General features: G+C 66.1%; 39 protein-coding genes (1 of these 39 running past the window's edge). 18 read left to right on the forward strand and 21 right to left on the reverse strand.

The window, feature by feature from the left end; translation table 11 throughout:
- Positions 1-2,444, reverse strand: the 5' portion of a protein-coding gene (locus P7D22_RS02495; protein ID WP_319932621.1) for a YhdP family protein. The gene continues 1,108 nt to the left of window position 1, outside the view; only the first 2,444 of its 3,552 coding nucleotides appear in the window; the start codon lies at positions 2,442-2,444; its stop codon lies beyond the left edge, outside the window.
- Positions 2,445-2,568: 124 nt separating this feature from the next.
- Here P7D22_RS02495 and P7D22_RS02500 point away from each other — a divergent pair, with 124 nt between their 5' ends.
- Positions 2,569-3,042: a peroxiredoxin gene (locus tag P7D22_RS02500; protein WP_319932622.1), complete on the forward strand. Its 474-nt coding sequence runs from the start codon at positions 2,569-2,571 to the stop codon at positions 3,040-3,042.
- Between the two features lie 6 nt (positions 3,043-3,048).
- Here the strand turns inward: P7D22_RS02500 and P7D22_RS02505 are convergent, their stop codons facing one another.
- Positions 3,049-3,495, reverse strand: coding sequence for an RrF2 family transcriptional regulator (locus tag P7D22_RS02505; RefSeq protein ID WP_319932623.1), 447 nt, complete (start codon positions 3,493-3,495; stop codon positions 3,049-3,051).
- A 98-nt stretch (positions 3,496-3,593) separates the two neighbouring features.
- On the opposite strand from P7D22_RS02505, the gene P7D22_RS02510 reads away from it, so the two are divergent.
- A complete protein-coding gene (locus P7D22_RS02510) occupies positions 3,594-4,490 on the forward strand; it encodes a polysaccharide deacetylase family protein (RefSeq protein ID WP_319932624.1) in 897 nt (298 codons plus the stop codon).
- Here P7D22_RS02510 and P7D22_RS02515 read toward each other — a convergent pair.
- From P7D22_RS02515 to P7D22_RS02540, 6 genes are all read right to left on the reverse strand, one after another.
- A complete protein-coding gene (locus tag P7D22_RS02515; RefSeq protein ID WP_319932625.1) occupies positions 4,477-5,679 on the reverse strand; it encodes an MFS transporter in 1,203 nt (400 codons plus the stop codon). The two genes, P7D22_RS02510 and P7D22_RS02515, sit on opposite strands and share 14 nt — an antisense overlap.
- A 166-nt stretch (positions 5,680-5,845) precedes the next feature.
- On the reverse strand, positions 5,846-6,961 hold the full coding sequence (locus P7D22_RS02520; protein WP_319932626.1) for an ABC transporter ATP-binding protein: 1,116 nt from the start codon (positions 6,959-6,961) through the stop codon (positions 5,846-5,848).
- A gap of 14 nt (positions 6,962-6,975) precedes the next feature.
- A complete protein-coding gene (locus P7D22_RS02525; RefSeq protein ID WP_319932627.1) occupies positions 6,976-7,797 on the reverse strand; it encodes a carbohydrate ABC transporter permease in 822 nt (273 codons plus the stop codon).
- Between the two features lie 9 nt (positions 7,798-7,806).
- Positions 7,807-8,604 carry a carbohydrate ABC transporter permease gene (locus P7D22_RS02530; RefSeq protein ID WP_442916014.1) on the reverse strand — a complete coding sequence of 266 codons (798 nt, stop codon included), beginning with the start codon at positions 8,602-8,604 and terminating at the stop codon, positions 7,807-7,809.
- 304 nt (positions 8,605-8,908) lie between these two features.
- A complete protein-coding gene (locus tag P7D22_RS02535; RefSeq protein WP_319932629.1) occupies positions 8,909-10,228 on the reverse strand; it encodes an ABC transporter substrate-binding protein in 1,320 nt (439 codons plus the stop codon).
- Between the two features lie 112 nt (positions 10,229-10,340).
- Positions 10,341-11,306, reverse strand: a complete 966-nt coding sequence (locus tag P7D22_RS02540; RefSeq protein ID WP_319932630.1) for a sugar-binding transcriptional regulator — start codon at positions 11,304-11,306, stop codon at positions 10,341-10,343.
- A 152-nt stretch (positions 11,307-11,458) separates the two neighbouring features.
- Between P7D22_RS02540 and P7D22_RS02545 the strand changes: the two genes are divergently transcribed.
- Positions 11,459-12,154 (forward strand): hypothetical protein, encoded by a 696-nt coding sequence (locus tag P7D22_RS02545; protein WP_319932631.1) that lies wholly within the window; start codon positions 11,459-11,461, stop codon positions 12,152-12,154.
- A gap of 95 nt (positions 12,155-12,249) precedes the next feature.
- On the opposite strand, the gene P7D22_RS02550 is transcribed toward P7D22_RS02545, so the two are convergent.
- The 4 genes from P7D22_RS02550 to P7D22_RS02565 form a co-directional block, all read right to left on the reverse strand.
- Positions 12,250-13,233: an adenosine kinase gene (locus tag P7D22_RS02550; RefSeq protein WP_319932632.1), complete on the reverse strand. Its 984-nt coding sequence runs from the start codon at positions 13,231-13,233 to the stop codon at positions 12,250-12,252.
- A 120-nt stretch (positions 13,234-13,353) separates the two neighbouring features.
- Positions 13,354-14,439, reverse strand: a complete 1,086-nt coding sequence (locus P7D22_RS02555) for a nickel/cobalt transporter (RefSeq protein WP_319932633.1) — start codon at positions 14,437-14,439, stop codon at positions 13,354-13,356.
- Positions 14,436-15,140 carry a DUF1007 family protein gene (locus P7D22_RS02560; protein WP_319932634.1) on the reverse strand — a complete coding sequence of 235 codons (705 nt, stop codon included), beginning with the start codon at positions 15,138-15,140 and terminating at the stop codon, positions 14,436-14,438. The genes P7D22_RS02555 and P7D22_RS02560 overlap by 4 nt, the downstream gene beginning before the upstream one ends.
- A 15-nt stretch (positions 15,141-15,155) precedes the next feature.
- The gene (locus P7D22_RS02565) at positions 15,156-16,355 is read right to left on the reverse strand and encodes a pyridoxal phosphate-dependent aminotransferase (RefSeq protein ID WP_319932635.1); all 1,200 of its coding nucleotides are present in this window, start codon (positions 16,353-16,355) and stop codon (positions 15,156-15,158) included.
- Positions 16,356-16,477: 122 nt separating this feature from the next.
- On the opposite strand from P7D22_RS02565, the gene P7D22_RS02570 reads away from it, so the two are divergent.
- Entirely contained in the window at positions 16,478-17,098 is a 621-nt protein-coding gene (locus P7D22_RS02570; protein ID WP_319932636.1) for a glutathione S-transferase, read from the forward strand.
- 160 nt (positions 17,099-17,258) lie between these two features.
- The gene (locus tag P7D22_RS02575; protein WP_319932637.1) at positions 17,259-18,497 is read left to right on the forward strand and encodes an MFS transporter; all 1,239 of its coding nucleotides are present in this window, start codon (positions 17,259-17,261) and stop codon (positions 18,495-18,497) included.
- 29 nt (positions 18,498-18,526) lie between these two features.
- Here P7D22_RS02575 and P7D22_RS02580 read toward each other — a convergent pair whose 3' ends face one another.
- A complete protein-coding gene (locus P7D22_RS02580; protein WP_319932638.1) occupies positions 18,527-19,126 on the reverse strand; it encodes a helix-hairpin-helix domain-containing protein in 600 nt (199 codons plus the stop codon).
- A gap of 215 nt (positions 19,127-19,341) precedes the next feature.
- Here P7D22_RS02580 and putA point away from each other — a divergent pair, with 215 nt between their 5' ends.
- Positions 19,342-23,184 carry a trifunctional transcriptional regulator/proline dehydrogenase/L-glutamate gamma-semialdehyde dehydrogenase gene (gene putA, locus P7D22_RS02585; RefSeq protein ID WP_319932639.1) on the forward strand — a complete coding sequence of 1,281 codons (3,843 nt, stop codon included), beginning with the start codon at positions 19,342-19,344 and terminating at the stop codon, positions 23,182-23,184.
- Between the two features lie 10 nt (positions 23,185-23,194).
- Here putA and P7D22_RS02590 read toward each other — a convergent pair whose 3' ends face one another.
- Positions 23,195-24,163: a GGDEF domain-containing protein gene (locus tag P7D22_RS02590; protein WP_319932640.1), complete on the reverse strand. Its 969-nt coding sequence runs from the start codon at positions 24,161-24,163 to the stop codon at positions 23,195-23,197.
- Between the two features lie 194 nt (positions 24,164-24,357).
- On the opposite strand from P7D22_RS02590, the gene P7D22_RS02595 reads away from it, so the two are divergent.
- Positions 24,358-25,176 (forward strand): RMD1 family protein, encoded by an 819-nt coding sequence (locus P7D22_RS02595; RefSeq protein ID WP_319932641.1) that lies wholly within the window; start codon positions 24,358-24,360, stop codon positions 25,174-25,176.
- Between the two features lie 138 nt (positions 25,177-25,314).
- Positions 25,315-25,515 carry a hypothetical protein gene (locus tag P7D22_RS02600; protein WP_319932642.1) on the forward strand — a complete coding sequence of 67 codons (201 nt, stop codon included), beginning with the start codon at positions 25,315-25,317 and terminating at the stop codon, positions 25,513-25,515.
- Here P7D22_RS02600 and miaA read toward each other — a convergent pair.
- Positions 25,509-26,453 (reverse strand): tRNA (adenosine(37)-N6)-dimethylallyltransferase MiaA, encoded by a 945-nt coding sequence (gene miaA / locus P7D22_RS02605; RefSeq protein WP_319932643.1) that lies wholly within the window; start codon positions 26,451-26,453, stop codon positions 25,509-25,511. The genes P7D22_RS02600 and miaA overlap by 7 nt on opposite strands.
- On the opposite strand from miaA, the gene serB reads away from it, so the two are divergent.
- Together serB and P7D22_RS02615 are read left to right on the forward strand one after the other, a co-directional pair.
- Entirely contained in the window at positions 26,452-27,378 is a 927-nt protein-coding gene (gene serB, locus P7D22_RS02610; RefSeq protein ID WP_319932644.1) for a phosphoserine phosphatase SerB, read from the forward strand. The genes miaA and serB overlap by 2 nt on opposite strands.
- Positions 27,378-27,554, forward strand: coding sequence for a hypothetical protein (locus P7D22_RS02615; protein WP_319932645.1), 177 nt, complete (start codon positions 27,378-27,380; stop codon positions 27,552-27,554). Before serB ends, P7D22_RS02615 begins: the two co-directional genes overlap by 1 nt.
- Here P7D22_RS02615 and P7D22_RS02620 read toward each other — a convergent pair.
- From P7D22_RS02620 to P7D22_RS02630, 3 genes are read right to left on the reverse strand one after another with little or no spacing between them, the layout of a single operon-like run.
- Positions 27,547-28,737, reverse strand: coding sequence for a CaiB/BaiF CoA transferase family protein (locus tag P7D22_RS02620; RefSeq protein ID WP_319932646.1), 1,191 nt, complete (start codon positions 28,735-28,737; stop codon positions 27,547-27,549). The genes P7D22_RS02615 and P7D22_RS02620 overlap by 8 nt on opposite strands.
- 8 nt (positions 28,738-28,745) lie before the next feature.
- Positions 28,746-29,960: an acyl-CoA dehydrogenase gene (locus P7D22_RS02625; RefSeq protein WP_319932647.1), complete on the reverse strand. Its 1,215-nt coding sequence runs from the start codon at positions 29,958-29,960 to the stop codon at positions 28,746-28,748.
- 50 nt (positions 29,961-30,010) lie between these two features.
- Positions 30,011-30,784, reverse strand: a complete 774-nt coding sequence (locus P7D22_RS02630) for a ferredoxin--NADP reductase (RefSeq protein WP_319932648.1) — start codon at positions 30,782-30,784, stop codon at positions 30,011-30,013.
- Positions 30,785-31,104: 320 nt separating this feature from the next.
- On the opposite strand from P7D22_RS02630, the gene P7D22_RS02635 reads away from it, so the two are divergent.
- The 5 genes from P7D22_RS02635 (at position 31,105) to P7D22_RS02655 (ending at position 38,660) form a co-directional block, all read left to right on the forward strand.
- A complete protein-coding gene (locus tag P7D22_RS02635) occupies positions 31,105-32,823 on the forward strand; it encodes a cation:proton antiporter (RefSeq protein ID WP_319932649.1) in 1,719 nt (572 codons plus the stop codon).
- 546 nt (positions 32,824-33,369) lie between these two features.
- Positions 33,370-34,941, forward strand: coding sequence for an ABC transporter substrate-binding protein (locus P7D22_RS02640; protein ID WP_319932650.1), 1,572 nt, complete (start codon positions 33,370-33,372; stop codon positions 34,939-34,941).
- Between the two features lie 109 nt (positions 34,942-35,050).
- Positions 35,051-35,998: an ABC transporter permease gene (locus P7D22_RS02645; RefSeq protein ID WP_319932651.1), complete on the forward strand. Its 948-nt coding sequence runs from the start codon at positions 35,051-35,053 to the stop codon at positions 35,996-35,998.
- Between the two features lie 13 nt (positions 35,999-36,011).
- On the forward strand, positions 36,012-36,845 hold the full coding sequence (locus tag P7D22_RS02650; RefSeq protein ID WP_319932652.1) for an ABC transporter permease: 834 nt from the start codon (positions 36,012-36,014) through the stop codon (positions 36,843-36,845).
- A gap of 9 nt (positions 36,846-36,854) precedes the next feature.
- Positions 36,855-38,660: an ABC transporter ATP-binding protein gene (locus tag P7D22_RS02655; RefSeq protein WP_319932653.1), complete on the forward strand. Its 1,806-nt coding sequence runs from the start codon at positions 36,855-36,857 to the stop codon at positions 38,658-38,660.
- A 16-nt stretch (positions 38,661-38,676) separates the two neighbouring features.
- Here the strand turns inward: P7D22_RS02655 and P7D22_RS02660 are convergent, their stop codons facing one another.
- Together P7D22_RS02660 and P7D22_RS02665 are read right to left on the reverse strand one after the other, a co-directional pair.
- Positions 38,677-39,138 (reverse strand): DoxX family protein, encoded by a 462-nt coding sequence (locus P7D22_RS02660; RefSeq protein ID WP_319932654.1) that lies wholly within the window; start codon positions 39,136-39,138, stop codon positions 38,677-38,679.
- A 159-nt stretch (positions 39,139-39,297) separates the two neighbouring features.
- Positions 39,298-40,296 carry an SDR family oxidoreductase gene (locus P7D22_RS02665; RefSeq protein ID WP_319932655.1) on the reverse strand — a complete coding sequence of 333 codons (999 nt, stop codon included), beginning with the start codon at positions 40,294-40,296 and terminating at the stop codon, positions 39,298-39,300.
- A gap of 304 nt (positions 40,297-40,600) precedes the next feature.
- On the opposite strand from P7D22_RS02665, the gene P7D22_RS02670 reads away from it, so the two are divergent.
- Positions 40,601-41,398: an outer membrane protein gene (locus P7D22_RS02670; RefSeq protein WP_319932656.1), complete on the forward strand. Its 798-nt coding sequence runs from the start codon at positions 40,601-40,603 to the stop codon at positions 41,396-41,398.
- Between the two features lie 98 nt (positions 41,399-41,496).
- Here the strand turns inward: P7D22_RS02670 and P7D22_RS02675 are convergent, their stop codons facing one another.
- Positions 41,497-42,393, reverse strand: coding sequence for a LysR substrate-binding domain-containing protein (locus tag P7D22_RS02675; protein ID WP_319932657.1), 897 nt, complete (start codon positions 42,391-42,393; stop codon positions 41,497-41,499).
- A 336-nt stretch (positions 42,394-42,729) separates the two neighbouring features.
- Here P7D22_RS02675 and P7D22_RS02680 point away from each other — a divergent pair, with 336 nt between their 5' ends.
- On the forward strand, positions 42,730-43,680 hold the full coding sequence (locus P7D22_RS02680) for a sugar phosphate isomerase/epimerase family protein (RefSeq protein ID WP_319932658.1): 951 nt from the start codon (positions 42,730-42,732) through the stop codon (positions 43,678-43,680).
- A 43-nt stretch (positions 43,681-43,723) separates the two neighbouring features.
- On the forward strand, positions 43,724-44,963 hold a 1,240-nt coding region (locus tag P7D22_RS02685), incomplete at its 3' end, for a dihydroxyacetone kinase family protein (protein ID WP_319932659.1).

The following is a 44,963-nucleotide window of genomic DNA, read 5'->3' on the forward strand; positions in this document are numbered from 1 at the left end:
GCCGCCCGCCCGCTCGGCTTAACCAAGCCCGGCACCAGATTGGCGATGCTCGCCTTCGTGAGGTCGAGGTCCACCGCAATGGCCCGGCGTTCGCCGTCGCCGAGCGGCATCGTCACCTTGGCGGCGATCGGCCCGGTGAGTTGCTTGCCGAGACTAAACCCTGCCTTGGCGCGCGCCGCATCGTCGAGCGTCAGAACGACCGTGGCGTCGCCAGTCCCGGTGCCCGCAGGCTTGCGCACATCGATCTGCGTCGCGGCACCGAACAACCGCGCTTCGCCCTTGACCCGAAATCCGGCCTTGTCGAGGACGAGATCGACCTGCCCGTCCGTCAGGCTCTGCTTGCCCACCAGTTTGTCGATCACCAGATCGCTGACCTGGGCAGTGGCCGCCACCTTCGTATCCTTGGGATTGGCGCCATTGCCGATCTTCAGGCCAACCGTGAGATCGCCCGCGATCTTGCCGCGCGCCGCGGCGAGATCTGCCGGCACATCGGCATAGGGTTTCAGGGTATCCCGCGACAGCAGGTCGGCCAAGGTGTCGAGGCCGCCTTCGACATGCAGCGCGATGGTTGCGGGCGATGGTTTGGGATCGGTGCTGGGCACGTCAAGCGAGCCGGCCGAGACGGCCAGCAACCGCCCCGGCGACACCTCGATGGAGCCCGAATCGACGTTGAAGCGCGACGTATCGCCCGTGACGGACCCGTGTCCACTCGCCTTGCGGAGCGGCGGCACGCCAGCCATGAATCCGAGGGTAACGTCTGACACCGCATAATCGACCCGCAGGTGGCTGTCGGCGACCGAGCGCATCGCCTTCATCTTGGCGAGGTCGTCGTCGTCGAGCGCGAACGACACCGTTCCGCTGTCCACGGTGCCGCCCTGCAGGTTGACCAGCAGCCAGGCCCGCACGTCGGCCGCCACCGTGGTGGGCCAAAGCCGCAGCATCGCAGGAGCCGACATACGGCCGGCCGTCGCGCCCCCCTTGACCAGGATGCCGGTCGCCGTGTGCTGGACATCGAGAACGAGCTTGAGGTCCACCTCGGGGCCGCGAAGCCGCAGCCCGTCGAGCAGCAACCGACCGGCCTCGGTGTCGTACCGGGCCGCTAAGGATAAGGATGCCAAGGACAACGGCTTCTCGTTTGGCCGCTCGGCTCCGAAGATGCCGCTGCCATCGAGGTTCAGGGTCCACATCGGCCCGTTGCCCATCGGCGGCGCGATACGGCCCGCCAGATCGTAGGTCGCGGTTTCGGCCTTGATGTGCACTTGATCCACCAACACGGCGTTGGCGGCGGGATCATAATGGAAGGTGGCGTCCGAACCCGACAAGAACAGCGGCTCGTGATCGGGGTCGTGCAGGTGGACGAAGCCATCCTCGGTCGCGACCCGGCCGCGGGCTACCGTCAGCTTACCCGCAGCATCGAGGCCCAACGACACGTCGGCCGACAACGCCAGATCGGTGTCGATGCCGACCTCGCGCAGCGACGGGATGGCGCGGAGATCATCGAGCGTGATGCCTCCGACGGCGACCGCAAGGCTCCGTCGCTGGTCAGCCTCGACGCCGCCCCGAAGATGCGCGAACCATCGCCCTTGAGCCCCATCAGCCGCAACGGTGAGGAGCGACGCCGTCGGCCCGGTTTTCTGGAATTGCAGGTCGAGGTTGCGGAAGGTAGTCACGGAGCCGTGCGTCCGGTCATCGAGGATGAGGGTTCCCTCACTCACCCCGAAACGGGCAAAGCCGCTCAAGCTCTGGTCGACGTCGCCGAACCGATCGATCAGGCCCGACAATGCCGCCGCAAAACGGTCGACCGGCAGCGGTGCCGGTGGCACGGCTATGGCGGTGTCGGTTTTGCGCGCATCGGTCTCGGGGGCGCCGGCCGCGGTGCCCCCGCTCGGCTGAGACAAGGACGACATGGCATCGGACAAACGCAGCGGCGCGCTGTCATCGGTCCCGGCCGACAAGGCAGCCGTGCCATCCGGCAGGATCGTCAGCCGCAAGACGACGTCCCGCACATCGAGGCGGGTCGGCACGACCGATCCGGCAAGAAGGTGCAGGGGATCGAACGACACAACGGCGCGCGGCGCCCGAAAGATGGGGCGCCCCGCTTCGTCGCGAACCAACATCTGGCGGACCGCGACGGCTGGCTTGCCATCCACGGCCTCGAGGTCCACGCCGTCGATCGCGACCTTGAACCCCGGCCGCAGGCGGCCCTCCAATGCCGTCAGCACCGGGCTTTGCAGCATGGACAGATTGATCGGCCCGTGCGCGAGCCGCAACGACACGAGGCCAAGGCCAGCCGCCACGCAGAACACGATGGTGATCGCGAAGGTGATCCAGGCGAGGCACAAACGGCGCGCGTGCTGGCTCAGGCCCGGCGCCGTGCCGCGATTGCCCCCACGCAGACGCGTGCTGCGTTCGGCGGTCGTGAGATCGTCGGTGTGATCAACCAAAAGCCGGCCTGTTCGCCTTTTTCATGCGGGGTCGGTGTTCAAGCGGCCTGGATGGTCGCGCCGATGCCAGACCTGTGTCTATGGTGCAACCCTCTCAACGCCCAATAGGACGAAAGGAAGGCCGATGACCGGATCGCTGCATATCGGAGACGTCGCACCGCCCTTCGGGTTCGTGGCTCGTGACGGCGCACCGCTGACCAACGAGGCCTGCCGGGGCCGCAAGGTCGTGCTTTATTTCTATCCCAAGGACGATACGAGCGGCTGCACCAAGGAGGCGATCGACTTCAACCAGCTCCGCTCGGCCTTTGCGGCATGTGACACGACCGTTATCGGCGTTTCGCCCGATTCGGCTGCGAGCCACGAAAAGTTCAAGGCCAAGCACGGGCTTGATCTCGAGCTCGGGTCGGACGAGTCGAAGGCCATGCTGGAAGCCTATGGTGTGTGGACGCAAAAGAGCATGTATGGCCGCAAATACATGGGTGTCGAGCGCACCACGGTGCTGATCGGCCGCGATGGTGCGGTGGCTCAGATCTGGCCCAACGTGAAGGTGCCCGGCCATGCGGAAGCCGTGCTGGCGGCCGCTCAGGCCCTGGCCTGATGCCGATCAGATATCGTAGCTGAGGGCATCGAGTTCGGCCGGCTTGCGACACATGTCGGCCAGCGAAGTGTTGTCGAGAACACGGGCCGACTCGTCGCGCACCTGCAACATCAGCAACCGCACCGTGCAGGTGCGGATGTCCTTGCAATCCTGGCAGGGGCGGTAGGAGCGCCGACTGGCACAGCCGATCGGCGCCAAGGGTCCATCGAGCACCCGGATGGCGGCCCCGATGCTGATCTCGTCCGGGATCCGCGACAGTCGATAGCCGCCGCCCTTGCCCTTCTTGGTGCTGACGAACCCCGCCACCCGCAATTCACCCAGGATGGCATCGAGAAACTTCTTCGGGATCGTATTGGCGGCGGCGATCTCGGCCGACTGGGCCGTCTGACCGAGCGGCAGCCCGGCCAGATGCGTCAAGGCCTTGAGGCCGTACTTGCCCTTGTTGGTCAGCATGTCGATCCACGTTGCCTGATCCTATATAGGCAGCGGTGGGGCGCGACGCGAGTCTTCGCACAAGGCCGGAACGGGGTTTCAGAAACGATGACGACAGCATGACCGGTTTTCATCGCTATCCTTATCGGCCGATCGACGGACGCCCCTCTTACACATGGCCGAATGGAACCCGGCTCGCGGTCTATCTCGGGCTGAACCTCGAGACGTTCCGGTTTGGAGACGGCCTGGGGGCCGAACTGGCGCCGGGCGGTCCGGCGCCGGACGTTCTCAATTACGGGTGGCGCGATTACGGCAACCGCGTCGGCGCCTTTCGCATGCTGGAGCTGTTCGAGTCGCATGGCTTGCCCACCTCGGTGCTGCTGAACAGTGCGATCTACGATGATTGCCCCGGCCTGGCGGAGGCGTTCCGGGCGCGTGGCGACGAGATCCTTGGCCACGGCCGCAGCAACGCGGAACGGCAAGGCACCCTGCCGGAAGACGCCGAACGGGCCTTGATCGCAGAGGCCACTGCCGCGCTAACGACCCGCGAGGGCCGGCATCCCCGCGGCTGGCTTGGACCCTGGATTTCCGAGAGCCCCCAGACGCCCGATCTGCTGCAGGAGGCAGGCTATACGTTCCTGCTCGACTGGTGCATGGACGACCAGCCCGTTTGGATGCGCACGCGCGGTGGACGCATCCTTTCGGTGCCCTATCCGCAGGAGGTCAACGACATTCCGGCCATCGTGGGCCGCAAGATGGGGGGCGACGCCTTTGCGGCCCTGATCGTCGATCATTTCGACGAGATGCTCGAGCAGAGCGAAACGATGCCGCTGGTGATGGGCATCGCGCTTCACCCCTATATCATGGGGCAACCGCACCGATTGCGGCACCTGCGGCGCGCCCTCGACCACATCCTGGCGCATCGAGACCGGATCTGGATAACGCGGGCCGGCGCCATCGCCGACCATGTCCTCACCCTGCCGGACGGCACGGTGCCGGACTTCAGGAGCGCCTGAACTCGGTTGCGAACAGCCCGAGGGCGACGATCGGCGGCATCACTCCGGCCCAGGCGGCCCAACCCCAGCCACCCTTGGCGTAAACCCAGGCACCAAGCGCCGAGCCAAGCGCGCCACCGATGAAGAACATGGCCAGGAACAGGCCGTTCAATCGTGCCCTGACGGTCGGCCCGAGCGAAAAGACCGCCCGTTGACTGACCACCAGAGTGGCCGAGGTGCCGAAGTCGAGCAAGATCGCCGCAAGCACCAGCAGCCCGACCCCGATAACCGGGGACGCAACCTCCACATGGGTGAGCAAAAACGCAGTCGCCACTGAGGCGAGGCCAAGGCCCGTGGAGAAGCGTTCGAGGCCGCGATCAGCCAGCGTGCCTGCAAACGGGGCTGCGACCGCGCCCGCCACGGCGGCCAAGCCGAACCACGCGATGCCGGCCTGAGTGAAGCCGAAGCGCGGCTCCTGCAGCAGCAACGGCACGGTGGTCCAAAACAGGCTGAAGGCCCCGAAGGAGCAGAACTGATAGGCGGAGCGACGCCACAGCACCTTTGTGGTCAAGGCGAGGTGCAGCATGGACCGCAGCAGGGCATGGTAGTGCAAACCCGGGGGGGGCCGGCGCGTGGGAAGCAAACGCGCGAGCGCCAGAGCCAACCCGAATGTCACCACGGTCGACAGCCCGAAGACAGTGCGCCAGGAGGACAAGTGAGTGATGAAGCTCGCGACTGGTCGCGACAACATGATGCCGAGCATCAGCCCGCTCGTGACCGTGCCAACCACCCGGCCACGCGTCGCCTCGGGGGCGAGGTGCGCCGTCAAGGGGATAAGGATTTGCACTACGACGGAACACAGGCCGATAGCCAACATCGACAGCAGGAACGGCAGCGCCCGCGTGGCAAAGGTGGCACCGAGTAGCGCCAAAGCGCAAAGACCGAGCACCACCGTGATCAGCCGCTTGTTTTCAAGGAGATCACCCAGCGGCACGATGAACAACAGACCGATGACGTAACCGATCTGCGTCATGGTGACGATGAGCCCGGCAGCGGCCGTGGACAGCCCAAGCGCAGCGCTGATCGGGGCGATCAGCGGTTGAGCGTAGTAAAGGTTGGCGACGGCGAGGCCACACGAGGCTGCAAGCAGAAAGACCAACGGTCTGGCGATCGCACCCTCGGACGGGGCGAGGTCTGCGGCAACGGACATAGGCTGAACTCGCGGGCTGCGCCCGACGCCTGCCACGCCGAACCGCATGACCGCCAGACTCGGACGGGGCGAACCCTAGCCCCGCCATGCCCGAAAGGCACGCCAGAACTGGCGCGCCTAAGAAGCAGGCGCGCCCGGCGGGTTCCGGCGATGACCTATCCGACGATCAATGCACCTTGGTGGCGCTATAATCGTGCTTCACCTTTGGCGTCAGTGCGATGCCGTTCTGGTCGAAGAGGTTGGCTTCGCCCGTCGAGACGGTCAACCGAACCGCGGTGCCGACCGGGACATTGAGGCTGCCGTTACCCTTGACGGTCACCAACGTGCCGCTGCCGACATCGACGTAGACGAGCGTTTCGCCACCAAGTTGTTCGACCACCGCGACCTTGCCGCCGATGGGCCCCTCGGCCGCCACGGCGAAGTTTTCGGGCCGCACCCCGAGCATGCCCTGCGTGCCGGCCGTGACGCGCGCACCCTCCACCGGCACCGACACGGTGCCGCCGCCCGGCAATGTGACTGCGACACCCATCGCATCCTGACCCTTGATGGTCACGGGCGTCAGGTTCATCTTGGGCGATCCGATGAAGCCCGCCACAAAAGTGTTGGCCGGATAATGGTACAGCTCGAGCGGCGTACCGACCTGTTCGATCTTGCCGGCTCGCAGGACCACGATGCGATCCGCCATGGTCATGGCCTCGATCTGGTCATGGGTGACGTAGATCATCGTCGCGTCGAGTTCGTTGTGCAGGCGGGCGATCTCGATGCGCATCTGCACCCGGAGCGAGGCATCGAGATTCGACAGCGGCTCGTCGAACAGGAACACCTTGGGCTGGCGCACGATGGCGCGCCCGATGGCGACACGCTGGCGCTGCCCGCCGGACAATTGCCCCGGGCGGCGATCAAGGAGCTTTTCGAGCTGCAGAATGCGGGCGGCCTCGGCCACCTTGGCGTCGCGCTCCTGCTTCGACACGCCAGCGAGCTTTAAGGCGAAGGCCATGTTGTTGGCCACCGTCATATGCGGATACAGCGCGTAGGACTGGAACACCATGGCAAGGCCACGCTGATCGGGCGGCACGTCATTGGCTACGGAGCCGTCGATCTTCAGCTCGCCTCCGGTGATCTCCTCGAGCCCGGCGATCATGCGCAGCAGGGTAGACTTGCCGCAGCCCGAGGGCCCGACGAAGACCACGAACTCCCGGTCCTTGATGCTGAGATCGACACCCTGGATGACGTGCACGTCGCCATAGTGTTTCTGGACATTGTTGAGCGTGACGGTGGCCATAGAGGTGCGCTTCCCTACTTCACGGCGCCGAAGGTGAGACCCCGGACGAGTTGTTTTTGCGTCAGCCAGCCGAACACGAGGATCGGCGCGATGGCCAGCAGCGAGGCCGCCGACAGCTTGGCCCAGAACAAACCTTCAGGGCTCGAGAAGGAGGCGATGAACTGGGTCAGCGGCGCCGAATTGGCGGCCGTCAGGTTGATGCTCCAGAAAGCCTCGTTCCAGCAGATGATAATCGACAGCAGGGCCGTCGAGAAGATGCCCGGCAGCGACAAGGGGAGCAGCAACTCGATCAGCTGCTGGCGCGGCGTAGCGCCATCCATGCGGGCCGCCTCGAGGATCTCCTTCGGAACCTCGCGAAAGAACGAGTAGAGCATCCACACCACGATCGGCAGATTCATCAGCGAGAAAACGATGATCATGCCGGCCCAGGTGTCGAGCAGGTGTGTCCGGATGCCGATCAGGTAGATGGGGACCAGCACGCCCACCGCCGGCATCATCTTGGTCGACAACATCCACATCAGGATGTCCTTGGTCTTGCGCGTCGGAAAAAACGCCATTGCGTAGGCGGCCGGGGCGGCGAGCAGCAGGCAAACCAGCGTGGCCCCGACCGACTCGACGACCGAATTGATGAAGAACTTGAGGTAGTCCGACCGCTCATTAATGGTGACGTAGTTCTCAAGCGTCGGGTGGAACAGGATCTTTGGCGGCGTCGCCACCGCATCGAGCTCCGTCTTGAACGATGCCAATGCCATCCACAGGACGGGAAAAAAGACCAGGAACGCCACCCCCCATCCAAGCACCGTCATCAGCGCCTTGTCGCGAGCTTTTGCCTGCATGACGTCGCCTCAGTCGAGGTTGCGTGCGACGGTGCGCACGAGGAAGAAGGCCACGATATTGGCCAGAATGACGGCCACGATGCCGCCCGCCGAGCCGCCGCCGACGTCCGAGTTCTGGATCGCGGTCTTGAAGATCAGGAACGGCAGGTTGGTCGAGGCATCGCCCGGGCCACCCGATGTCGTGACGTAGATTTCGGCAAAGATCCCCAGCAGGAAGATGGTCTCGATCATCACCACAACGGTGATCGGGCGGGCCAGATGGGGAACGATGATGTGACGAAAGCGCGCCAAGGCCTTGGCGCCATCCATGCGGGCGGCCTCGATCTGCTCACGATCGAGAGACTGCATGGCGGTCAGCAGGATCAAGGTCGCGAACGGCACCCATTGCCAGGCCACGATAATGCCGACGGAGAACAAGGGCGCCGACGTAAACCAATCGAACACGCCCAGGTGGAGCGAACTCGTGATATAGGCGAACAATCCGTTCACCGGGTGCATCAGCAGGTTTTTCCAAACCAATGCCGCAACGGTCGGCATGACGAAAAACGGCGCGATGACGAACAACCGCGCTGCGCCCTGCCCCCAAAAATCCTGGTCGAACAACACGGCGAACAGCGTGCCGAATACGACCGTAGCTATCAGCACGCCGCCAACCAGCAGAACGGTGTTCCAGACAGAGGTCAGGAACGAGGGGTCGGTGAGAAGATAGGTGTAATTATCGAAGCCGGCCCACCCTTGGGTCGACGGATCGACAAGATTATAATTGCGGAACGAATAATAGAGCGTGAGTGCAAGCGGCACGATCATCCAGATCAGCAGCACGCCGATGCTGGGCCACAGAAGTGGACGTGTATCGACGGCGCGGCTCTGAGCGCGCTTGAACGAAAAGCGGGCCGGCTTCGACGATAAGGCTGTGGTGGTCATAAGCGGCCATCCTGACTTGAGGGATGCGCCGATCGGCCCCCAGGGCCGGTCAGAACGGAAGCGGGTGCCTGAGTGCCGGACGCAATAAGCGCGATGCACCGGGATGCAGGCAGCAGCCGGGGAGAGTGAGTTCTCCGCGGCTGCCGCGATGTCGAAGAGGCCCCGGCTCAGCGCCGGGGCCCTTGTCCTACTTCGGGTAACCAGCCTGCTTCAAGGTGCGCTCGGCCGAGGTCTGAGCCTTCTTCAAGGCTTCCTCGCCGGTGCTCTGGCCCGCGAGGGCCGCCGCGATGTCCTGGCCGGCCGTGGTGCCGATGCCCTGGAACTCGGGGATCGAGGCATATTGCACGCCCGTATAGGGGACCGGGTTGACGGTGGGCTTGGTCGGATCGGTCGCCTTGATGGCGTTCAGGACAAAGTCCGCGAAGGGGGCCGCCTTCTTGTAGTCAGCGCTGGCGTAGGTCGACAGGCGCGTGCCGGGAGGTGCGGACACCCAACCTTCGCTCTCGCCGACCATCTTGATATAGTCCTTCGAGGTCGCCCACTTGACAAACTTCTTCGCGGCATCGGCCTGCTTGCTCGACGCCGGGATCCCGAGGGCCCAGGTCCAGAACCAGCCGCTGGCCTTTTCATTGGCGGCCGTCACGGGAGCCGGCGCAAAGGCGACCTTGTCGGCCACCTGGCTTTCCTTCGGGTTGTAGAGGTAGCCGGCCGTCACGGTCGCATCGATCCACATGCCGCACTTGCCGGTGGCAAAGAGGGCGCGGTTCTCGTTATAGCCATTGGCGGTGGCGCCGGGCGGGCCGTCCTTCTTCATCACGTCAAGGTACCACTTGACGGTGTTCTCCCAGGGCTTCGAGGTGAACTGGGGCTGCCACTTTTCGTTGAACCACTCGCCGCCATTTGCGACCGCGGCGGTTCCGAGGAACGCCATGTTCTCGCCCCAGCCCGGCTTGCCGCGCAGGCAGATGCCGTAGATGCCGCCAGACTTGTCGTTCAGCTTGTCGGCATATTGAGCGATCTGCTCATAGGTCGGCTTGTCGGCCATCTTGATGCCGGCCTTGTCGAATAGGTCCTTGCGATAGAAGACCAGCGAGCTTTCAGCGTAGAACGGCGCCGAATACATCTTGCCGTCGACCGTCAGCGCGGATTTCACCTGCGGGACGATGTCGTTGTAATCGTAATCCTGGCCGAGATCGTCGACCGGCGTCAGCCAGCCCTGCTTGCCCCAGATCGGCGTCTCGTAGCCCGAAATGGTGACGACGTCGAAGGAACCGCCCTTGGTGGCGATGTCGGTCGTGACGCGCTGGCGCAGCACGTTTTCTTCCAGCACGACCCAGTTCAGCTTGATGCCGGTTTCCTGCTCGAACTTCGGCGACAGCTTCTGCATGACGATCATGTCGCCGTTGTTCACGGTGGCGATCGTCAGGGTTGTTTGCTGGGCATAAACACCCGCGCTGCTAGCCAGCAGCGCAGCAGCGGTAATCCCGCCGACACGAGCGAAACGCATCAAGAATCCTCCCACAGCGGTTGTTAAATGCTCACCGCAAGAGCAAATGCTCTGGCGTTTTGCTTGTTTTGTCAAGCCTTGAACAAGGTTATCCTAATATTGCGATGCAGCATTATTGTGCGTCGCACAGAAGAGCCTCAGCCAGATCTTCGTCGATAATCACGCCATTGCCAAGTCGGCCCACGAGGGCGGCCCGCAGCGCGGCGGCTTTCTCGCGCCCGCTCGCCACCAGAATCGTGGGACGCGTCGGAGAGCGGCGAAGCTCCATGGCGGTGAGACGGCGGGCGATCGCATCGTCGATCACCCGGCCCGATGCATCGAAGCTACGGCTCGTCAGTTCGCCGATGGCACCGAGCCGTCGCGTCGCATCGAATTCCTCAGGGGTGATGAAGCCGTCGATCAGCAGCGGCGCATGCTCATCGAGACGACCGACGCCGAACATCAGGGCGTCGGCTTGCTCATAGAGATCCTGCAGGGTGCGGTAGCCGCGCTGGGCCTTGAGGATGGCACATTCCTCCTCGGTGTCGACGATCACCGGAAGGGGCAACGGGTAGCATTGCGCGCCGACCCGATCCGACAAACGCATCACGACATCGTACGGGCTGGCCCGCCCGTCTCGGGACAGGTTGCCCACGACCGACACGATCTTGTGGTCCGGTCGCGACATGGTGCTGACGAGGCGCGCGGCTTCGCGCAGCGTCCGGCCGGTGCCGAAGGCCAAAACCTGAGGCGTCTTGGGAGACAAGAAATTTTCCAGCAGCTCTGCCGCCCGGTGAGCGACGCCGGAAGGCGCATCGTTGCCGCGGGCGCCGCTCGGCGCCACGTCGCAGAAGGTCAGCTCGAAGCGTTCCCGCACGCGTTCGCCAAGCTCGATGCTTTTCGTCAGCGGATGGTCGATGCGGATACGCACCAGCCCTTCGCTGAGCGCCAGAGCCACGAGCCTTTGCGCGTTCGGCCGCGACACGTTCAGCTCGACCGCGATCTCGTCCTGGGTGCGACGCTTGATATAATAAAGCCAGGCTGCCCGCGCCGCCAGATCGAGGCGCCGCAGCTTGGGATCGAAGGTGAGGTCGTTCAACGTTTACCTCGACGCTTGGAATCCCGGTCGTCGAACTAAAGCGCGACGCCTTCGGCATGGTCAAGGGCGGCATCCCATGGTGCACCGCCACGAAACAGGCAGCGCCATGAACCTTCGATGGCCTCAGGCTGATGGCTGCAGCCGGCCCTCGCATGAAGCTTGCGTTCACCCTCTGGGATCGCGTCAGCGCGGCAAATGAACTGAATCATCGGCGACACGTTGGGTTCACAACATCATTTCCCGCGCCGCTCGCAACCGGTCGCCCGCCTCAGTCGGATACCATCATGTCGATCAGGACAGTTCTTCGTTTCGCCGTTTCCGTCACGCTGCTCGGCGCGGCGGCCGTGCCGGCCTATGCACAATCGAGCCACGAGCGGCAGCTTACCATCACCCGGCATCACACCAAGGCACATCAGGGATCAGGCGTCGAGTATCGGGATGGGGGCAACGAGGTCGTCGCCTGGGGCGGCTTCAGCGCCAACGGCTACGGCCTCGGGACTCATGGTGACGGAGAAGCAGCCCGCCGCGCCGCCAGGAACGAGGCGGTGCGTTTGCGCACGGGTGGTGTCTACGGTTATGGGTTCGACGGTCTCGGCGGCACCTTTGACAACGGCGATCTGAACAGCGGTCCGGGTGTCGGCTATAACAACCCGAATTACGGCAATGCCTATAGCAGCTACGTCGGTTATGGTGGCGTGCCAAGCAATCTCGCGTTCGGCCCGGGCTACGCCAGCCGCCACATCACCGATAGCGATGATTTCGACAGCGACGCGGACGTTCGCGGCCCGTCGCCCAGCGAGCTTGGCTTTGGCGAGTCGATCCGCGCCGCTTTCGAGCCGAATGATTGAAGCCGCAGGCAATGCAACCAAGTTCTAGCGCGTAGGTAGACTCACTGTTTCCGCGCCGCCCAAGTGTGGCGCGGAAACCGTATTGTGGATCGCGTTCAGGCGATCCGCTCGATCAGCGGCACCTGCGGATGCGCCCCGAGATGCTGGATGACCTCGGCGGCCGCGATCGCCCCGAGCCGCGCACTTGTTTCGTGATCGCGACCCGTGGCGAAGCCGAACAGGTAGCCGGCCGCGAAAAGGTCCCCCGCCCCCGTGGTATCGACCAGATCGGCGATCGGACAGGCCGGGACGTGGTAGGTGGAATCGGGCGTCACAACGTGGGCGCCGTCGGACCCGACGGTGACGACCGCAAGGCCACAATCGCGGCGGATCGCGTCGATCGCCGTCGCGAGCGCCGTTGTCTCGTAGAGGGCTTCCAGCTCCGCACCGTTGGCGAAGACAATGTCCACCGTGCGGCTGCGGATCAGTTCCAGGAACTCTGCCCGGTAGCGGTCGACGCAAAAGCTGTCGGACAGCGTGATGGCAACCTTGCGGCCGGCCGCGTGGGCGATCTCGGCTGCCTTGCGGAACGCGAGTTTGGCGTCTGCCGGATCCCAAAGATAGCCTTCCAGATAGGTCACGGCAGAGCCGCGGACCAACTCCGGATCGACGTCGGCGACGCTCAGATTCTGACATGCGCCAAGATACGTGTTCATCGACCGCTGCCCATCAGGGGTGACCATAATGTAGGAGCGGGCCGTCGCAGGTCCGTCTTCGGCCGCAGGCGTGGCGAAATGCACGCCGGTTCGCCGGAGGTCACCCGCGAAGAGGTCCCCAACGGCGTCGTTGCGCACTTTGCCGATAAAAGCCGAGCGTCCGCCGAAACTGGCGACGCCGACTGCGGTGTTGGCCGCGGAGCCTCCCGATACCACCGCCACATCCGTCATCACGCCATACAGCGCTTCGGCGCGGGCGCCGTCGATCAGGGTCATCGACCCCTTGGTGATGCTTTCGGTGGCCAAAAGGGCGTCATCGACGCGGCAAATGACGTCCACAATGGCATTGCCGAGGCAGAGGACGTCGTAGGAGGAGGAAGACATGCGGACTCGCAGGGCACGGCGGGATCGGGTGCCCGTCGCAGCCCGCCTGGCCCACATCCACGACACACCCGCCCCATCGAAGACGGTGTCGGGTGGGTAAAGCCATTCCGCCCCGGAGCGTCAAGTCGCACCGATCGACGCCGCCTGGCCGGCCAGCAACAGAATACCCGCCAACAACACCACGCCGGCGGCCAGGAGCTCGACGCCCGCGCCCACCAGCGCCGCCCAGGGCGAGCGTCGCCCGATAAGCCGCGTCGCCGTGGCCTTGAACAGAACGGCCGTGCTGGCCAGCGCGGCCGTCGTCAAGGCGACGCCGAACGACATGGCCAAGACGGCCAGCACCCCGGCCGGGAACACGCCCTGCGCAAAGGCGAAGACCAGCACCAGGATGGCGCCCGAGCAAGGCCGCAGCCCGGCGGCCAACATGGTCGCGCCGGCGGCTCGCCAATCGATGCTTTGGTCAGTCAAGCTGCGTGGATCGGGTCCGTGGCAATGGGTGCAATCGGCAGGATGCGCCACCTCGGCCGCGTCGCAGGCAAAGCGGCTGACGATGGCGCCACGGTTTCCGCCGAGGCTCGTCACCGCAGGGCCCGCAAAGGCCATCGCGGGTGCGGCGGATCGAGACCCGCCGCCGAAGCGCGCCCAGGGATCCCGCGTCGCCCGCCAGGTCCGGCGCAGGGCCAGTCCCTTGCGCCAAACGAGGCTGAGCCCGAGCGCCACAATGGCGAGGAAACTCGCCGTTTCGATCAGACTGGCGGCATCCTTCATGCGTTGGGCCGTAGCGTGCAGCACAAGCGTCATGACGCCGATCAAGGCGATCGCGACCAGCCCCTGCAGCAGCGCGGCCGCAAAGGACAGCCCGATGCCGCGCCGCAAAGCCCGCTCGTTCGCTACCATATAGGAGCTCAGCACCGCCTTGCCGTGCCCCGGCCCCGCCGCATGGAAGACGCCGTACACGAAGCCCATGCCGACGAGCGGCCATAGGCCGCCGCCGAGCCGGGCTGCCCGCACGCCGAGCGACAACTGATGTTCAAGCCAGCCCTGTTGCGCCAGCAGCCATCCGGTGATCCCCGTGGCGCTGCCGCCGCCTTCCGAGATGCCGACGCTGAACGGGTTATGGGCCTGCGCCAGGGCCGGCGTCACGGCCAGCAGGAACCACGCCACTGCGACGCTGATGCGACGCTCCCCGGCTAATAGACCACTCACGGGCAGGCCACGATGGCCCGGCTCGCGAGCTTGATGCCGAAGTCCATGCCGGGCGACATGTTGCTGAAGAAGGCTTCGGACAGTTTCTGGTTGTCCGTGTTGTCGAGCGGCTTCGGCTTACTGACCGTCACCGAACAGCCCGGAGGAGCCCCGACAAGCGTCACGGGGTCCTTGTCGGCAAATTCGAAGGCGACGAAATAGGTCGGATCGTAGACCTGGAGGTTGAAGAACGGGCCGGTCGCGATCGGCACCTTCAGCGGCAAGGTGAAATGCAGCGTGATCAGCTTGTCGGCGCTTTCGTCAAGCCAATAGTCGACAGGGTACGCGAAGGGCTGCGACTTGCCGCCCGTTTTCGCCACGGTGAACCAGCCGAACTCCGCCAGGGAGTCGACATTGGTCTTGGCCAAGGGCGCGAGATCCTGCCGGGTCAGGACCTTGGCCGGGTCGCCGAGCCCCTGGATCGCAAAGGCCGAGTACATGTCATCGAAGGTCCAGGCCGCCTGCACTCCGGTGACCTTGCCGTCGGGGCCGAACACCACCGCTTGCCGGGCCGTGACGAACACGTGCGGGTGGGCCACAGCACCTTGACTGACCAGGCAGATCGCGGCTGCGCACCCCAAGCCCCAAGCCCGCACGCGCCAAGCGCCTCGCTTCAACACCATGCGGTCGCGCATCTTCCCGGCTTCACCAGGGGCCGGCATGGCCCGCGAGTTCGGCTAATCTGAGGCTTTCCCGGTCGGCGGCATTGCGCGGGCGAGGAAGGCCGCGATGCGATCGAGCGCCAAGCGGATGTTGTCGGCCGAGTTGGCGTAGCTGAGCCGAAGATAGCCTTCGCCGTGAATGCCGAAATCAGGGCCCCCGATGGTCGCCACGCCGGCGTCCTCCAGCAGGGCTCGGGCGAGCGGCTTGCTGCGCCACCCCGTCGCGGCGATGTTCGGGAAGGCATAGAAGGCGCCTTTCGGGGTCTGGGCCGAGACGCCCGGCAGGGCGTTCAGCCCGTCGGTGACGAGGCGCCGGCGCGCGTCGAAACTGTCCATCATGCGGGCCACAGCATCCTGCGGACCTTCGAGGGCCGCCATTCCGGCAAACTGGGTGGGGGCATTGGTGCAGGAAAAGGAGTTGACGACGAGCTTGCGGGCCTTGTCGTAAAGCCCGTCCGGCCAAACGCCATAGCCGAGCCGCCACCCCGTCATCGCATAAGTCTTCGACCAGCCATCGAGCAGGATCAAACGGTCGCGGAGCTCAGGATAGGACAGGAGCGAGCGGTGCTGAAGCCCGTCATAGGTCATCTGACCGTAAATTTCGTCCGACATCACCGCCACCTGCGGGTGCCGGGCAAGTCCCGCCACCAAGCGGTCGATCTCGGCCGCCGGCGTCACACCGCCGGTGGGGTTGGCGGGGGAGTTGACGATGAGCAGCCGCGTCCGCGGGGTGATGAGGCCGAGGATGTCCTCGGCCGAAACCGCGAAGCCATTGGCCTCCCGGATCGGGGTCGGGACCGGTGTCGCCCCCGTGAACTCGATCATCGACCGGTAGATCGGGAAGCCAGGGTCCGGGTAAAGAATTTCGGCGCCGGGCTCGCCGAACATCAGGATGGCCATGAACATGGTCACCTTGCCGCCCGGCACGATCATCACCCGCTCGGGCGACACCTCAACGGCATGGCGCCGATGCAGGTCTGCCGCGACGGCTTCGCGCAAGGGCAGGAGCCCCGTGGCTGGCGTGTAACCGTGATGGCCGTCGCGCAACGCCTTGACGGCGGCCTCGACAATATGGGGTGGGGTCGGGAAGTCGGGCTGACCGATCCCCAGATTGATGATGTCTCGGCCCTGCCGCGTCAGCTCCGTGGCGCGGGCCAGCACCGCAAAGGCGTTCTCCTCGCCGATGCGGTCGAAACTCGGAACGTTGGTCAACATGGCTCTGATTCCAGGTTCGACGCGGCATTGCGCTTGGGCGCAGCCTTGATCACGATAGTGAGGCAGCCTGTCGCATCCGGCGATATCATATCCCTGCGATTTCGTGATTCACGGAAAAGAGCATGACCATGCGCTTGATCGGCAAGCTCGACTCTCCCTTCGTGCGCCGCGTGGCCGTGTCGCTACACCTGCAAGGGCTGGCGTTCGTCCACGAAAACCTGTCGGTCTTCGGCGACTACCCGACCTTTGCGGACATCAACCCTGTCGTTAAAGCGCCGACGCTCGTCCTGGACGACGGGACGGTGCTGCTCGATTCGACGCTGATCCTCGAGGTGGTCGAGCGCATGGCGGCGCCAGACCTGAGGCTTGCGCCGCAGGATCCCAAGGTCTTCGCGCGACACCAACGCATCATCGGGCTGGCGCTGGCGGCTTGCGAAAAAACCTTCCAGATCGTTGTCGAAGAAAAGCTTCGGCCGGCCGCGAAACGACATGAACCCTGGCTGGGGCGCATCGGCGATCAGCTCGTGGCCGCCTACCACTTGCTCGACGAGGCTGTCGTGTGCACGACACCCTGGCTGTCCGGCCCCCGCTTGATGCAAGCCGACATCACCGCAGCCATTGCTTGGCGCTTCACGACCGACACCCTACCCGGCCGACTTGCGGCGGCCGATCATCCCCATCTGACTCAGCTTTCGGCAGACGCGGAAGCCACCGAGGCCTTCCGCGCCATGTCGCCTGCCTGACACGCATCAAAGGTGGCTTGACGCGGCCCCGACGCTCCGCTTAGCCGCTAGGGAGCCGTCTCATACCGGCCAAAAAAGAAGCAGTATCAGGGGAGACGCGTCCGCAATGGGTTCGGAAAGCCGCCAAACCAGCCAGACCCGACCGGCCACGAGTCGCATCATGCTGGCGAGCCTCGTGGGCACGACGATCGAGTTCTACGACTTCTACATCTACGGCACGGCCGCGGCGCTGGTGGTCGGCAGCACCTTCTTTCCGGGCGGCGACCCTGCCCTACAGGCGCTCAGCGCCTTCCTGACCTTCGGCATCGCCTTCATGGCGCGGCCGATCGGTTCGGTGCTGTTCGGCCATTTCGGCGACCGTGTCGGCCGCAAATCGACGCTGGTGGGCTCGATGCTGGTGATGGGGGTGGCCACGACCTTGATCGGTGCCCTGCCGGGTTACGCACAGGCCGGCGTCGCGGCACCGATCCTGTTATGCCTGCTCCGCCTACTGCAGGGCATCGGCCTCGGCGGCGAATGGGGCGGCGCGGCGCTGATCGCCACCGAAAACGCGCCGAAGCGGCAACGCGCCTGGTTCGGCATGTTTCCCCAACTCGGGCCGCCGTTGGGATTCCTAATGGCGAATGGCTTTTTCCTCGCCCTCCTGTTCACCCTCGGCGAGGGCGATTTCCTGCGCTACGGCTGGCGCATCCCGTTCCTGGCCAGCGCCGTGCTGGTCGCCGTCGGCCTCTACGTCCGGGTCAGCTTGAGCGAAACGCCGGCCTTCGTGGCTGCGGCCGAGCAAGGCCAGCGGGCCCGCGTGCCGATCTGGGAGGTGTTGCGGCACCATGGCGTGCCGCTGATCCAGGGCTCGCTCGCCATGGTGGTGTGCTATGCCTTGTTCTACATGTCGACCGTCTTCGCGCTCGGCTACGGCACCAGCGTCGGACACATCCCCAAGCTCGACTTCCTCGGGCTACTCTGCATCGCAGTGTTGTTCATGGCCCTGGCGACGCCGATCTCGGCACTGCTGGCCGACAGGCTCGGACGCCGGCCAGTGTTGCTTGCCGGCTGCGCCGCGGCGGCCTTGTCGGGCCTCGGCCTGCCGCGCCTGCTTGGCAGCGGCGACCCGTTCAAGACGTTGGTGTTCTTGTCGATGGAACTGGCGCTGATGGGCTTCACCTTTGCGCCGATGGGGGCCCTGCTGCCGGAGCTGTTTCCCACCCGGGTTCGCTACACGGGAGCCTCGACGGCCTATAACCTCGGCGGCATTTTGGGGGCTTCGCTGGCACCGTCGATCGCCCAGGTGCTATCGCAGCATGGCGGGCTGCCGTGGGTCGGCAATTACATCTCGGTGGCGGCCCTGATCAGCTTCCTGGCCGTGCTCAGCATGTCGGAAACCCGGTCGCGCAACCTGTAGGAGATTGGCAGCCGGACGAGGCTGCCCGCCTAGTCGACGCTGACGCGCGACTGGATCTTCTGAAAATCGCTCAAGCGCAGAACGCGCTTGTTGATGAGGTCCTTCACCGACCGATAGGGCCGATGGCTGACGATCGTATGGCCGATCCGCCCTGCCCCGGGCAGGTGATCCAGCACGCTGGCCGATGCCGTGTTAATGTTGATCAGCCCCGATTTCGCCGCGCCGTCGGGCGCTGGGGTCGCGTCTTCCACGAGCGCGACCTGCTGGTCACTCGCGGCCTTGGCGGGAGTTGGGTCCACGGCAGCCGGTGCCGGCTCGGGCACGATCGCGGCCGGCGCAGGATCGACAAGCGCCATGGGCTGAACGGGCGCCACAGGCTCGCTGGCTGCGGGCGCCGGAGCCGAAGCGGGTGCGGCCTCGGCACCCGATTTCAGCGCAGCAAGCCGCAGCAGCTTGGCCTTGTCGTCCTGGCTCGAAGCCTCGCCGGAGGTGCCGACCACTGGGGTTGAGATGGCGCCCCAGGGCGTCGCTTGGGCGGTGCCGCGATGCATCCAATAGGACGCCGATCCGAACAGGAGCGCCCCGAGCGCCAGGGTCGAGACCGAGCCGATCGCCAGTCGTGCCGTCACTATACTGCTCCCTCGCTACGCCCTCTGAGAGGCGCTTCTGCACAGGAACTGTGCCCGGATGTGGGCAGAAAATTAAACAAGTGTGGATGGTTCGGTCAACCGAGAGCCACCCGAATCGGGCGAGCGCCTTCGAGCGCCCCGGCGTTTTCGGCAAATTGCGGGTTGCGACGTTTTCTGCTAACGGGTTGCGCCTACACGAGCGAGTGAGGGTGGCGATGGCGAGCACGACGATCGGGGTCAAGGTCGACGACGACCTCAGGGCGCGTCTCAAATCTGCCGCGCAGACCGCCGGTCTCACCCCACACGGCTTGATCAAACAGTCGATCGTGTCGACCGTCGAGGCCTGGGAGGACGGCACGACGGGGCGCAACCCAACCGGCGGGAACGGTGCCACCCATCGATCCCGACCCTTCCTGGACTTCGTGCAGGACCTGCAGCCGCAGAGCGTCCTCAGGGCCAAGATCACGGCCGCTTATCGCACGCCCGAGCCGGAATCCGTGCCGTTGTTGTGTGCCGAAGCGCGCCTGCCTCCGGGGCTCGCCAGCAAGGCCGATGGGACGGCCCGCAAGCTGGTGGCCGACCTGCGGGCGAAGACGAGGCGCGGCGGCGTCGAAGGCCTGCTGCAGGAATATTCGCTTTCGAGTCAGGAAGGCGTGGCGCTGATGTGCCTGGCCGAGGCGCTGCTGCGCATTCCCGACCGCACCACGCGCGATGCGCTGATCCGCGACAAGATCGCGCTCGGCGACTGGACCAGCCACGTTGGCCAAAGCCCGTCGGTCTTCGTCAATGCCGCAACCTGGGGCCTCGTGGTCACCGGCAAGCTCACCGCGACCGCCAGCGAGGCGGGCCTCGGCACGGCTTTGACGCGGCTGATCGGCAAGGGCGGCGAGCCGCTGATCCGGCGCGGCACCGATCTCGCCATGCGGATGATGGGCGAGCAATTCGTCACCGGCCAGACCATCGGCGAAGCGCTGGCCAACAGCCGCAAGCATGAAGGGCGCGGCTTCCGGTATTCCTATGACATGCTGGGCGAGGCCGCCACGACGGCCGCCGACGCCGACCGCTATTGCCGCGATTACGAGCAGGCCATCCACGCCATCGGGGCCGCCTCGCACGGGCGCGGCATCTATGAGGGGCCCGGCATCTCGATCAAGCTGTCGGCACTGCACCCGCGCTATTCCCGGGCTCAGCGCGACCGGGTAATGACCGAGCTGCTGCCGCGCGTACTCGGCCTCGCTGTTCTGGCGCGCCGCTACGACATCGGCCTCAACATCGACGCCGAGGAGGCCGACCGGCTGGAACTGTCGCTCGACCTGTTGGAGGCCCTGTGTTTCGCGCCCGAGCTAAGCGGCTGGAACGGCATCGGTTTCGTGGTGCAGGCCTATCAAAAGCGCGCGCCCTTCGTGCTCGACTTCATCGTCGATCTGGCGCGCCGCTCGAGCCACCGGCTGATGATCCGGCTGGTGAAGGGCGCCTATTGGGACAGCGAGATCAAGCGCGCCCAGGTGGACGGGCTCGAAGGCTTCCCAGTCTACACGCGGAAGCTCTACACGGACCTGTCGTATCTGGCCTGCGCCCGCAAGCTGCTGAAGGCGCCGGATGCCGTGTTCCCGCAATTCGCCACCCACAACGCCCAGACGCTGGCGGCCATTCACGCTGCGGCGGGCGAGAACTTCTACCTCGGCCAATACGAGTTCCAGTGCCTGCACGGCATGGGCGAACCGCTTTACGACGAGGTGGTGGGCCGCGAGAAGCTGAACCGCCCCTGCCGCATCTACGCACCCGTCGGCACCCACGAAACGCTCTTAGCTTATCTGGTGCGCCGCCTGCTGGAGAACGGCGCCAACACCTCCTTCGTCAATCGCATCGCCGACCCGTCGGTGTCGATCGACGACCTCGTGGCCGACCCGGTCGGGGTGGCGGAAGCCATGGAGGTGGTTGGCGCCCCGCATCCGAAGATCGCCGCGCCACGCGACCTGTTCGGCGCCGAGCGGCCGAATGCGGCGGGGCTCGACCTGTCGAACGAGCAGCGCCTGGCGGCCCTCGCCGGAACGCTGATGGCAGGAACCGCATCGCCGTGGCAGGCCGCGCCCCTGCTGGGTCACGACCCTGCCCCCGACCGCCCGGCCGAGCCGGTTCGCAATCCGGCTGACCGCTTCGACATCGTCGGCGTGGTGATCGAGGCAACAGCCGAGGAGGCCGACCGCGCTTTTGCGGCGGCCGAAGGCGCGGCCGGCATCTGGCACGCCACCCCGGTGGGGGCGCGGGCCGCCTGCCTGCGCCGGGCGGCCGACATCATGGAAGGCCGCATGCCGGCCCTGATCGGCCTGCTGGTGCGCGAGGCCGGCAAATCCTTCGCCAATGCCATCGCGGAGGTGCGCGAGGCCGTGGATTTCCTCCGCTATTACGCCGGCCAGGCCGAGCGGGATTTTGCCAACGCTCATGAGCGCCCGCTTGGCCCGGTGGTCTGCATCAGCCCGTGGAATTTTCCACTGGCGATCTTCACCGGCCAGGTGGCGGCTGCCCTTGCGGCCGGCAATCCCGTGTTGGCGAAGCCGGCCGAGGAAACGCCGCTGGTGGCCGCACGGGCGGTCGAGATGCTGCGCGAGGCGGGCGTGCCGCCGGCCGCCATCCAGTTGCTGCCTGGCGCCGGCGCTGTCGGGGCGAGCCTCGTGGCCGACCGACGCTGCCGCGGCGTGTTGTTCACCGGCTCGACCGATGTGGCACGCCTGATCCAGCGCGGGCTCGCCACCCGGCTCAGCCCCGACGGCCACACCATCCCCTTCGTGGCCGAAACCGGCGGCCTCAACGCCATGGTGGTGGATTCGTCCGCGCTGGCCGAACAGGTGGTGGCCGACGTGCTGTCCTCGGCCTTTGACTCCGCCGGGCAACGTTGTTCGGCGCTGCGGTTGTTGTGCCTGCAGGAGGATATCGCGGACCGCACCCTGGCGATGTTGAAGGGCGCCATGGCGGAGCTCGCGACCGGCAATCCGGATCGATTGGCGACCGATGTCGGGCCGGTCATCTCGGCGGACGCGCGCGACGGCATCCTGGCCCATATCGAAGCCGCACGGGCCAAGGGTTGGCCGGTGCATGCCGCCACGCTGCCGGATGCTTGCGGGGCCGGCACCTTCGTGGCGCCGACGCTGATCGAGCTCGATCACGTGGCCGACCTCACCCGCGAAGTCTTCGGCCCGGTGCTGCATGTGGTGCGCTATCGCCGGCAGGACCTCGACGGCGTGCTGGATGCCATCCGGGCCACGGGCTTCGGCCTGACCTTCGGGCTTCACACCCGGCTTGATGAGACCATCGCCCATGTGACGGCCCGGGTCGGGGCCGGCAATATCTACATCAACCGCAACATCGTCGGCGCCGTGGTGGGCGTGCAGCCGTTCGGCGGCAACGGCCTGTCGGGGACGGGCCCCAAGGCAGGTGGCCCGCTTTATGTGAAGCGCCTTGTCCAGGTTGCACCGGCGGAAACGGGGCCGGTTGCCAGCACCCCGGTTGGGGGCGCGGTGGGCTCCTATGCCCATTGGCTCCAGAAGCGCGGCCAGATCGCCGAGGCTCGCATGGTCGAGACGATCGGGGCAGCGTCCCACAGGCTCGAGCGCGTCAGCCTGCCTGGCCCGGTCGGCGAGGTGAACCTGTATGGGACGAAGCCGAGCGGCCTGATTTTGGCGCGCGTCCGCTCCGAGGCCGGTCTCGCGGCCGCCCTGGCGTCCTGCCTCGTGACGGGCAACACCATCAAGATCGAGGCGCCGCAGGGATTGCTGGACCAACTGTCCACCCTGCCGCCCGCGTTGCGGGCCTCGTTGATCGAGGACGACGCGGACGACATCGCGGCCGTCCTGTTCGAGGGGGACGGTGACGCCCTGCTGGCCACCAACGGGGAGATGGCGGCGCGTGATGGCGCCGTCGTGCCGGTTTATGGCGTCCAGGGCGACGGCCTGCTGGCGGGGCGCGAAGCCTTTCCGCTGGAGCGGTTGCTCGAAGAGGTCGTGATCAGCACCAACACGGCGGCGGCTGGGGGCAACGCCAGCCTGATGACCATCGGCTGAAGCCGTGGCCTCAGGCCACGCGCGGCACAGCCGGCGGCGCGGCCGACACCACACGGGCGTCCGCGGCGGCGCGGCTCAACAGTATGTCGAGTTCACCGGGGATGCCGGTGGGCTTGGCGGAGGCCAGCCCCAGGGTCAGGCCCGACAGGCCCAAACCCGCCTGACCCCACCCCTGCTCGAGGCGACGGGCCAGGCGATCGGACAGCACCCGGGCACCGGCTTCGGCTGTGTCGGTGAGCAGTATCGCAAAGCTGTCCGCGCCGGTGCGGCCGAAACAATCGCGCTGGCGCACCTGGGTGCGGCCGAGGTCGGCCATCTGGCGGAGCGCGAGGCTGCCGAGCCCACGGCTCCGCTCCTCGAGGGCGGCCCGCAATGGTGCGAGGTCGAGCGTGACAAGGCTGACCCACTGCCGGCCAGGGCGGCTCACCGCCATCAAGCGACGCGATTGATCCAGAAAGGCGTCATGGTCGAGCGCGCCGGTGCTCCCGTCCTGCCGGGCACGACGGCCTTGCGTCAGAAGCGCCTCGATGGCGAGCGCGGCCGCGGCGAGCCGCTCCGCCGCGGCCGCGAACGACCGAGGAACCCGATCCGCCACATAAAGGACGCCCAGCACCTCGTCCTCTGGGCTGACGATCCGCAGGCCGGCAAAGCTGCGCACCGGTGGCACGCCCGGCAGCGCAGAATCCTGGTCCTCGGGCGGGCTTTGGCCGTCGTCATGCATGAAGGCGGGTCCGCCCGTCACCATGCGCTCCAGCAGGCCGCGCTCACGCGGGCTTTCGGGGTCGATCGCGCCGACGCCGGCCTTGGCCCAGAAGCGGCGCGCATCCGCAAACACCAATTGGGCAATCGGTGCCTCGCAGGCCTGGGCGAGATCGGCCAGCACGCCATCGAAGGCCGGATCGGACGGGGTGTCCAGCACGCCGCACCGGTAGAGCCTGGACAGGCGCGTGAATTCCGAACTCACGATGCGGGTCTGCATGCTCGTTCTCTCGGGTCGAAGAAGGTCGCCCCAGAAGCCCCATAACCTCCTTCAGGGGCCTGCAAACGATCGTTCAAATGCGATGCAAATCCCGCTTTATCGTCCGGGCCCGACGCCGACGGTTGACCCTGGGGCCAGGGTGACCCAAGCCTCGCACCACGTTTCCTGAAAAACCAACACGATCAAGCCACCGCATGTCCGACACGCCGCCCGTTCCTGCTCGACAAACCCCGATGCGGGTGACGGCGCGTGCGCTGGCGCTCGGCGCCCGCCTCGACGCCCATGGGCTCGAGCGCCCCGATACGATCTCCTCGACGCCTCTTGCCTTTCATGTCGGCACTTCGGGCTTCGTGGCGTTGTACAGGTTCGGCGTGGCGGTGCTGGTCGGCCTGTCACCCGTCGAGGAAGACGATTTCATCCGACAGATCAAGGCCCGGGTGTCGGGCGAGCGCGATCGCGTCGATGATGAAACCGCCGTCCTGGAGGTGTCTGCCGACGGCGACGACCGCATCTCGCCCGGCGGCCCGATCGGCATGCGGGACCTGTCGCCGCAACGGTTGCTGGTGGTGGCCGACGGCCTCGCCAAAAGTGTCTCGCTCGGGCGCGACGAGCGGGAGGTGAATGGCGTGCTCGATGTCATCGAGCCCTTCGCGGCCGGGTTGAGCCGCACCGGGCGGCCGCCGGGCACACGCCGCACCATGCTGATGCTGATTGGCCAGGCCCTGCTGGTGCAGCACCGCGTGGCCGGCCGGGTCGCCGTGGAAGAGAAACCCGACGTGTTGTGGGACCGCCCCGACCTCGAACGGCTTTATGCCCGGGTCGAGGACGAATACGAATTGCAGGAGCGCACCCGCACGCTTAAGCGCAAGCTCGACGTCATCGTCGAGACCGCCCATGCCCTGACGGATGTGATCGAGGCCGATCGCGCGACGCGGCTCGAGGCCACCATCGTGGTGCTGATCGTCTTCGAGATCGCCCTGACGGTGATCCAGATGACGCTGTTCCACCACTGATCACCCAGCAAATCCGGCCAACCAACAGGAAACCTGTGTCAATCCGATACGTTACTGAGCCGCGGTAACCATTTCTTCAGATCGATGGCAACAATGCGCTCCAAATCGGTTAATTTTCATCCCAACGGAGGTCTCGATATGTTGAGCAGCGTTGTTAATCAGTGCCTGTCCTTGGCGCTCACCTCCGCCAGCCGGCAGATGAGCCTGGTGGGCAGCAGGGCTACGGGCCGCGCCCGTTGGCAGGCCCCGCTTGCCGCTTATCCGCGGCTGATCGCCGTGATGGCCCAGGCAGACCGTGAGGGCATGATCTCCAGCCGGCGTCGCCTTTCGGCTTATTGAGCGACGCCCCGCATCCAGCGGGACATCACCGCGTCGAACCCTGCTTCTGGCGGCACCCAATCCAGATCCGGCAGTTGGTGGCGGACGAAGGTGGATTGCCGCTTCGCATATTGGCGGGTGGCCAGCTTGGCGGCCTCAACGGCTTCGCGCAGACCCATCGCCGCCTCGTGGGCCAAGATGAGGTGGGGCACGCCGAGCGCCCGCATCGCCGGCAGCGAGGGATCGAGCCGGCGAGCTGACAAAGCCGCAACTTCGTCGAGCGCCCCCGCGGCCATCATGGCATCGAAGCGCCGATCGATGGCGGCGTTGGACGCCACCCGGGTTGGCGCCAGGAAGATCCCAGTGACGTAGGTTGCGGGCAGCAACGGCGGTTCGCTGATGGCCTGAAAGCTCAGCAGCGAACGCCCGGTCGCCTCGAACACCTCCAGCGCCCGCAGGATGCGTTGCGGGTCCGTTGGCCTGAGGCGCGCCGCCATGCCCGGGTCGCAGGCCGCGAGCCGCGCGTGCAACGCTGCCGGCGGCGTCGTTTCAGCGTCCAGGCGCAGGCGATCGCGCAGATCGGGTGGCACGGCCGGCATGGGGGACAGGCCGCGCGTGAGCGCCTTCAGGTACAGCCCGGTGCCGCCGACCAGCACCGGTACCCTGCCCTTTTGTTCCACCTCTTCGAGAAGCAGAGCCACATCGGCGAGCCAGCGGCCGACCGAATAAGCCTCGGCCGCATCGACATGACCGAACAACCGATGCGGCACCTGCGCCATCTCGGCCTCCGAAGGCCGCGCTGTCAGGATGCGAAGGTCGCGGTAGACCTGCATCGCGTCCGCATTCACAACGGTGCCGCCGAGGCGCTCCGCCACCGCGACCGCCAGGGCCGACTTGCCGCTGGCGGTCGGGCCTGCGATGAGGATGGCTCGTTTTGCCGGAATCGTATCGCCGCCCATGTCGTCCCGTATCGAGCCCTTCGTGGCGACCCTTATCGCGCCCGCGCCCGATGGGGAACTGGCCCATGCGATCGCGCAAGTGGCCGACCTGCTGCCGGCCGCCGGAACTCCGGTGTGGATCGACCCCGATCGCGCCGTCGACGTGCCGTTCGCGGCGGAGCCGGAGCGCCTGCCGGAATTGAGGGCCACACTGGCGGCGTGGGTTGATGCGGGTGGGCGTTTCGATGCCGTGCTGCAACCCCGGGCGGGGCGTCGCAAGCGCTTGTTCCTGGCCGACATGGATTCCACCATGATCGGCCAGGAGTGCATCGACGAACTGGCCGATTACGCCGGACTGAAGCCCCAGGTCGCAGCCATCACCGAGCGGGCCATGCGGGGCGAACTCGCCTTCGAGCCGGCATTGCGCGAGCGCGTCGGCCTGTTGGCGGGCCTGCCGGTCGGCATCGTCGATGAGATTATCGCGTCGCGCCTGACGCTGACGCCGGGCGGCGCCACGCTGCTGCGCACCATGCGAGCCCATGGCACCTACGCATGCCTCGTGTCGGGCGGCTTCACCCTGTTCACCGGGCCGATCGCGGCTCGCCTCGGCTTCGACGAGAACCGCGGCAACGCGCTCTTGGCCGACGACGGACGGCTGACGGGCCACGTCGGCGAGCCGATCCTCGGACAAGCCGCCAAGCTCGCCACCTTGATCGAGTTGCGCGACCGCCTCCGTCTCGCGGCGCACGACACGATGGCGGTGGGCGACGGCGCCAACGACCTCGCGATGATCGGCGCGGCCGGGCTCGGCGTGGCGTTCCGGGCCAAACCGGCGGTCGCAGCCGCGGCGGCGGCCCGCCTCGACAGAACCGACCTCACGTCGCTGCTCTTCGCGCAAGGCTACCGGCGCGACAGCTTCGTCGAGGCTCGAGCGGACATATGCTGATGCGCGTTCGTTTTGTCACTGCCATGCTGGCCGTCACGGCCAGCCTGTGGCTCGCAGGCTGTGCCGGCCCCAATGGGGAGCGCCCTGCGCTCGACAATGCGGTGGTCCGGCCGTCGAGCAGCAATTACGGGTTCAGCGGCGGCTACGTCGGCACCACCAACGGCGGCTTCAGGTAAGCGGACCCGTCCAGGCAGGATCGGCCAGCACGGCCGTCGTGTCGGCACCGAGCCGGGGCGATGGCGTCGGCGCCACCATGCGGATGCCGTCGAGGACGATCGGCGACGCCACGCCTGGGATGGTGCCGGCTTCCGCCTCCGGGGCTGGCAGGTCGACCCGAAGGCCGCGTGCCACAACCTGCGGATCGGCGAATACGTCGGCCACGCTGTTGATCGGTCCGCACGGCACGCCTTCGCGCTCGAGCGCCGCCAGCAGTCCATCGCGCGAGTGGGTGATGGTGAGGCCGGTCAGCAGCGGCACCAGCGTGCTGCGGTTGGCCACACGCAGCGGGTTGCTGGCGAACCGCGGGTCGGCTGCCAGGTCGGGGCGACCCAACATGCCGCAGAAGCGGCCGAACTGGCCGTCGTTGCCGACCGCGACGATCACATGCCCATCGCTGACCGGGAAGATCTGATAGGGCACGATGTTCGGATGGGCGTTGCCCATGCGGGTCGGGGCCCGGCCGGACACGAGGTAGTTCATGGCTTGGTTCGCCAGGACGCCGACCTGGGTGTCGAGCAGCGCCATGTCGACGTGGCCGCCCTGCCCCGTCGCATCCCTGCGCCGCAGCGCAGCCAGAATGCCGATCGTGCCGTAAACGCCGGTGAAGATGTCGGCGAAGGCGACCCCGACCTTCTGCGGTTCGCCGTCGGGGACGCCCGTCAGGTCCATCAGGCCGCCCATGCCCTGGATCATGAAGTCGTACCCGGCCCGGGCCGCATAAGGCCCGTTCTGGCCGAACCCCGTTACCGAACAGGTCACCAGCCGCGGGTTGAGCGCCGCGAGGCTGGCATGGTCGAGGCCATACTTCCTGAGGCCGCCGACCTTGAAGTTCTCGATCACGACATCGGCGTGTCGGGCGAGGCCGCGCACGGTCTCGCGCCCTTCCGAGGTCTCGAAATCCATCGCCACCGAGCGTTTGCCCCGATTGGCCGCATGAAAGTAAGCGGCCGACAGGTGGTTGCCATCCCGCCCCGCCACGAAGGGCGGCCCCCAGCTCCGCGTATCGTCACCCTGGTCGGGCCGCTCCACTTTGACCACGTCGGCCCCGAGATCGGCCAGCACCTGACCGATCCAGGGCCCGGCCAGGATGCGGGCCAGCTCAAGGACCTTGAGGCCGGCGAGAGGCTTCGGAGCCGTCACGGCGGCGCTCAGAAAAACGCCTGCAATCCCGTCTGGGCTCGCCCGAGGATCAGCGCATGCACGTCATGCGTCCCCTCGTAGGTATTCACCGTCTCGAGGTTCTGGGCGTGCCGCATGACGTGGTATTCGCCCATGATGCCATTGCCGCCGTGCATGTCGCGGGCCGTGCGGGCGATGTCGAGCGCCACGCCGCAATTGTTGCGCTTGACGAGGCTGATCATCTCGGAGGCCATGCGACCCTCGTCGAACAGCCGCCCGACCCGCAGCGACGCTTGCAGTCCGAGCGCGATGCTGGTCTGCATGTCGGCGAGCTTCTTCTGCACCAGCTGCGTTTGGGCCAGCGGCCGGCCGAACTGCTTGCGATCGAGCGTATAGGCGCGGGCGCGATGCCAGCAATCCTCGGCTGCGCCCAACGCTCCCCATGAAATGCCATAGCGCGCCCGGTTGAGACAGCCGAAGGGCCCCTTCAGCCCCGACACGTTGGGCAGCAACGCGTCCTCGCCCACCTCGACACCGTCCATGACGATCTCGCCCGTGACCGAGGCGCGCAGGCTCAGCTTGCCGCCGATCTTCGGGGCCGTGAGCCCGGCCGTTCCCTTGCGCAGCACGAAGCCCCGGATGGCGTCGTCATGGGCCTGCGACTTGGCCCAGACCACGAAGACATCCGCGATGGGCGCGTTGGAGATCCACATCTTGGCCCCGGTGATCCGGTAGCCGCCGGAGATCTTCTCGGCCCGGGTCCGCATGCCGGCGGGATCGGAGCCGGCATCGGGCTCGGTCAGGCCGAAGCAGCCGATCCATTCGCCCGACGCGAGCTTGGGAAGGTAGGTTTTGCGCTGGCTTTCATCGCCATAGGCATAGATCGGGTACATGACGAGCGACGACTGCACGCTCATCATCGAGCGATAGCCGGAATCGACCCGCTCGACCTCGCGGGCCACCAGCCCATAGGCCACATAGGACGCTTCGGCGCCGCCGTAGATTTCCGGGATGGTGACGCCCAACAGGCCGCGCGCGCCCATTTCGCGAAACAGCCCGGGTTCGACCGTCTCGTTGGCATAAGCCTCGACGATACGCGGCTGCAGCTCTTCCTGCGCATAGGCGCGAGCCGCGTCGCGGATCATGCGTTCGTCTTCGGTGAGCTGATCCTCGAGCATCAGAGGATCCTCCCACACGAAGCGGGTCGGGGCCGGATGCGGGGCGGCGGCGGGAAACGGGCTCATCGCGGCTCTCCAGAAACGGCCCGCGGGAGCGGGCTGCCGACCCTCTCGCCTTACTTGTCTACGAAGGCCTTTTCCACCACGAACTGGCCGGGCTCGCCGTGATTGCCTTCGGTGAAGCTGCGGTCGATCAGGTGCTGCTTCACGTCGGCCAGCATGTGCGGACCGCCACAGATCATCACGCGGTCATGTTCGGCTTCGAGCGGCGCCAGTCCAAGGTCGGTGTAGAGCTTGCCCGATTCCATCAGCGACGTGATCCGGCCGGTGTTGCGGAACGGCTCCCGGGTCACGGTCGGATAATAGATCAGCTGCCCGCTGACGAGCTCGCCCAGCAGCTCGTCCTTCGGCAGGTCTTCGGCGATCGAATCCTTGAAGGCCAGCTCCGATATGTGGCGGACGCCGTGCACCAGCACGATCTTCTCGAACCGATCGTAGGTTTCCGGGTCCTTGATGACGCTGAGGAAGGGCGCCAATCCGGTGCCGGTCGACAGAAGATACAGGTTGCGGCCGTTGTGCAGGTTGTCGATGACCAGCGTTCCGGTCGCCTTCTTGCTGACGATGATGGGGTCGCCGACCTTCAGATGTTGCAACTGCGACGTCAGCGGGCCTTCCGGCACCTTGATCGACAGGAATTCGAGCTGCTCTTCGTAATTGGCGCTCGCCACCGAATAGGCCCGCAGCAACGGCTTGCCGTTCACCTTGATGCCGATCATCGTGAACTCGCCGTTGCGGAAGCGGAACGACGGGTCGCGCGTGGTGCGGAAACTGAACAGGCGGTCGGTCCAATGATGGACGTCGACCACCGTCTCTTCATGCATGTTGCTCACGGTTTCTCCCGGATCAAAGGCGTTTTGCCGTGCTTGCGCGCGGCCTTGTCATGCATCTGTGTCAAAGAGGTTCGGACGAAACAGTCAAGCGGCAGAAGCCGTCAAAGCCTGCATCGCAGCCCAGTGTTGTGCCGCGAACATGAGATTGGAATGCGTCTATAAGCGTCCAGGCTACCTGCCGTCGCATTCTTCGAGGGTGCGAGGCGCTGCTCAGCAGAAGTTTTACCAAGCACGAGCTTGACTGCGACGTCGGCCGGCCAAGTTTTCCTTGAACCGAACCCAGGGACGACGTCCCCAGCCCCGGTACGCCTCGAGAGTTCATGCACGATCTGGTTTTCGACATCGCGGTCTGCACCATGACGGCCTGGGTCCTGGCCGTGGCGGCGCAGGCCATCGGCCAACCCGTCATTCTGGCCTACCTGATCGGCGGTTTCGCGATCGGGCCGGCGGGGCTGAAGCTCGTCAGCTCGCAGGAATCGATCGCCACCATTTCCGAACTCGGGCTGATCTTCCTGCTCTTCATGATCGGGCTCGAGATCGATCTGCGGAAGATCATTCGCTCGGGGCGGGTCATCGTGGTGGCGGCCGTGGCGCAGATCGCCGGATGTTGCGTGCTCGGCATCCTGTTTTTCCGCTTCATGGGCCTGCCGATCGGCGGCGGTCATTGGGATGCCCTGTATCTCGGGGTTGCGGTGGCGCTCAGCTCCACCGTCATCATCGTCAAGGTGCTGTACGACAAGCGTGAGTTGGACACCCTGCCGGGCCGCGTGACGCTCGGTGTCCTGGTGCTGCAGGATCTCTTCGTCATCCTTTTCCTGGCCATCCAGCCGAGCCTCAACGACCTCCGGGCCGAGGTGCTCGTGGTGTCGGTGCTGCGGGTCGGCGTGCTGGTGGCGTCGGCCCTGCTGATCAGCCGCTTCGTGCTGCCGGTGTTGTTCTTTCGCATTGCCCGCCTGCCGGAGCTGGTGCTAGTCGGCGCGCTGGCCTGGTGCCTTGCAAATGGGCAACTCGCCGAGGAACTACACTTGTCCCGCGAAATGGGCGCCCTGGTGGCGGGTGTGTCCTTGTCGACATTCCCTTATGCGCTCGACGTGGCCGCCAAGGTCACCAGCCTGCGCGACTTCTTCGTCACCCTGTTCTTCGTCGGCGTCGGGATGACCATTCCCGTTCCCTCCGCCGACGTTCTGGCCTTCGCCGGCGCCATCGTGGCCTTTGTGATCGCCAGCCGCGCCATCACGGTGATCCCGACGCTCTACGTGCTGCGACAAGGCCTGCGGGCCAGCATGCTGCCGGCCATCAATCTCGCGCAGCTCAGCGAATTCTCGCTGGTGTTGCTGCAGATCGGTGTTGCGGCCGGCCATGTCGGCGGCATCGCCAAGACCGCCACCTCGATCAGCTTCGTGGCCCTGGCGGCCCTCAGCACCTTTGCCATGGGTCGTAGCGACGCCATCGTTCGCGGCAGCATCGCGGTGCTGAAGCGCCTGGGCGCGCGCGACCTCGACGGCTCGGCCCCTGAGGAGGTCGCCCATACGGGACACGGCGCCCGCATCATGCTGCTCGGCTTCTTTCGCACCGCAAGCTCGCTCGTGGCCGAGCTCGAGGCACGCCAGTCGGCCTTTCTGAACGACGTGGCGGTGGTCGACTTCAACCCGGTGGTCCACCGCGGACTGACGGAGCGCGGCATCAAGGTCGCCTATGGCGATATCAGTCAGCCGGAGACCTTGATTCACGCCGGCGTGCGCAATGCCGAGGTGTTGATCTGCACCGTGCCGGACTTCCTGCTGAAGGGTGTCACCAACGAGCGGCTGGTGCGGCAGCTGCGAACCCTCAATCCCACTGCGAAGATCCTGGCCCCGGCCGAACTGATGTCCGATGTCGATGCCCTTTACGAAGCCGGCGCCGACTACGTGACGGTGTCGCGCCTGACCGAAGCGAAGCATCTTTGCGAGATCCTCGAGGCCATCGAGGACGATCTGTTGAGTTCGAAGCGCGACGTACTGACGTCGAGTCTGGAAGGGCGCCGCGAGGTGCTGGCCTGAGGCGCGGGCCCGAGGCGTCCGACACAGGTCGAGACCCGCGCCGCGCCTGTCTTCAAAGCGTGAACGTGGTTCCGTAGTTGGGCGTGCCAGCCAAGGTCCGCGCGACCAGCTATATGTGCGCCTCCGGTGACAGCTCGGTCGAGAGCCTCCGAAATCCGGACCGCCGCCCAGCGCCCGGTGGAAAAGTCGCTGCAAGCCATCGAGGCGTCGTCCCGAGACTATCACCGACGTGCGGTCAACGAGAAGCTGCGTTGCGAAAAACGCATGGGCCGGTTTATGATCGACCCTGGCCATGGAACGACGCGGCATTGGTCCGTGCCTTCCTCGACACCACAGGGCGCGCTTGAACCTCAGCCGATCCTTCCCGCTCACCCTCACGATGCCGGTCGACCGCGTTCGGGCTACCGAAACGGTTAGCGATCCGGTGTCGGCGATCGGACGGGAAGCTTCCGAGACACGGCACGCGCTTTGCAGGTCAATGTTCACCCATGATGGTTTTCGACGCGCCAGGTCCACTCGGGCCCGCGACACCAAGGAGCTGCGACAATGATGAAAGTCGGCGGATCTGATCCACGTGACGGTTCGAACCTGCTGCTCGACCGACGGACGTTGTTGGCCGGCGCCGCCTCGTTAGGCCTGTCGGCGAGCCCCTTCGGGTCTCTGGCGCGAGCCGCAGAGGCGCCCAAGAAGGGCGGCACGCTTCGGCTCGGCATGGAGGGTGGCAGCGCTTCCGACTCGCTCGACCCGCGGACCTATGCGGATTCGGTGCCGATCTCCTACGGATACCAGCTATTCAACGGCTTCGTGGAGCTCGATCAGGACGGCAACGCCAAGGGCGAACTTCTCGAAAGCTGGGAAACCAAGCCGGGCGCGACGGAGTGGGTCTTCAACGTCCGCAAGGGCATCGAATTCCATTCGGGCAAGAAACTCGATGCCGACGACATCGTGTATTCGCTCAACCTGCACAGGGGTGAAACGAAGTCGGCCGCCAAGGACCTGCTCAGCGCCATCACCGAGGTGAAGAAGCTCAGCCCGACGCAGATCGCCATCACGCTGTCGAGCGGCAACGCCGACCTGCCCTACAATCTGACCGACTACCACATGCTGGTGGTTCCGAACGGCTTCACCGATTGGGCGAAGCCCGACGGCACCGGCGCCTATCAGCTGGAAAGCTTCGAGCCGGGCGTCCGGGTCTTGACCAAGAACACCGGCCGCTATTGGAAGCCGGACAGGGCCTGGTTTGACTCGGTCGAACTCAAATACATCCCTGATGCCTCGGCCCGCACCCAAGCCCTGATCTCGGGCCAGATCGACGCCGCCAACCGACTCGACGCGAAGACGGTGGGCTTCGTGCAGAAATCACCCAAGGTCTTCGTGCTGCAGACGAAGGGAACCGGCAACCGGTTCGCCTTCGTGGCGCTCTGCGACACCGACCCTTACAAGAGCCTCGATGCCCGCATGGCGCTGAAGCTCGGCATCGACCGGCAGAAGATCGTCGACACGGTCTATAAAGGCTATGCGTCGATCGGCAACGACACGACGATCGCCCCCTCGAACAAGTATTTCGCGCAGAACACGCCCCCGCACGCCTACGACCCCGATAAGGCGAAGTTCCACTGGAAGAAGGCCGGAAGCCCGAGCTTCGACCTCCAGGTGTCCGAAGGCGCTTTCTCGGGCGCCACGGATGCGGGCGTGCTGTACCAGGAAGCCATGAAGAAGGCCGGCATCGACATCAACGTGAAGCGCGTGTCGGGCGACGGCTATTGGGACAACGTTTGGCTGAAGGCGCCCTTCTGCGCCGTTTACTGGGGCGGCCGCCCGACCGTCGATCTGCAGCTTTCCCAAACCTTTATGTCGTCGGCGAGCTGGAACGACACCCATTGGCGGTCACCCGACTTCGACAAGATCGTCACGGCAGCCCGGGTCGAGCTCGACGATGCCAAGCGCAAGGAGCTTTATGCGCAGGCCCAGCACATGATCGCCGACGATGGCGGCATGGTGTGCTTTGCGGTCGGGGACTACCTCGACGGCTACGCCAAGAAGGTGCAAGGCACCGCCCCGCATCCGCGCTACGACATGTGCGATCAGAAGATCGCCGAAAAGTGCTGGTTCGCCTGACCGAGGCCCGCCCCGCCAACCGGCGGGGCAGCAACGCTCCGGTCGGCGCCTGTCGGGGCCGACCGGCAACCTGCGATCCGCGTTCTCATCCGCTCGGGAAAGGTCTTCAGTGCTACGACTGATTCTGAGCCGTATCGGCCTCGGACTTCTCACGCTCCTTATCGTCTCGCTGGTCATCTTCGTGCTGACCCAGATCCTGCCCGGGGACGTCGCCTCCGCGGTGCTGGGACAGAACGCGACGCCCGAGAACCTGGCGGTGTTCCGGCACGAGCTCGGCCTCGATCAGCCGGCCGTGCTTCGTTATCTGGGCTGGCTGAAGGGTGTGCTGCACGGCGACTTCGGCGTGGCCTTGACCAACCGGCGCGATATCGTCGGCGAGTTGTGGCCGCGCTTCAAGAACACGCTGTTTTTGGCCAGTTATGCGGCCCTGCTGGCGCTGCCGATCGCGGTCGGTTTCGGCATCCTGGCGGCGGTTCGGGAAGGCCGGTTGACGGACCGGATCGCCAATATCGCGGCGCTGGTCGCGATCTCTGCGCCCGAGTTCTTCGTCGGCTACCTGCTGATCCTCAACCTCGCGGTCAACCACGACTGGTTCCCGTCCCTCGCCACCGTATCGTCCGACACACCCTTCGGCGAACGGGTGTGGACCGTGACGCTGCCGGCCGTCACCATGACGTTTCTGGTCACCGCCCACATGTTGCGCATGACGCGCAACTCGGTTTTGTCGACCATGTCGACCCCCTATGTGGAAATGGCCTTCCTGAAAGGGCTGACGCGCGGCCGCGTCGTGACGCGGCATGCCTTGCCGAACGCGGCGGCACCGATCATTTCGGTGATCGCGTTGAACCTCGCCTATCTGGTGGTGGGCGTCGTGGTGGTCGAGAACGTCTTCACCTATCCCGGCATCGGCCAATACATGATCGATGCGGTGAACAAGCGCGACGTTCCGGTGATCGAGGCCTGCGGCATGGTCTTCGCGGCCGTGTTCATCACGCTCAACACCTTGGCGGATGTTCTGGCGATCCTGCTCAACCCTCGCCTCCGCCACCCCCGCTGAGAGGCTCCAGACCATGACGCTTTTCGGCCATAAGGCGCCGCCCACCGCCATCCTGGGCCTCCTCATCATCCTGCTGAACCTCGCCGTGGCGGTGGCAGGGCCTTGGCTGGCGCCTTATGGCGAAACCCAGATCGTAGGCGGTGGCTGGGACCCGTCTTCCGGGGCCAGTTGGTTCGGCACCGATCAGATCGGTCGCGATATGCTGACGCGCCTCATCTACGGCGCCCGCATGACCATCGGCATCGCCTTCGTGACCACGATCCTGTCCTTCGCGATCGGCATCGCGAGCGGCTTGATCGCGGCGGCGCTCGGGCGCTGGGTCGACATCGTGATCTCCCGGCTGGTCGATGTGGTGTTGTCGATCCCGCTGCTGATCTGGGCCTTGATGATCCTCAACGTTCTAGGCCAGTCGCTCACCTCGCTCGTGCTGACCATTGCGTTCCTGGATTCGACGCGGGTGTTCCGTCTCGCCCGGGCGCTCGGAATCAGCATCGTGGCGCTCGACTTCGTCGAAGTGGCGCGGCTGCGTGGCGAAGGGCTGTGGTGGGTCATCACCCGTGAAGTGCTGCCGAATTGCGCCGCGCCCCTGATGAGCGAGTTTGGCCTGCGGTTCTGCTTCAACTTCCTGTTCATCGCCGCGCTGAGCTTCCTCGGGCTCGGCGTGCCCCTGCCCTATGCGGATTGGGGCGGCATGGTGAAGGACAACGTCGGTGGCATCTCGTTCGGCTTGCCGGCCGCGCTGTTCCCCGCAGGCGCCATTGCGCTCCTGACGGTGGGCATCAACCTCGTGGTGGACTGGTTCCTGTCGGTCGATGCGCGGCCGTCCGGTGCCCAGGCCGAGATGTAGGAGAGGGCGATGTCGGACACCATCCTCGAGCTCGACCACCTCAGGGTCGAAACCATCCAAGGCCGCGTGCTGGTCGACGACGTCGACATCAAGCTGCGGCGCGGCGAGATCCTCGGCCTAATCGGCGAGTCCGGCGCCGGCAAGTCGACCATCGGCCTCGCCTCAATGGCTTATGCGCGGGCCGGCATGCGGATCACCGGCGGTGACATCAAGCTGGATGGCACTGAGCTTCGGGCCTCCACGGCCTCCTATCGACGCGACCGTCGCGGCAAGAGCATCGCCTATATCGCCCAAAGCGCTGCCGCCTCGTTCAATCCCTCCATGACCCTGATGGATCAGGTCTGCGAGGCGCCGGTCATCCACAAGGTCATGTCGCGCACGCAGGCGGAGATCTACGCACGAGAGCTGTTCCGCAAGTTGCAGCTGCCGAACCCGGACACGATCGGCGACCGCTATCCGCATCAGGTCTCGGGGGGTCAATTGCAGCGTGTCATGGCCGCGATGGCGATGAGCTGCCGGCCCGACGTGATCGTGCTCGACGAACCCACCACTGCACTCGACGTCACGACCCAGATCGAGGTTCTGTCGCTGTTGCGCGACCTGATCCGCGATTTCGGCACAGCCGGCCTCTACATCACGCACGACCTCGCGGTGGTGGCCCAGATCGCCCATCGGGTGATGGTGCTGCGGCACGGCAAGATGATCGAACTCGGCGATACACGGCAGATCCTCGAGCAGCCGAAAACCGACTACGCCCGTGCGCTCGTCAACGAGCGGCGCGAAGCCGAGCATCTGGCCCTGACGGCCCCCGACAAGGTCGCGCATCCCGTCCTGCGATTGACCGACATCACGGCCGGCTATGGCGACCGGGCGATCGTGAAGAACATCTCGCTCGACCTCGCGAAGGGCGAGACGCTCGCCATCGTGGGGGAATCGGGTTCCGGCAAGAGCACGGTGGCCCGCATCATCACCGGGCTGCTGCCGCACTGGAAGGGTGAGATCGAACTGGCTGGCGCGGTTCTGCCGCCTGCCCTGAAGGATCGTTCGGACGACGTGCTGCGCCGGATGCAGATGGTGCATCAGATGCCCGACGTGGCGTTGAACCCGCGCCACACGCTGGAACAGATCATCGGCCGGCCGGTGTCGCTGTTCTTCAATTCGAACCGCAAGGACGTGCGGGCCCGGGTGCTGGAACTGCTGAGGCTCGTCGGCCTGCCGACCGAATTCGCCGAGCGTCGCCCCGGGCAGTTGTCGGGCGGCCAGAAGCAGCGCGTCTGCATTGCCCGGGCGCTTGCGGCCAATCCCGACGTGATCCTTTGCGACGAACCCACGTCGGCCCTCGACCCGCTGGTGGCCGAAGGCGTGCTGAAACTGCTGAAGACCCTGCAGGACGAACTCGGGCTCGCTTACGTCTTCATCACGCACGACCTCGGCACGGTGAAGCGCATCGCCCACCGCACGGCGGTGATGTTCCAGGGCGAGCTCATCGCCCAAGGCCCGACGGCGGAAATCTTTGCGCCGCCCTTCCACCCCTACACGGAAAAGCTCATCACCTCGGTGCCCGAGATGCACACGACTTGGCTCGACGAGATCCTGGCCCGCCGCTCCGGCCAGATCCTCGCGCCCACGTCGATCGCGGCCGACGAGGCTATGGCGCATGAAGAAGCGCGGCGCATCGTGGCCGACCCGACAAAACAGGGCAGCGCCGAGTGGCTCGCGGCTGCCCAAACGCTGCAGGGGAAACCCGGCCTTGCGCCGGACCTCGCTGGCCTCGAAGCGCAGCTCGACCGGGTGCGCGGCATGTCGGAACTCTAACCGCCGGCGCTGCCGCTCAATCGGCGGCGGTGCGATACGGGTGGCTCGAGCCCAAGGGATCATGCAGGAAGGCCGAAGCATCGCCCGCATGCAGCCCGAAGGCCAGCAGCAGGAAGCCGCCTGCGAGCGAGAAGTTCTTCAGAAAATCCCAGAACAGGCCGCGACCCTTGCTGTCGCCCGACGCCCAGAAGTCGCCCGGCTTCCACCATTGCTTCCACAACAAGGCCGTCACGCCGCAATAACCCGCCATCACAAAGGCCGCGAGCCGGTCGGCAGTGCCGGTCAGGATGCCGATCGGCATCAGGATCTCCACGCCAAGACCGATGCAGATCAATGCCACCGCCACCGCATGTGACGGAACCATCTCTCTGGCTTGGCCGACCGCGCCCTTGAAATTGAGGATCTTGTCGAGGGCACTGAACGGGAAGAATAACACCACCAGCAGGTAGCGGACCGCGAGGGCGACCAGAATGCTCATGCGATGCTCATGCTCCCTCGATGGTCGGGCCTGCCGTCATGGTCGGACCCTGATGTGGCGGGTGCCCGACCGTGCGAGCTCGGTCAGGCGTTCCCGCTGGCTTGAGCCGCACCCGTGTGGGCCGACAACCCGCGCCCGACTCCGGAATGGCGGGCCGGCTTATACGCCGAGTCGTTTGGCCAAGCGATGCAGCCCGTATAAACCCGCCGCGATCGCCAAGCCAGCAAAGGCGGCGTCGCGATGCCGGTCGGTAAAGATTTCCCAGTCGCCGTTCTTCGCTTCCGCGTCGAACCGGCCGTGTGCCCCGTAAGGTCCGGGCACCGGCTCGAACAGGTTCGAAGGCGCGTCGGCCGGCAGCGCCTGTTGCGACATCTGGCTGTCATAGCCGTAGCGGGCCAGATACCGGTCGATCAGCCCCGGCGCGATCCGGTTCGCCACGATGGCCTTCACGGTCGGAAAGCCGAGCCACACTTCGCGGCGCCGATGCGTAGCGGCGAACAAAATGGCGCGCGCCGGCACCTCGGGCTCGTAGATGGGCGGCACGGGCTTCGATCGACGGCCCATCTTGTTGAGAGCCCAATCGAATTGCGGCGTGTTGACGGCCGGCAGGTCGACGGTGGTGAGGTGAACGTCGAGGCCGTCGTGGATGATCTCAGAGCGCAGCGAATCCGTAAAGCCACGAATGGCCGCCTTGGCGCCGCAATAGATCGCCTGCAGCGGCACCGACCGATAGGCCAGGGCGGAGCCGACATTCACGATGGTGCCGCGATTGCGCTCGCGCATGCGCCGGAGTGCCGCCATCATCCCATGCACCTGGCCGAGGTAGGTGACCTCGGTGCCGCGCCGCACCTCGGCGGCCGTCAAGCGCGACACAGGCGCAAAGACGGTAGCCATGGCGACGTTCACCCACACATCGATCGACCCGAGCTGGGCTTCCGTCAGGTCGGCAGCCCTCTCCACGGCGTCGGCATCCGCCACATCGGTCGGGATCGGCAGGGCGCGAACGCCGTAACGGCTCCGCAACTCGCTGGCCGCCCGCTCGAGCCGCTGCGGGTCGCGGGACAACAAGGCGACATCGTAGCCGGCTCGCGCAAATTCTTCCGCCGCAGCCCGGCCGACGCCGGCCCCCGCGCCCGTCACCACCGCCACCTGTGCCATGTTGCAATCCTTTTGGCGCCGCAGGGCGCCTCGCAGGGTGCAATGCACGGCGGGCGGGTTGGTTCGGGCCAACAGCCTAGGCCGTGATGCGCTTCAGGTTTCGCTAACCCTGAACGTGAAAATATCGACGGTCCTTCACAACCATTCGTCAACCATCGCGACGTAGGGAATCGAGCGTGGATGGAAGCGTCCCGCAGGCGAAATCCCCGAGGGGGCTGGTTCACCCTGCGGACGACGGCATCTCGGCCGGGGCGATAGCGTCCGGTCTTCCCGTGTTCCCGAGCCCTGGCTCCGGAGGAGTACCATGTTCAAGCGTATCGTCCTGTCCACGACGGCCCTGGTCGCCACGGTCGCGGCCGCATCGGCGGCCGACCTGCCGATGCGCTCAGCCCCGCCGGCGCCCTATTACGCCGCGCCCGTCTATAGCTGGACCGGCTTTTATGTCGGCGCCAACCTCGGCGGTGCCTTCGACAACAAGTCCGGTGCCCTGTCGCCGAACGGCTTCTCGGCCCCGCTCGCGACCAGCAGCAGCGATTCCGATAGCGGCTTCATCGGTGGCGGCCAGGCGGGCTACAACTGGCAGAACGGCACCTTCGTCTACGGCGTCGAAACCGATATCGACTATATCAACCTTGGCGGCAGCGGCTCGACCTCGACCTCTTCGACGAACTTCAACAGCGCCACGCTGACGACGCGGCGAGAAGACGGCGACGGCTTCCTCGGCACCCTGCGGGGCCGACTCGGCTATGCGGGCTTCGACCGGACGCTGCTCTATGTCACGGGCGGTCTCGCCTATGGCGACTTCGGCTCGCGCTACACGGGCGCCACCTTCACCAATGCCCAGGGGCTGACTACCGCCACCTATGGGGTTTCCGGCAACGACGACGTGCGGGTCGGCTGGACCATCGGCGCCGGCCTCGAATATGCCATCACGCCCAACATCAGCGTGAAGGGAGAATACCTTTATGCCGACCTCGGTCGCAAGAACTACACGCTGATCGGCACCTCGGCCGGCACGCAGGGCACGAGCTTCAACGCCCATTCGGACGGCTCGACCTCGATCGCCCGGGTTGGCCTGAACTACAAGTTCACCAGCTACTGATACGCCCCTAGCGTCTCGGCGCTGAAGCTGGCCGGTCGAAAAAGCCACCGCGGTTCGCGGTGGCTTTTTCGCGTCCGGCTCCGGGATTGAGCGGCGGGTTAAGCCGCTGACGAGCGTGCATCGAGATGCTGGTGCAGCGCCTTGACCACGGTGGTGACGGCCGGCGGCACAGGTCTCTGAGTCGGCAGGATCAGGCCATAGCCGCTGAGCGTCAGGTCGAAGCGCGTCGGGATGACGACCACCTGGCCGAAACTGGCCTGCTGCAACGCGACGGGTTCCGAGATGATCGTCATGGCGTCGGTGCGGGCCAGATAGGCCAGGGTCATCAACAGCGAGTCGGTGTTGACGATATGCTCGGGCGGCCCGAGGCCGGCCTCCCAGAACAGCGCATCGACGCGCTGCCGCAAGGTCGAGCCGCGCGCCTGCAGGATCCAGGTCTGCCGTCGAAGTTCCGCGACGCTCGGAGGCGGACGCGTGGCCAGCGGATGCCCGACCCGGGCCACCAGGGCCAGCGATTCCCGATCGATCTCGCGATACGAGAACAAGCTGCGATCGACATGCGCGAGCGGCCGCCCGACCATCAGGTCGAGGTGGCCGTTGAACAATTGATCGAGCAGGCGGCCGCTCGATCCGGTGCGGACCTCGATGTCGATGCGGGGATGGCTGTCCTGTAGCGCCGCCACCACGTCGGCCAGCAGCAACGCGATGGGGGCATCGATGGAGCCGATCGCGACGCGGCCATGCCGGCCATCCTGCATGGCGTTGAACTCGTCGCGCGCCCCGTCGAGCTCGGACACCACGACCGAGGCCCGTCGCATGAGGATCTCGCCATAAAGGTTGGGCACCAGCCCACGCCCGACGCGGTCGAACAACGGTTGTTTCATCGCCGTTTCGAGGTCGATCAGCAGCTTCGAGGCTGCGGGCTGCGACAGCCCCAGGCTTTCTGCGGCCCGGTTCAAAGCGCCCTGCTCACCCAAGGCGACCAGCAGTTGCATGTGGCGCAGCTTCAAGCGCGTTTGCAAAACCCAATTGGGTGGCAGGTGTCGGGATCGATCCATCAACCCATATTGTTTAAGGTATCGACCGCGCGCAACTATGAATTAGACGCGTATCGATTTGCCACCTACCTTCCACGCCAAGCACCGCGGCGCCGATCTCTGGATCGGTCGAATGACGGCGCACCGGGAGAGGCAAAGCGTGATCCGCAAGACGGTTATCCTGTTCGACAGGCCAGACCGAGGCCGAGCCGTCCATGCGGCCATCCGCGTGGCCTCGCCTCTGGCGGCCGCCTCATGCCCTTCCCGCCCCGCCGCAGCACAGAAGGCTAAGCCATGACCGCACTTCGGGATTTCGGGCCGCTTAACCGCGACAACTGGCCCATCGCCGCCGCGATGATCCAATACACCAACATCCTGCCCGACGGGTCGTCGGTGCAGGACCAGCCCGCCGAGGCGTGGGCCGCCACCCTGGCCGACATCACCGATGCCGGCTTCACGGAGCTCGATCCCACCGATTGCTGGCTGCGTGTCGGCGACCTTTCGAACGCCCGCCTGGACGAGTTCAAGGGCGTGCTGCGCCAGTCGGGGCTGACGGTGCCGGCGGTCTCGACGGCGCGCCGCAGCATCATCGACCCGGAACGCGGGGACGAATACCTCAGCTATTGCCATCGCGTCATCGACGCTGCGGCCGCGCTTGGGGCCCGCTCGGTCTGCTTCGGCCTCTTCGGGCCGCTGACCGATGCCCAGAAGAAGGTGCTGTGGTTCTGGACCGTCGATGGCGTGAAGAACCCCGACGACCCCGCCGTGCGGGCCAAGGCCGTTCAGGGCCTGCGTGAGCTCGGGCGCCACGCCGCCGAGGTCGGCGTCGATATTGCGCTCGAAATGTACGAGGACACCTATATCGGCACCGCGGAGGGCGCCGTGCGCTTCGTCGAGGAGGTCGATCACCCGTCCGTCGGGCTTAACCCCGATCTCGGCAACCTGATCCGGCTGCACCGGCCGATCGAGCCCTGGCTGCGCATGGTCGAACTCACCGCACCGTTGACGAAATACTGGCACGTCAAGAACTACCTCCGCATGGAAGACCCGGCCAAGGATCTGATCCTCACGTCGCCGGTGCCGCTCGAGACCGGCCTCATCAATTATCGGACCGCCACCGCGCTCGCCATCAAGCACGGGTTCCGCGGCGCTTTCGGGTGCGAGCATTACGGCGGCGACGGCCTCAGCGTCAGCGCCACCAACCGGGCCTATCTGCGCCGCATCCTGCCGAAGCAGCCCGTCTGACACCCGAAGCCGCCCCCACCCTGCCCACGCGCGCGGATCGAGCATGACCCACATCGTCCAGGACCCCGAAACCTTCGCAGCCGTCGCCCTGCAGGGCTATTGCGACGCTTATGCGGATATCGTGCGGGCGACGCCGGGCGGCGCCCTGCGCTCGACCGCGACGAAGCCCGGCAAGGTGTCGGTGGTGGTGGGGGGTGGCAGCGGCCATTATCCGGCCTTTGCAGGCTATGTCGGGCGCGGCTTTGCGGATGCCGCGGTAGCGGGCGACGTCTTCGCGTCGCCTTCGACCCAGTTGATTCATGCGGTGTCGAAGCGCGCCCAGCACGGCGGCGGCATGATCCTCGGCTTCGGCAATTATGCCGGGGACGTGCTGAACTTCGGCTTCGCGGCCGAGCGGCTGCGCGCCGAGGGCATCGACGTCCGCGTGCTGGCCGTCACGGACGATGTGGCGAGCGCGTCGGCGGCGGAGGAGTCCAAGCGTCGGGGCGTCGCGGGCGATGTGCCGGTGTTCAAGATCGCGGGCGCTGCGGCCGAGCGCGGCGACGACCTCGATACGGTGGAACGGCTGGCGCGGCTGGCCAATGCCCGCACCCGCTCCTTCGGAGTGGCGTTCGGCGGCTGCACCTTGCCGGGCGCCAGCGAGCCGCTCTTCAGCGTGCCGGACGGCCAGATGGCGCTCGGCCTCGGCATTCATGGCGAGCCCGGCATCGAAGACGTGCCGATCGGCAGCGCCGACGCCATCGCGGCCCTGCTGGTGTCGCGCGTTCTGGCCGAAGCGCCAGCGGAGGCCGGCAGCCGCGTCGGCGTGCTGTTGAACGGGCTCGGGTCCACCAAATACGAAGAACTCTTCGCCCTGTGGGTGCCGGTGCGGGCCGCCATCGAGGCGGCCGGGATCACCGTGGTGGCGCCGCTCGTCGGCGAGCTCATCACCAGCCTCGACATGGAAGGCTGTTCGCTGACGCTGCTCTGGCTCGACGATGCCTTGGAGTCGCTTTGGACCGCGCCATGTGAAACGGCGGCACTGCGCATCGGCCACCTGCCGGCGGCCGAGCGCGCCGCCCCTCTCGTTGAAGAGGCGCACGAGCATGTCGGATGGCCTGAAGCCACATCTGCGTCGCAAGCCGCCGGCCGCCGCATCGCGGACGGGGTGGAGCGTCTGGCAACGGCCTTGCGCGGGGCGGAGGAGGAACTCGGCCGCATCGACGCGCAGGCCGGCGACGGGGATCACGGCCAAGGCATGGCCCGTGGCTCGACGGCTGCGGCCGCAGCCGTCGAGCCACGGG

Source organism: Lichenihabitans sp. Uapishka_5 (genome assembly GCF_033947565.1).
In the GTDB taxonomy this organism is placed as follows: Bacteria; Pseudomonadota; Alphaproteobacteria; order Rhizobiales; family Beijerinckiaceae; genus Lichenihabitans.

Bases quoted from the DNA above. Each gene is read 5' to 3' on its own strand.
- P7D22_RS02635 (WP_319932649.1), top strand. From the start codon at position 31,105: ATGCACGATCTGGTTTTCGACATCGCGGTCTGCACCATGACGGCCTGG.
- P7D22_RS02535 (WP_319932629.1), bottom strand. From the start codon at position 10,228: ATGCGTTTCGCTCGTGTCGGCGGGATTACCGCTGCTGCGCTGCTGGCT.
- P7D22_RS02570 (WP_319932636.1), top strand. From the start codon at position 16,478: ATGACCATGCGCTTGATCGGCAAGCTCGACTCTCCCTTCGTGCGCCGC.
- P7D22_RS02655 (WP_319932653.1), top strand. From the start codon at position 36,855: ATGTCGGACACCATCCTCGAGCTCGACCACCTCAGGGTCGAAACCATC.
- P7D22_RS02680 (WP_319932658.1), top strand. From the start codon at position 42,730: ATGACCGCACTTCGGGATTTCGGGCCGCTTAACCGCGACAACTGGCCC.
- P7D22_RS02615 (WP_319932645.1), top strand. From the start codon at position 27,378: ATGCGCGTTCGTTTTGTCACTGCCATGCTGGCCGTCACGGCCAGCCTG.
- P7D22_RS02650 (WP_319932652.1), top strand. From the start codon at position 36,012: ATGACGCTTTTCGGCCATAAGGCGCCGCCCACCGCCATCCTGGGCCTC.
- P7D22_RS02505 (WP_319932623.1), bottom strand. From the start codon at position 3,495: ATGCTGACCAACAAGGGCAAGTACGGCCTCAAGGCCTTGACGCATCTG.
- P7D22_RS02550 (WP_319932632.1), bottom strand. From the start codon at position 13,233: ATGTCTTCCTCCTCCTACGACGTCCTCTGCCTCGGCAATGCCATTGTG.
- P7D22_RS02520 (WP_319932626.1), bottom strand. From the start codon at position 6,961: ATGGCCACCGTCACGCTCAACAATGTCCAGAAACACTATGGCGACGTG.
- P7D22_RS02565 (WP_319932635.1), bottom strand. From the start codon at position 16,355: ATGTTGACCAACGTTCCGAGTTTCGACCGCATCGGCGAGGAGAACGCC.
- P7D22_RS02640 (WP_319932650.1), top strand. From the start codon at position 33,370: ATGATGAAAGTCGGCGGATCTGATCCACGTGACGGTTCGAACCTGCTG.
- P7D22_RS02515 (WP_319932625.1), bottom strand. From the start codon at position 5,679: ATGTCCGTTGCCGCAGACCTCGCCCCGTCCGAGGGTGCGATCGCCAGA.
- P7D22_RS02600 (WP_319932642.1), top strand. From the start codon at position 25,315: ATGTTGAGCAGCGTTGTTAATCAGTGCCTGTCCTTGGCGCTCACCTCC.
- serB (WP_319932644.1), top strand. From the start codon at position 26,452: ATGTCGTCCCGTATCGAGCCCTTCGTGGCGACCCTTATCGCGCCCGCG.
- P7D22_RS02575 (WP_319932637.1), top strand. From the start codon at position 17,259: ATGCTGGCGAGCCTCGTGGGCACGACGATCGAGTTCTACGACTTCTAC.
- P7D22_RS02510 (WP_319932624.1), top strand. From the start codon at position 3,594: ATGACCGGTTTTCATCGCTATCCTTATCGGCCGATCGACGGACGCCCC.
- P7D22_RS02675 (WP_319932657.1), bottom strand. From the start codon at position 42,393: ATGCAACTGCTGGTCGCCTTGGGTGAGCAGGGCGCTTTGAACCGGGCC.
- miaA (WP_319932643.1), bottom strand. From the start codon at position 26,453: ATGGGCGGCGATACGATTCCGGCAAAACGAGCCATCCTCATCGCAGGC.
- putA (WP_319932639.1), top strand. From the start codon at position 19,342: ATGGCGAGCACGACGATCGGGGTCAAGGTCGACGACGACCTCAGGGCG.
- P7D22_RS02625 (WP_319932647.1), bottom strand. From the start codon at position 29,960: ATGAGCCCGTTTCCCGCCGCCGCCCCGCATCCGGCCCCGACCCGCTTC.
- P7D22_RS02560 (WP_319932634.1), bottom strand. From the start codon at position 15,140: ATGCCGGCCCCTGGTGAAGCCGGGAAGATGCGCGACCGCATGGTGTTG.
- P7D22_RS02500 (WP_319932622.1), top strand. From the start codon at position 2,569: ATGACCGGATCGCTGCATATCGGAGACGTCGCACCGCCCTTCGGGTTC.
- P7D22_RS02660 (WP_319932654.1), bottom strand. From the start codon at position 39,138: ATGAGCATTCTGGTCGCCCTCGCGGTCCGCTACCTGCTGGTGGTGTTA.
- P7D22_RS02545 (WP_319932631.1), top strand. From the start codon at position 11,459: ATGAAGCTTGCGTTCACCCTCTGGGATCGCGTCAGCGCGGCAAATGAA.
- P7D22_RS02525 (WP_319932627.1), bottom strand. From the start codon at position 7,797: ATGCAGGCAAAAGCTCGCGACAAGGCGCTGATGACGGTGCTTGGATGG.
- P7D22_RS02665 (WP_319932655.1), bottom strand. From the start codon at position 40,296: ATGGCACAGGTGGCGGTGGTGACGGGCGCGGGGGCCGGCGTCGGCCGG.
- P7D22_RS02670 (WP_319932656.1), top strand. From the start codon at position 40,601: ATGTTCAAGCGTATCGTCCTGTCCACGACGGCCCTGGTCGCCACGGTC.
- P7D22_RS02595 (WP_319932641.1), top strand. From the start codon at position 24,358: ATGTCCGACACGCCGCCCGTTCCTGCTCGACAAACCCCGATGCGGGTG.
- P7D22_RS02530 (WP_442916014.1), bottom strand. From the start codon at position 8,604: ATGATCGTGCCGCTTGCACTCACGCTCTATTATTCGTTCCGCAATTAT.
- P7D22_RS02590 (WP_319932640.1), bottom strand. From the start codon at position 24,163: ATGCAGACCCGCATCGTGAGTTCGGAATTCACGCGCCTGTCCAGGCTC.